Source organism: Sutcliffiella sp. NPDC057660 (assembly GCF_042800035.1).
GTDB lineage: Bacteria > Bacillota > Bacilli > Bacillales > Bacillaceae_I > Sutcliffiella_A.
Window position 1 is genome coordinate 1 of sequence record NZ_JBHVHV010000018.1, and the last position, 55883, is coordinate 55883.

Below are 55883 nucleotides of genomic sequence, written 5' to 3' on the forward strand. Positions count from 1 at the left end.
ATAAGAAACCTTGTGCAGAAACAGTTTGGCACTTTAATACTGTCGTTATGGGAATACAAAATTATTACGCCGCAGCAACTCATATATCGAATAATTTAAATGAGTTAAACTTCCATCTTCGAAGGACATTATATAATCGACTAAAAGATGTAAGAAAAGAAGCAAAGTTTGAAGATATGACTGTAACCTTACAGAAAAGGTACAAAGGTTATGAACCCCAGTTTTACAAGATACAAGAGATGGTATTTGTCCCAATTTATGCCCAACGGCATAAAACAAACTTGTGTTACTCCCAAGTAACCTGTAACTATACAGTTGAAGGTAGAGAGAAAATTCACAGGAATCTTAAAGGGATACCCAATATTGTTCTAACCTATGTCATGACAAACTTTATACCAAATCGATCGATTGAATACAACGATAATCGCATTAGTAAGTTCATTGCTCAGTATGGAAAATGTGCTGTAACGGGAAGGGAACTTGGAATGTCTGACTGGCACTGTCATCACAAAGTACCATATCATCTCTCAAGAGATGACAGATTTTCCAACCTTATAGTATTGCATGAATCCGTCCATCGACTTGTACATCTTAAAGACCACATGAAGATTGAAAAAACACTAAAAGAATTAAAGGTAGACACTAATCAAAAAAGGAAAATAAATGAACTCCGAAAACAATGCAAGTTACAATCGATTTAAAATTTGAATAGCTTCACCTATACATAGAAAACGAGGATTTGGATTAGTTGGAACGCCGTATGAAATGAAAGTTTCACGTGCGGTGTGAACAGGGGGAAAAAGGGGAGATAACTTCAAACTTTTACCTATCTGTATGAGGAGGGGTAGTATAAAATGAGAAAAAAAAAGAAATGGATTTTAATCTTCATCGGTTTAATTGTTATTGCAAGCATTTTTATTTATCTTGAAAATCCCCAAGGTAATAATCAATTAACAAATAGTTCTCATACATTTGGTGATTTTTATGTGATGGAAAAAGAGCATCATATTGAACCAGGTGAATATATGGAAATGTGGGTAGTTGGTTATAATGGAGCCGAAAAAGAAGAAAACAGAGAATATTATAAAGTCTATTTTAAAGATTCAAACGTCTATAACCTTATTGAAAAAGATAAAAGCTATATGTTTTCCTTTTCCTCAGTAAATGAGAGATACTATTTGGATTTAATCTTTTCTCCAAATGGAACACAATTAAGAGGAGAAGGAAGATAATTAAATTTACGGTAATAGATAGCTACTTCAACAATCGGGAGCATAAATTTAATAACTCTCCGCTGAAGACACATTAGTTCTCCTGTATTTTCAATGGATGATTTAGTAAGATTGATTAATGGACTAATTAGAGGAGGAAATTATGGATAAATTGCAATTATGGAATAAGGTATTAGAAATTATAAGAAAAGAAATAAGTGAAAAAGCCTTTACCACTTGGTTTAAAAACACTGGAATAAAGTCTTTAACTGATGATGAAATTGTAATTTACGCAACTAATGATTTTGCTGCTGATTGGGTAAGGAAAAATTATTCTCAATTGATTGGAAGAAGTTCGTCAGCAATTCTAAATAAAGAAATGAAAATTTCTATTACTTCTAAATCTAGTGAGGAAGCAGAAAGCACTATTAATTAACTACAATGATTTCAGCTTAAACAGTCTTCCTGATAGGAGGCTGTTTATTTCTTAAACATTAATCTTATTCAAGAAAAGGGAGCATAACTGAAGATCAGCTAATTGTTCACAGGTTATTGCCTTCTTCAATTAGCAAGAGTATTAGTTGAACATCCAGGGTAACATCCGTCTTGATAAAGAGAAAAATGAAACCTGACAGGAAATAATCCGTCTAATCTTATAAATGTATTTTTCAGGAGGGTCTTACTATCAAAAGAATAACAGTCGGCTTAGCTATAACTTCTTTATGTTTTGGTTTAATCGCTTGCTCACCTCAAGTTGAAGAGAGTGCTGAACCTGAAGAAATCTTTAAAAATGTTGAAGAAAACGATAAATACCAATCTGTAGTAAAGGTTGCTTGGGAATTCGTTAAGGAAAAAGGATGGGATGAATTAGCTAAAGAAGATTGGAGAAATGCTTCAGTAGAGATTACAGACACTAGTTTTGGACATATGCTGGACGGTGAACCTCACAGAGATGAGGTGTTAATGGTTTCTTTTGAATCTAAAGAAAACCTTATCAATGGGGTACCTCAGATTTTTGTTGACCTTCAGGAAAAGGAAGTTATAGGATATGTCCCAACAGAGTAAGGCTTCTTCAATTAATGGGAGCGATTGCAGCAAAGTGGTCATCTTACTTATGAATAGGAGAGAAGAGTTAAAAAGGGGTTATTAAGGGGAGGGGGGCAAAATGGTTAATTTAATTATTATACTTCCCGCACAATTGAAATTTAAAAAGGGGCGAGTGTAATAGATAAGCAAAGGGAAGCTTCACCGAAATTTTTAATACTGATGTCTGTAACTATTGGTTTACTCGTGATTATTCAAAGTGTTGTAGTTATTTACACCCCTCATACATTTGTGAGAGTTTTAAACTTAATTGTTATTATTTTTCTATCTTCAATAGTAGGAGCTTTCATTAGAGAAGTCTTTGTTTTAAAGAAGAAATAAAACCAATGGGACAATGGGGTATAGACAGATATTTATTGTTACAGAGTCTTATGTTAAAGGGAGCAAGAGTGAAACAAGGAGTAGTCGTTGGCAGCTTTTATTTTGCAAAAGGGTGAGAATTGTATAACAAGACATCAGTAAAAAAATTTGGGGGAGAAATTAATGATAGCTCTTGGATACATAGTACCAACTATAATAGCACTTTTTGTTATTGGACCTTTCGCACCATTAGTAGGAATGATAGTTGGTTTTTTTATTCACATCATTATATTACTTTTAAGGATTTCAAAGAAATTAGATGAAATTTGGAATAGGGGAGATGGTAATGCAAATAAACATTTGTGAAAGAAACACATCACTTAAATTAACTGAGAGCGATTATTGAGTAAAAAATAGGGAGGGTAATAAATAATGGAATATTTCCTCTTGTATATAACCCCAATAATAGCAATAATTTTCTTTGTGAACTGTGTTTCACTAGCAAAAAAATACATAATGGTGATGGAAATACTGCTAACAATACAGGCTGGGGTGCAATTAATGGTTATCTTATTTTTAGCTTGATTACGGCAGGGTTACTCAATTAAAGGGCGCTATCCTGAAACAAGGATAAGCGCTCATTTTCGTTTATAAGTAGATATTATGGAGTAAGAAGGAATTTAATTGGTTCACCTGGAAATTGTAAGCTATAGGACAAAGAATAATATATTGGAGTTTTAGGGAGGGGATTCAATGGAAATCGCGATTGTAGCGTTTGATGATTTTACTGACATTGATGTATTTTTACCTTGGGATCTCTTTAATCGTGTAAAACATCCTGGATGGAAAGTTAAAATTTATGGAACAAAAGAGTGTCATTTCTCCGTTACAGGTTTGACAGTTCCGATTCATTCAGAAATTGACGATTTAAATAATGTAGATGCAGTTTTATTTGCAAGTGGACCAGGGACAAGGAAACTATATAATGATGAAGAATATCTGAAAAGGCTGAATCTAAACCCTTCTGCACAATTAGTAGGTTCTATGTGTTCAGGAGCCCTTATTCTAGGAGCTCTTGGTTTATTAAATGGGAAGACTGCAACTACTTATCCAACAGCTAAAAAGGAATTAGAACAATTTAATGTTAACGTTGTTGAGGAACCATTTGTTGTAGAAGGTAATATCGCAACTGCTGCTGGCTGCTTAGCTGCACAAGATTTAGTTGGATGGTTTATTGAAAAGTTGATAAGTAAGAATGTAAGAGATGCAGTATTAAATTCAATCCAGCCTGTGGGAGAGGGTTTATCTTTGACAAATAAATAATTATTTAAGCATATTTAAGAAAGTTATTCCAGAAACGGCCGCTATCCTGGAACAAGGATAAGCGCTCATTTCCCATTTTTGGGCCAGATTGTAGAGTAACACTTTTATTGCATATTAGACTAAATACTATGCAACAAATAGCAACCTTATTAAGTGAAAACATTTTATGAGTATATAGCCAATTTAAGGGTAAGAATTTGTTTGGATATTTATGTTAAAATTTCTATAGATTTAAGAATGAGAGTATTAAAGCAACACAGTTTTTGATAAAAAAGGACAAAAATAAAATCTGTATCCTTGATATAGTTATAACAAGGAGGTGTTCTTACAGAATATCGCTGGAGAATCTAGAAAATGGTGGTGAATAATGAATTACCTAGTTAGTGTTCAAGCAGCAATAGATTTTATAGAGGAAAATATCGAAGAGAAAATAGAGTTAGAAGAAGTTGCAAAAAAAGCTTCCATGTCACTCCCGCATTTATACCGAATGTTTTACTCTCTTACTGGGTATCCAGTAAAAGACTACATGCGTAAAAGAAAAATCAGCATCGCTTCAGACCACCTAAAATACTCAAAGCGATCAATCTTGGACATTGCACTTATAGTTGGTTTTGAATCACAGGCTTCTTTTACAAAGTCATTTAAGAAAATAGTTGGAATTACTCCGAAAGTATATAGAGAATCTGATATGTTCTTTAGTTTCGATCGGATTGATTTATACGAAAAAATAAATTACTTAGAGGGACGGGATCTGTTCGATAGATATCCAGATATTAAAGTAATTCAACTGAAAGAAATGACTGTATTTAGTTGTATACATACATCAAACCTTTTAGATGGAATTGAAAAGGATGCACTTATGGTGGTTCAAAAGCTAGTTCAAAATTCTGATTTAGACCAGAAAAAAATAAGGCTTTTTGGACGAAATATAGAATACGATGAAGTTTTGGATGTGAAATCAAAACTGTATGCATATGAGATAATAATTTCTTTTGAAGATCCTATCGTTAACCCAATAGCCGGAATGCAAATTAAAACTATTCAAGGTGGATTGTATGCAGTCGGTGTCACATCAGCAACTAGCGATTACAGTATTCTATCATTATGGAATCAAATGTATTCAGAGTGGTTGCCTAAAAGTTCGTTTACAGAAGGTTCTCATACTTATCTGGAAGAGTACATTACCTTTAATGAGAAACTTGTTCGAATGAAACTATATTTGCCAATTAAGCGCCAATTAATACCTGAAATGATTAAAGTAGAGAAAAAGGAATCTGTTTGTGTGGCATATAGTAGGGTCTACGGTTATGGTAGCCAAGAGAAAGCTGATGAAACTTTAGCGGAATGGTTAAAATCAAACCCTTCAATAGACTCTTCTAGTTGCTTGCTTTACTTCTCATACAACTATGATGCTGAAAATGTCTTGGAACATTGGTGTGAATATGGTATTACCAATTATTTTAGACATGAAGATATTAACACTCAAAAAATTAATCAAAAGATATTGGGTGGCGGGCTATTCGCTGTTCTGGAAACAAAGGCATACGGAACACTTACTGGTATTTTAGAAATCATTCACCGCTGGATCGTTAGTGGAGAAAAATACATTCTAGATGATTCTAGACAGTGGTTTGCTCAATATCAATCCTCTTATGTAAGTTCGTCTGACAATAACGTGTGTGTGCGAATGTATATACCTATTATAGAAAGGAGCAAAATGAATGGGTGACAGAGCTGTAAGAAACATTTTTCCTTTAGAAGATTATCATCCTCAACGAACTCCACAATCATTGCAAGTTCTATTAGGCCAACGAGAGAAGCATCAAAAAAGCAGAAAATTTGAAGTTAATACAGTTACTATTGAACAGTTTAACATGCTAGCTTTAAAAGTTAACGGTCGCATGGAAAACTTTGAGGCCGGACAGGAAATCAGAAAAGGATGGAAAAAACTAAAGAATATCATATCTTCTGATCGTTCAATAACAATGGAAGAAAATGAGGGTATTGTCTTTTATAATCAAGGGAATATGGTGCAATCTGATGGAACAGTTGAGCTATGGATAGGAGTTAGAGTGAGTGAAATTGCTCATACACCTGAGGGGTGCAAATGCTTTACTATACCAAAAAGAAAGTATGCTAAAATCGATTGCTGTTGTTTCAGCAGGGCAGAAATGGATCGTAGGTATAACTATCTGAGTGAATGGATTAAAGAAGAAGGATACCATATTGATAATGGTACTGACGCTTTTTCCCTTGAACCAAATCGACTTGACTCATTTAATCCTTTTGAAGTACCAGCTCATGAGATTCAGGCATTTGATTTTGATATTTTATATCCAATTAAATAAAGGAGAGATGAATTTTGAGTAAATCATTCATTGAACAAGTACATTATATTAGAATCCCTGTTAGAGATTTAGAGCAGTCTGCACGATGGTACAAGGATGTGTTAGGACTTCAATTATTAACTATTACTGAGGATCCATTTGCGATTTTTAAAATTAATGAAGGCCCTTTTTTGATTACTTTAGTTCCTGCTGAAGATGATACATTTGCACATTTTACAATTGATAATAAACCAGCCTTTAGCATTGGCTTTACCAGTCCAGAGTTATCTGAATTTCATCAACACCTAATTGATAATGGTGTTAAGGTGGAAGAAATAAAAGAAGATAATGGTCATGCTTATTTCAACTTTTATGATCCAAATGGTAATAAGCTTCAATCACATTGGTAAAGTGATGATAACAAATAGATTCATACATTAGTATTTATGTTCTAATGTATTTCCAATGAGGAACGGATTCCTTTCTTAAGTGAAGAAATTTATTTTTATGTTGAAACAACTCAGCCTTCTATTTTCTCACCGATAGATATTAATACTTTTAACGAATTTTAATGTTTTTATTACATGTGGCGCAATCCAGTAAAAAGGAATGTGTCCACACTTCGATTATTTCCCAAACCAAAAGAATTGCGTTTCATGGGAAAAAAGCACGGAGTCCTGGGATACTTAAACAAAAGGGCACAGACCCATTCCGTTTGCATTACCGGCCTCCACCCCTTGGATGGGCATGACCAAGGAATGAGAGGGCATTGATCCGATGAGGCATGGCAGGGAAAACCTCGGCGTGGAGAATGCGTGCAGTATATGGTAATAAGTGGGGGTTAGATTTTCTCCTTTATTCCCGCATACCTTCATGTAGCTTTTTCTCATACTCAATCCATATAGTCGTCATTGTTCTAATCATTCGCCAAGTTTTCGTGGTCAGTGGCAGTAGGAGGTTGTTCCATCCAACCTTTTTCTATTAAAAGATTCATGCCATCTTCAGCGATTAAAGCCATTTCCATATTCATTCGAGCGTAATCAGCCGACAAGTCTCTTTTTTGACACATTGATAGAGCCTCCCCATAATAACCAAGTGCAGCAGATAGTAGTGTTGCTATATGGAAAAGCATAAGCTTATCAGAAAAGGGAGGTACGGTTGAATCGGTTACTTCTGATTCAAATATCCTTGGTTTATGGAGATTCTCCTCTTCTAACATTAAACCCAGTATATGAAAGTGTCTTTTACAAAGTTTTCTAGCACGTTCGAAATACTCTCGTACTTCTTTAGATTGGCATACTTGACTGAATCCTAACTCTAAAACCATTTTCACCATATTTTTTTGCATATTAAGGTGTGCACCACTGATTTCGATTGCATTTATCGGTCTTCGCTTTCCGAACCAGCCAGTTAAATAGTTCTGTTTCCTAATAAAATCAATCTTTTGTTTGTTATTTAATGTAGGCGGCTTACTAAGAATTCCCTTTGATAAAGCCACGGTAGTGACCCTATCATATAATTCCAATGTTTGAGAAGTACATTCAATAAGATATTTTCTGACATCTTCTCGAATACAAACGCTTGTTGCACCAGCATATCTCGTCAAGCCATGTATGGCCATAATTTGCAAATAAATCACCTTAAATGTATCCGTAAATAAACTAGGGGCGTTTACAGTTACATCATCATCTGTGAATCCTATCGGAATGGGATAGTTTTCTTGGATTAAAAATTGTTTCGTTCTTTCTATATGGGTCTCTGATAATTCTAAGGAAAATTGTAGTAAACCACGAGTATTTTCATCCTTAACATCATTTAAGAAATAGCGAAGAACACAACGTGACATACTATCATTTACATATTGCGACCAGATGATACCATATTCTGAGGCATTAATTCTTTCTTGGTGATTAACCTGTTCCATTTTTCAAGCCTCCTAACTTTTACAGAAATAGGTTAACCATTAACAATAAATTATATTTGTTAAAAATTTTAGATGATAAAATTTTTAACTTCCACATATGAATCACAACCAAACTATATCAGGTATCAATGGAACCTAAAAAAGATGATCCCTGTATAATGCAGAGATCATCTTCTTCAAGCTGACTAATACCTATTTTTAAACAAAGAGTACACTCTACAACTAGGTTCCTGCTTCTTATCCGATATAGACAAGAAGAGTCGATCGCTTCTCAAGTTAAGGATTAGTTGAAAATAAACCTGCAGTCTTTACAAGGACTCTTGGATGAAGCTTTAACCCGGCTACAAGCAGCTCAGCTAAATCTTCTGGTTGCATAACATTTTCAGGATTTCCACTGATAAGATTGGTTTCAATTGCCAAATCAGTTGCAACGGTACTTGGTGTTAAAGCCGTTACACGGATATTATGCTTTCTTACCTCTAGCATGAGTGATTCCGTTAGTCCTAAAACAGCAAATTTAGAAGCGCTGTAAGCACTTGTTACAGGTGCTCCTTTTTGGCCCGCAGTTGAGGAGATATTCACAATATCTCCTGATTTTCTTTCAATCATATCAGGTAAAACGGCTCTTGTTACATTATATACACCCATCAAGTTTACTCGGATGATGTTTTCCCATTCTTCAGGAGTTAAATCAAGAAAACCGCCAAATTTAGCTATACCTGCATTGTTTATTAAAATATCAATAGCACCCAGATCTGATTTGATGTGTTCAACAGCATGATGGACTGCTTCAAGATCGGCTACATCTGCTGTTGCTGCTGAAACGTTCACATCATATTGCTCTAGTTCCGCGGTTACCTTTTCAAGATTAGACATCGTTAATCCAATCAATCCTAGATGAACGCCTTCTTTCGCTAACGCAATAGCAGTAGCACGCCCGATTCCTCTGCCTGCCCCAGTAATTAAAGCTGTTTTTCCTTTTAATGAAATCATGCTATCATCCCTTAAATAAGATTTTATAGAATAAATGTTAATAATAACAAATTGAAGTTTTAAAGACTAACCAAAAGACAGCAAAGTTAGAATGTCTGCTGTCTTTTGATTATTTCATTCTTAGAACTATGTTTTATTCAAGATTGGCATGTCTGCCATACATCTTATTGGTATCTAATCCCTTTTTCTCCATGAATCGCAAAATGACGGCATCATAAAAAAGTAAAAGGGTCTGCTCAAATAGTGAGCCCATTGGTTGGATGGTTTTATAATCGCCCTCTGATTGGTCTTTCGGTGATCCAGGCAACTTAATGGTAATATCTGCTAACTGTCCAATAGTGGAATCAGGGAATATCGTGACAGTTGCAATTTTACCACCAATGCTTTTTGCTTTTTCAGCTAAGGAGACTAAGCTTTTTGTTTCCCCGGATCCGGATCCGATGATTAAGATATCCTCTTTTTCAAAGTTGGGAGTTACCGTTTCACCGATTACATAAGAGTCAATACCCATATGCATCATCCGCATGGCGAAGGATTTGGCCATGAATCCTGATCTGCCTGCACCGGCGACAAAAACCTTTTTCGATTCAAGTATCCCGTTGACGAGTTTTTCAGCTTCTTCATCTGCGATTAAGTCAGCTGAATGATTAAGCTCTTTCAAGATTTCTGCTAAATACTGAGTCGTCTGCATCTTAGGATTAACCTGCTGTAACCGTGTTTTCTTTTATCATTTGTTGCATTTTGGCAGCAGCAGCTTTTTTATCATCTTGTCCAGTAATCCCTCCGCCTACAATGACAAGGTCTGGATTTACTTTAATGACTTCTGCAAGTGTTTCTAATTTAATGCCGCCTGCGATGGCCGTTTTAGCGTTTTTAACCACATTTTTGATGGTTTGTAGGTCTTCAAAAGAATTTTTTCCGACTGCTTGAAGATCGTAGCCCGTGTGAACACAAATATAATCAACGCCCAAAGCATCCACTTCTTTAGCACGTCCCGCAAGGTCTTTTACCGCAATCATATCTACAAGGATTTTTTTACCTTGTTTTTTCGCTTCTTCTACAGCACCTTTAATTGACATATCTTCAGCTGTTCCAAGAATAGTGATGATATCAGCGCCTGCTTCGGAAGCTTTCATTACTTCATATCCTGCAGCATCCATAATTTTCAAGTCTGCTAAAACTTTTAAGTTAGGGAATGCTTCTTTAACTGCCTTTACAGCATGAAGACCTTCGTTGATCACAACCGGTGTCCCGATTTCTACGATATCAATATGCTCCTCTACTTCTTTTACCAATTCAATTGCTTCTGGAATGTTGACTAAATCTAATGCTAATTGTAATTCCATTTATGTTTCACTCCTCATAATTTTTAATTTGTGGCACAGTAGTAATGATGCCCATTATTCACTTTCATTTCTCCCGGGAACAATAACCAATGCTCATGTTAACAATGGTACAATGTTAGTATAATGTGTATATTGAAATAGTGGAAGTACGCACTTTATTTTTACATAGTGTTAAAAAGTATACTATGCGTTATTCTATACAGAAGTAGAGGTGAAACAAATGTCACGTATGCAGGACAAAATGTTTAACTGTGAAAAAGAATTAACGCTGTATGTTATTGGCGGTAAATGGAAAATGGTGATTTTGTGGCAATTAGGAAAAGAGGGTACGAAACGATTTGGTGAGCTGGAGGTTCTTATGGAGAGCATTAAGCGAACTAGAAGACTTCATTGTTTAACGAAAAGTCTATCCTGTTGTTCGGTCAAAAGTGGAATATTATTTGCAATGATCCAGTGAATAAAGGAAATAAAGGAGTACAATCTGGAAAAAGGTAAATAATATTCCTGTGTTGTAGAGGATTTAAGTTGAACTGTTTTATAGTAGGGAATCAATAAAAATACATATTTTCAGGTGAGATAATGAAAAGAATTGTTGAGTATGGTTTTTTAACTTTGGGGGCGTCAATCGTTGCTATGGGATTAGAAACGATATTAGCACCAAACGGGCTAGTAGATGGGGGTGTAACAGCGTTATCGATAATGGCCAATGCTTTATGGGGAATCCCAATTTATGTAGTATTTTTGGGTTTAAATATTCCAATCTTAATTTTCACAGCTAAAGAAGTGGGTAAATCCTTTGTCATTAGAACTCTATATGCTAATATCATTACTACCGTTGGTTTAGTATTTTTTAAATCGATTCCTCCTATTACTCAATCTGAAGTATTAATTGTTTTATACGGTGGGGTAATCTTAGGTGTTGGGATAGGAATCGTTGTAAAGTTTGGCGGTGCAATAGATGGCACTGAAATGCTGGCCATATGGTTTAACCAACACTATCGATTTCCGATTTCCTCATTTTTGTTAGTTGTGAATGCTTTCATATTTACGATTGCAGCGCTTGTCTATTCATTGGAACAGGCCATGCTTTCTCTGGCGGTTTTTTATATAGTGACGAAAATGATTAATTATGTTTTAGACGGATTAAATCATGGGAAATCTGTCATGATCATTTCAGAAAAACCGGATGAAGTTGGAGAAAGCATTATCAATCATTTAAATATCAGCATCACTTTTTTATATGGAGAAGGCGGGTTTTTAGGGGAAAGAAAGAAGATTATTTATTGTATTACGAACAGGTTTATTTTTTCCAAATTAAAAAGTGTCGTTTTAGCAGCAGATCCATCAGCTATTATGGAGGCATCCTATGTTTGTGAAACATCTGGTATAGATAGGTCACTTATATTACCGAAAGCCAACCTTTCTAACAATAAATCGTAATATTGGCTTACCTGTTATAAACTTCTAGAAGGTTTGATAAGTTTCTGTCTAAAAGACAAGGTTAGAAAGTCTGCATTAAGAAAAAATATAACAATTACACTTGAACCCTGAGACACTCCCTTATTTTTATGAGTTGATCAAACTCTTATTTAAATCATTACTCCAAGGCAATTTAGAGAAATCTTCGTACATTAACGAGGATTTTTCTGTTTTATATCCCCTAATGGAAAATCACATAACGCTCAACGGTGTATAAAAGTATACTAAATAATTTTTTGTTTACTATATGACATAAAAGTGCGTACTTTTAATAATTTGTTGTAGGTATTATACTAACAGCCATAAGCAACGAATTCTTCTTTATGCGGCGATTGTTAAGATGGAACGACATATATACCATTAGAATTTTTAAAAGCGGGAATGAAGAATTCACTTTTGTATTTTGTAAATAAAATCGAATTTAAGATAAATCTATTTTTTTATTTGAACTGTAATAATATAAAATACAGTTTTTAAGTGGAAGTTACAGATCCTAATTCAAGATTGATCGTCAACTAATGAAAACAGAAGCATGAAGCGGTTTTGTTAAGGCCAATAGCAAAGCATCGAAAAGTTTGCGAAAGATGCTTAACGATTACTATAAATAATCAATGCCCCCAATGCGGCCATGACCATTTCCGGGAGTTCACTTTCATTGTGCAAGATGGGAGAAAAATCAGGTGTGTACCTATCCTTTCTATTGGAATATGTTTTGAAAAATGGAGGAATAAAAAGTGGATTCAATGACATTTGTTTTGTTTGGAGCAACGGGCGATTTAGCCAAAAGAAAAATTTATCCAGCCCTTTATAATTTGTTTTTAGATCAAAAGATGCCCCAATCATTTTCGATTATTGGTTTGGGCAGAAGAGACCTAACGGATGATACATTTCAAACAAATGTAGAACATTCATTAAGAACATTCTCTAGACGCTTTCTCGAAGATAAAGCTAAATTAAATGAATTTATCAACGCGTTTCGTTACAGCCAATTAGATGTAACGGATGTGGAAGGGTATCAAGAACTGCTTAATTTGGTTCAAAGGCGTGAACAGGAGTTAAACATTCCTGAAAATCGATTATTCTATCTGTCTGTTGCACCCGAGTTTTTCGATGTAATCGCCTCTAACATTAATGAAAGCAATTTGAAAACGGCTAATGGATGGAATCGCCTTATTATTGAAAAGCCTTTTGGTCATGATATAGTTTCCGCCCAAGATTTAAATCATAGGCTGGGCAAATCTTTTAGCGAAGAGCAAATATACAGGATAGACCATTATCTTGGCAAAACAATGGTTCAAAACCTCGAAGCATTGACAGTCGCCAATCCTGTGATTCAATCCTTATGGAATAATCAGCACATAGCCAATGTACAAATAACTGCTAGTGAAACGGTTGGAGTAGAAGACAGAGCGGGCTATTATGATCAAGCAGGAGCCATCCGCGATATGTTCCAGAATCATATGCTGCAAATGTTGATGATGACGGCAATGCATTTGCCAAAAACGACAAGCGCAGCAGATATCCGGAATGAAAAGAGAAAAGTGATGGAATCATTACGGCGTTTTGAGAAAGAGGAAGCCGGTTCTCAAGTTGTCCGCGGCCAGTATATTGCTGGAGAAATGAATCATAATCCAGTGGTTGGATACAGGGAGGAACCAGGAGTTGAATCTTCTTCTGTCAATGATACTTTTGTTGCAGCCCGCCTGTGGATTGATAATGATTTTTGGCGAGGAGTTCCTTTCTATATTCGTACCGGAAAGAGAATGAAGGAAAAGTCAACACGTATCGTCATTGAGTTTAAAAATCCAGTTAAGGAATTGAATGGATCCGATCAACAAACGGTACCAAATCTATTAATTGTCGATATCAATCCCAATGAAGGGATATCGTTGCAATTGAATAGTAAGAATCCGCTAAAAAACGGAGATATTGAGCCTATTTCAATTGATTTTTCAACCAGAGCAAAAGACATACCCGAAGCTTATGAACTCTTAATCTTTGATGCCTTACGCGGTGACTCGACATTCTTTGCCCACTGGGATGAAGTGGAATTATCGTGGAAATGGGTGCAGCCAGTTTTAGAAGCGTTTGAGGAAAACACAGTTCCCTTATATTTGTATCGTTCAGGTTCGATGGGACCGGATGCTTCGGATGAACTTTTAAAAGAGGACGGGTTTTATTGGTGGGAATACCAAGGGTCTAAGTATGGGATTAATTCAAAAATCAATCAGTAAAAACATTAAAAATAGGATAACAACACGAATAGTACGGGAGGACAAGAGGATGAAAGTTGGATTAATCGGGTTAGGGAAAATGGGGTTAAACTTAGGGAAAAATCTAATTGACCACAACTACGAAGTAGCCGCCTTCGATTTAAATGATAATGCTGTAGAAGAAATCAGTAAGTACGGTGCTTTAGAAACATCGGGCTATAAGGATCTTATTAAAACCCTGGAATCCCCCAGGATTATCTGGATCATGGTTCCGCACGCTGTTGTCGATTCAGTAATAAATGAGATCACTCCAAACTTGAGTAAAGGAGATATTGTAATCGAGGCTGGTAATTCACATTATAAGGACTCCATTCGCCGCTATGAGCAGCTAGAGGAATCAGGTATACATTTTATGGATGTGGGTACCTCCGGAGGGATGGAAGGTGCGCGTAATGGAGCTTGTTACATGGTCGGCGGGGATGCTGAAGTTTGGAGTGTGGTTGAACCTATATTTCGAGACACAGCGGTAGAAAATGGATATTTATACGCTGGTCCAGCAGGCAGCGGCCATTTCTTAAAAATGGTCCACAACGGAATCGAGTATGGGATGATGGCTGCGATTGGCGAAGGATTTGAAGTGCTAGAGAAAAGCGGGTTTGATTTTGACTATGAAAAAGTGGCAAGAGTTTGGAATAACGGCTCAGTCATTCGTTCATGGCTCATGGATTTAACAGAACGTGCATTTTCTAAAGATGCCAACTTAGAACAAATTAAAGGAACCATGCATTCTTCAGGAGAAGGAAAGTGGACAGTGGAAACGGCTTTGGATTTGCAGGCAGCCATCCCTGTGATTACCATGTCTCTTTTGATGCGCTATCGCTCCTTGGATCATGACACCTTTACCGGGAAAGTGGTAGCTGCTCTTCGGAACGAGTTTGGCGGACATGAAGTCGAAAAAAGCAATTAGGCTGATATTGAGTGATTTTTACAAAGCAAACAACCAAAAATATTAAAACAATCCGTATAGTAAAAAAGGGAGTGAAATCATGAATGTAAAGGATGCAAAAATCATTAGTACCCAAAATGGTTTAGAGACCTATTTAGATGTTGTAAAAAGTATTGATGTAAAAGATCTTCATTATCCTACAGAGACAGAACTTTTTTATGAAATCACAGTTGGGATAGAGTATTTTTTATTAAAGGAAGAAAGATATTATGACAGTAGAAAAAATTATTTTCGTATCCGCATGGATACCGATTTCGGTTCCTTAACGCTCGCAGAAACAAAAACGGAAAGTTTATTTGCTGTCAAAAATGAAGGAGAGAAAGACGCAACAAAGGAACTGATTGGAGATTGGCTCATAAAGACCCAGGCTTTCAAACAAGTTATCAATGAACTGATTGTTCAAAAGAAAACGGAAGACGTTCAGACAGAGGGGGATATTCAATCAGTATTAGGAACCATAAGGTTCTTGGAGAAATTACTTGAAATCGAAGCAGAAGATATATTAAGGGCCACTGTTGAGAGGGAACCTGAGTATGTTCATTAGATACAATTATGATGGGAAACACTAATGACGCACTCTATTTTAAAAAATGAATAAGGGAACCATAAAGTTGAGGTTACCCTAAACAACAGAAAAGGAGAAATGACACACATGAACCGATTTACGATTCCGAGAGACGTTTATTTTGGGGAAGGATCCCTAGAAATATTAAAAACCCTTGAAGGGAAAAAAGCGGCCATTGTTATTGGTGGTCAATCAATTAAAAAATCGGGTTATCTCGATAAAATCCAAGCTTATTTACATGAGGCTGGTATTGAAACTAAGCTAATCGAAGGCGTTGAAAACGATCCATCCATTATAACCGCTCAAAACGGCGGCAAGAAAATGGAAGAATTTCAGCCTGATTGGATTATTTCTGCCGGCGGCGGATCTCCGATTGATGCAGCAAAGCTAATGTGGATCTTTTATGAAAATCCGGATCTGCCGTTTGATCAAATCAAGGCTCCCAATGTACTGCCAAAATTAAGGAAAAAAGCACGCTTTATCGCGATTTCGACTACTAGCGGTACGGGTACAGATGTATCACCATTTTCCGTTATTACTGACTATGATAAGGGAGTAAAGTATCCAGTTTTTGGATATGAAATCACACCAGATATCGCGATTATAGATCCGGAGCTGGCCTATTCTATGCCAGCTTCGATTGTAGCTTATACAGGGATGGATGCCTTGACACATGGCATTGAAGCATATGTGTCCACCCTGCACAACTCTTTTAGCGATCCGCTGGCGATGCAGTCCATCAAGCAGGTGGTAAACAATATTGAAAAATCCGCAGCGGGTGATAAAAACGCAAGAGCAGAAATGCATTATGCCCAAGCCATTGCCGGGATGGCCTTTTCAAACGGGTTTTTAGGAATTGTCCATAGCTTAGCTCATAAGAGCGGAGCAATTTTTAAAATTCCACATGGGACAGCAAATGCCCTATATCTGCCGTATGTTATTGACTATAATAAAAAGGCGGAAAGTTCGAGGTATGCGGATATCGCAAGGATGCTGGGCTTAAACGGAAATACAGATGACGAATTGATCGATTCGTTAACAGAACTTCTCCGCAGTTTGAACAAATCCTTGAATCTGCCATTAACACTAAAGGAATTTGGCGTGGATGAAGCAGAATTTGAAAAACATCTGGACCAGATGGCAGCAGGAGCTGTTGAAGATCCATGTACTCCATCGAATCCAAGGGAAGTATCCGTAGAGGACATGAAAAAAATCTTCATTGCGGCTTACAATGGAGATAAAATCAACTTCTAATGAAGATAATAAGAGCAGGTTATAGAAATGAAATGTTTTTTATTCTGTTCTATAATTTTAAGGAGGTTAATGAACATGGGCAAAAAAATAGCTTCACTAATTACGAACCTATTTAAGTAGACCTGGCACCTATTAGAGTGAACGTGGTATCATCTGGTATTGTTGCTACTCCTCATTATGGAGGAATGCCAGAAGTACAAAGACAAGGTATGCACCATGAGATTGCTAGGCAATTACCTGTCGGGCGTGTTGCTCAACCTAAGGATATAGCTGAAACCTATGTGTACGTAGCAAAAAATGGGTATACAACTGGAACATCGGTTCTTATCGTGGAGGAGCACATCTGATCTAATCCTTGGATACCAAAGTCGATTTTTAAATAGAAGTCGTGAGGATGATTCAAAGTGCCAGAAACCTATAGGGCATCCTCACTTTCTTTGTTTTTTTGCACCGTCGGAAACAGAAATGGCCATTTCGTGCATTTATACGATGAGACGTCAATTTTCTACTTATATGATACCCAAATACATAAAAGAAAGGATCGAGCATAATGGATGAAAAGAAAAGAGCGGAAATTAAAAATGCATTAGCCAAACACGGGGTAACCCTGCCTGACGGCACTTCTTTACCTAGATTAGGACAAGGAACATGGTACATGGGGGAAAATCCCCAAGTAAAAGACAAAGAAATAAGAGCCTTGCAGCTCGGCGTAGACTTGGGTATGAAACTTATTGACACTGCTGAAATGTACGGAAATGGCGATTCTGAACGCTTAGTTGGCGAAGCCATTAAAGGACGCAGAAAAGATGTCTTTTTAGTGTCAAAAGTGTATCCCCATCATGGAGGTTTGGATAAGATTTCAAAAGCATGTGAAAACAGCTTAAAACGACTCGGAACAGACCACTTGGACTTATATCTTCTCCACTGGAGAGGACGTGTTCCTTTAGAGGAAACAATTGAAGGAATGGAAAAGCTACGTGAAGAAGGGAAAATATTAAGATGGGGCGTCTCTAATTTTGACACTGTTGATATGGAAGAGCTATGGAACACTACGAATGGAAAAAATTGCGTGACGAATCAAGTGCTATACCATTTAGGTTCAAGAGGAATCGACTTCGATCTCTTACCATGGCAGCGTGAACATAACATGCCAATCATGGCCTACAGTCCCCTTGCTCAAGGAGGCTCTTTAAGAAGGCAGCTTTTAAACGATCCAGTTATTCTTGATATTGCTGACAAATACAATGTCCAACCGTTACAAATCGCTCTTGCTTGGACCATCCGTTCGAATAACGTCATCGCTATTCCAAAAGCGGTTCAACAAGAACATGTTTTAGCAAATGCTGAAGCAGCAACAATTGAGTTAACTGAAGAAGACCTCAGTAGAATTGATCATGTATTTCCTGAACCTACTAGGAAAATGCCATTGGATATTATTTGAAAATTCACATACACTTTAAAAAAGGACTCTTATTGGAGTAGCAGACAATTTAATAGGAATTTCAAAAAAACTGTGTAGAATTTATTCCATACAGTTTTTTTATCGGGGAAAGTTAATATCCTAATCGAATTATTCTCGCACCAAAACCCTATTTGGTTAGTTTGTTTTTTATGTTAATCGATAAAAAGAGAAAAGGGACATACAAATAGATAAAGTATAAGCTGACAGATGAGTATAAATCAGCTAATTGTTCTATCTGTTTGTGGCTCTCCAATACATTAGAGAACAAAAAGAATAAAGAGAGGCAAATGAGTAAGCTGATACGTTGTTTGATATTTACTAACTTTTTGAGTCCGCGGCAGACTGCCCATAGATGTTGGCTAATGTGAGGCAATATGACAAGGAACCATAAGGAAACGACAATATATTCAACTCTTTCTATGAAAGGAATTTCCGCAATTTTAAGTAAAGTTAAGGTCGGCCAAATCGTATGTTTGAGATGCTCTTCATTATAGAAAACAAAAGTGATGATTGTTATGGATAGGTATAAGAAGATTGTAAACAAAACCCCGAAATGAGCCCATTTTTTTGATTTTTCAGGATTCTTGATAAATGGGTAGAACATGAGTAAAGTCTCAAAGCCAAGAAACTGAAACACCATCTTTTTAGATGATCCTAATATTTCATAAAAAGAGTGATTAAAAAGAGGCAGTAAATGATTGAAATGGGCAAATTCTAAGGAAAAGAATAAAAGGGGAAACAGAAAAACAAAAGGTATAACTGTCCCCCAGAAACACACACCTGTAATCACACGAAACCCACCGGAAACAATGTAATAAAGGAGGCATAGAAAAATCAAGCTAATTTGCCATGTCTTCATTAAAGGAAACATCCAAACTTGAATAACCTCAATATAAACACGGAATACAATCAATGCCACTACGAGAAAATAGATGATGATAAAAACGTTTAATAACCCGCCAATCCATTTCCCAAAGCAAAATTGATGGATATAAATGATATCGTTATTAGCAATTGTAAGAATGCGATATATCATCCAAACTAAAACATGAATGCTTATACCGGATAATAGGACGGAAATCCATGCATCGTAACCGGCACTCCTTATAATATCTTTTTGGAAACTCATGATTCCCACACCAATAATATTGGAGTAAATCAGAAAGAAAACGAAAAAAGGAGATACTAAAAATCGTTCCTCGGTTAAAGTGTGCAACTTATTCCCCTCCTTTTCAAAAATGAAATCCTTACTCCCCGACACCTGTTTGTATAATATTCACCTTTGCATTGACTGTAATTTTGAGATGGGGATACATATCGTAAAACCTGCTATGATTCCACTTTCTTGATTTTGCTCTAACCATGTCTCCAAACCCGATTGGATCTACTTGGTATTCTTGAAACAACGAGATTAATTGCGGGACTTCTTCATTAAAGTGTTTATTTATAATATTTTCGATTTTTAGGATATCTTTATTTACGGTTACATTAAGCCAAGGTGGGACATCTTTTATCTGAGTATTCATCGTTAAATCGATAGATATGTTCGGAAATTGATCGGTTTGACTAATTGTATAATGAGCTTTTGCATCAAGATTTTTTAATGAAATAAAACCATCCTTTTTATTTTCATTGATTTTGATGTGATAACGTCCATTTTTGGCTCCGTCAATTAGCATTTTTACAATAAATGATTGGTTTAAATCTATATGATTTATATACTTGCTATTCTTAAATAAAGCTAATCCATTAATGTGGGCACTTTCCTCCTCTATGGTAAAGTAAGGCAAATATGGATCTCTGCCTTTACTGTAGAAATTTTCCAAAAAAAGGTGTAAATTCATTTTGGGCAAATTTCCATTCTGTATATTCTGATTAATTTTATCGCTTAAATGGAAGGGAAGGTTTGTATTTTTACCTGATATTAATATATTTTCTGCTGTATGTTCGGCTATACCCAACTGCATTCGACTTCCCACAACAGGATCCCGTTTAAGGCTTTCAATAACCGGATATATCCCTTGTTCCGCAAACTTCTTGCCGAACAATACTAAACGTAATTGGCCTATTTCGATTGGATTCGCAGACTTTGTATTCATTCTTGAGATGATATCATCATATGCAGCAGATTTTGTCGTCAAGATATTTAATTTGGTTTGTCCTTTTTCTGTGAACGTAGGATAGATAGCAGTTCCCTTGATTTCCTCCTCATGCTGATCATAACCAATCGATTCGATAATCTGAATTTTATCAATAGTCCTTTCATTCTCGCACCCAGTTAGGAAGACAATGATGCTAATCGCAAAGAAAAACCGTGAGTTCATATCTCACCTCGTCAATTATATTCTGATTAATCTTCAAAATCGTTTTTCTTTTTGATCTGGTCACTTGGATGATATCTCCAAAGTGATCGAGGACGTAAATAACTTGGTCGTTTTGAAGTGACATTATAGGACGAACGTATAATGCTATCCGCAAAATCTTTACGCCTGAATGGATATAAGGGAACGGTATAGGGTGTACCTAATGATTCTAAACGTGTCAGATGAACAATCAAAAAGCTTATTCCTAAAACAATCCCTAATCCGCCCCATATGGATGCTAATATGATCAAAGGAAAACGTAAAAAGCGTATGGTGTTCGACATTTTATAAATCGGTGTAGTAAAAGAAGCCAAAGCAGATAAGGCAACAATAATAAGCAATACATTGCTTGTAAGTGCCGCTTCAACGGAGGCCTGGCCTATTACGATACCTCCTACGATTCCAAGCGTCTGTCCCACCTTAGTAGGTAATCGTGCTCCTGCTTCACGTAAAAGTTCAATCGTCAATTCCAAAAAAAGTACTTCTAGTACCGGTGTAAACGGAACGTTATGACGTGAAAAGCTAAGGGGGCCGAGTAACACTTTTGGAATCATTTCATAGTGATATGTCAAAACAGCTATGTATATAGAGGTTGCAAAAACTGAGAATAGAACACTAAAGATACGTATCAAACGAAAAAAAGACGCAATAATCCAAGGTAAATAGTAATCTTCAGGGGAAACAAAAAAATCCAGTATTGTGGAGGGGCCAGTGATGGCATAAGCAGATCCATTACTAAAAACTGCTACTTGTCCGCTAATCAAAGCAAAAACCGTTCTATCAATACGTTCCGTGGAAAGAAGTAGCGGAAAAGGTGTTATGGAATTATCGGTTATGATTTGATGAAGCTGAGAGGAATCAAAAACCACATCAAAATCGATATTCTGTAATCGTTGAGTCATCGTTTGAATATGCTGCTCATTTGTAATCCCGTCAATATAAGCGATGATGACTTTAGTATGTGACATCGACCCTATGTGAATGTCTTTGATAACTAAATTAGGTGTATTGATTTGCTGCCTTAGTAAGTGTACATTGATATCGACATTTTCAACAAACCCGATTTGAGGTCCTATGACGCTGAACTCATTTTCAACGTTATTTTGCTCACGCAACCCAACTTTTTCATTGGATAAATTAATTAATGCACACTTAGAATCATTTTCTTTCATTTGGAGAATAGCATACCCTTTAAGGAATTTCGATTCGATCACTTCGATGTTGTCTGTAATCAAAATATCATCAATGGGAATCGTATTCCTAATATCCTCAATGTTCTTTATGTGACCAATATCAAAAGACTGTTCTTGAAAAACATATAATACTTTGCACTGAAACTGTTCTCGATCAATTAGTGTGTTGTAGTAAGAAAGGATGAAATGTCCTGCTTTATTTATAAGTGAAAGTTGCCCAAAATCACTGGATTTTTTTGCTTTAGTAATTAAATGGTTAATATCTTGAGGACCTTTTTCTTGTTTCTCATGTTTATTTTTTAAGAACCGTTGTATAAAGGACATATAATCACCTCATCACTTAAAGCCCTTCATGGTTATCTATATTATGGTGAAAATTATATTCAAATATGCTTTTTGCCGAAAAAAATCCTTTCATTTGTGGTGAAACGATGAAAGGTCAGCCTTTAGATGGCGTGCTGCATCTTCTTGGATTAATAGCACAGAAGATGATGTCAATCTTCAGCAATCACGTGCGATGGCAGGATATGCTCCTAGGATTCCCAACTAAACAAGACATGACGAACTTGCTTTATTTTTGCTGCAAATAGAGAAAGCAAGCATTCGTCTATCCGAATGCTTGCTCTCTTCTTATTGCAAATGCTTACTCAGCATCTCGATATGCTTTTTATGCTCTGCCAAAATCGATTGGACCATGCTTTGGCTCTCCTGGTCCAGATCGCCTTTTACAAACTCTGCCATCATGTCGGAACCGAATTCCTCACCTTTGATGGCCCCATTGATGATTGATTCCTTGTCCTTTGGATATCCTTTTACCTGAGCAACTCGCTCCTGGAACGCCCCGACTAACCCGACATCATCGACTGCAGTCCCGCCAAGGTTCTGTATTCGCTCTGCCACAAAGATGGCGTGCATTTTGTGGTTCTGCTGAATGGCTTGGAGGTCCTTTTTCATTGCTTCATCCTGTGTGTTCTGGATATAATGTTCGTAGGCATGGATGCCCATGAATTCGCCTTCTAGGAATGCGTTTAATTCTTTGATCTGTTCGTCCATTAAGATCTCTCCTTAAAAGTTATCACTATGGATAGCGTTCTTTTATGAGAGGGAAATTATTCTTTCGGTTGAAAATTCTGTTGATTTCCATAGCCGATCTCCTCCAAAAACTCATCAATCGCCTTTTCATATTCCTCGCGGTTTTCTGAATAGCTCATCGCATGGCTTCCGTTTTTTGCTACATACAGCTTCTTTTTATCCTTCTTTTTCTCGAAAAGCTGCTGCGTCATCATGATTGGTATGAAATCATCAGGCTCACTGTGGATGAAAAGCACCGGATTATCAATGTTTTCAATCACGTTGATAGGGGAGACGTCCCTGATGGAATACTTATCCCTTAATCGAAGGAACGTATTGGCAATCGGCATGACAAGGTGCTTTGGTATCCGGAAGTCAGCCTTCAACCGATAGGAAAGCTGTTCCTCAAGATCAGAAAAAGGACAGTCGGCGATATAGAAATCAGCACCGTCCTCCAAGCCGCCCGCATACATAAGCAAAGTTGCCGCACCCATCGATTCACCATGGACCCCAATCACTGCGTCGGCGGGTGCCTGGTCCCGTACCCAGTCCACCACCGCTTTTAAATCGTGCTTTTCATAAAAGCCAAAGCTCGTCGTCTTCCCACCGGATTTTCCGTGACGGCGGTGATCATACAAGACAACATTCCACCCTCTTTCTAGAAAGATATTCATGTATTTGATGGAATTCAGCGTATTTTGTGTCACCCCATGACTGAAGATCATATACCGTTTGGAATGAGGTACATCGTATAACTCCCCATAAATGTTATAGCCGAGAGGGGAAGGAATGGTAAGTTCTTTTTTGGGAAGTGTGGAGAGGACCTCTTCCTTATAATGCCCAAGCCTCATTTCACGCTCGAGGATTTCTTCATTTGTCTTTTTACGTATATACATTACCTTATTTGTAAAAAAGATTCCGACAAACAGGACATAGGATAGAATGATGCCTAGGACGATAAGCAGCCGTTTAAATTGATTCACTGAGCTAACCTCCAAAATGTAAATATATACCTTAGTTTACCATTTGGAAGAGCAGGGAGGGAAATGGGAAGGTGAAGAAATTTATGGCGAACTGTTTTTTAATATATGCTTCCAATTATCAGGAAGCTCATGGGTCTCCAAATGTTTATAAGCCAGCAGCTTTCCTCCTGCTGGGCCGATATCAAACTTCAGGCGGTCCATTCCGACAGACAGATGAGGACCAACGACCGGTGTTACTTCAAGGGTGACTGTGAAGCCGAAGGAGCGGTACCCAGCCACTCTCTCCGCACTGATCACATCCACCATATATCCATAAACCATTGGAGAGATGGTTAAATACTCCGAATAGTAGTCCGCTACTGCTACATTTATTTCTTTTGAAAGTAAGGTAAGAAACATATCGTGATACAGCTCTTCCCTTGATTGCTCGGGTGGTTTTGGCATGGATGCTGCATGGGGCTCAATCGAAGAAGCAGGAAAAATAAAGAGTATAGAGAATAATAGAGCAGTTATACATTTAATATTCAAATCGACATCTCCTTTTAGGCGGGTTACTTTTACCTTTTCCTGCAGGGGAGAAATTGATGTAAAGAGGGGACAGGTCCATTGTCCCACGGAGAGGAAAAAGTGAGATGCGTATTTATATTGAATAGTTCAATAGCAGGATTAAGGTTTGTTCACTATGAATGGAGGTGGATAGGATAGGGACGAGGGACCTGTCCCCGTTTTCTGAAACTTTCCTCAATTTTCAACGTAAATATAGATAGAGATTTCAGAAGGGGGGATGGCGATGGTGAGTTTTTTAGAGCAGCTATTGGTGTATACGGATATCTTGTTTTTCGGAGTATTTCTGGCATGCGGATATTACTTCTTATCACATAAGAAGAAATTAGCAATGGGATTAATTTTTATTGTAGTTGCAATTGGTGGTGCCATTTTAGTGTATCAATTAAAATATACAACATTTGATGAGTGGAATGCCGAGTACTTTGGCGCGGAAACCACGATTAGAAGCATATCAATTCATGTGAATGAAACAACCGACGAATTTCCAGAGGAGCTTGGCAGAATTACAATCGAAGACAAGGAAGAGATTGATCGGGTTCTAGCAGATTTAAAGGGGCTAAAATTGAAAAAGGTGACAGACACAGGTGAGCCGTGGAAGAAATATGAGGTGGAATTCCTTGTAGTAAACGAGAAAGGAAACCTGCTTGAAACGAATAGACTTTCCTATGCTGTAGACCAATACTACATTAATGATTATCAGATAATAAGTGAACAGAATCACTTGAGTACAATTGAAGAATTGGTGGAGAGCGAAGAGATGGAATGGAAAGATAACGGAAAAGAAAAGTATAAAAAAAGGTAATGCTTTAGAGTTGTGCCTCTAGAGCATTACCTTTTTTTACACTTCCGAAATAATCTCCACTCTGTTTCCAAAGGGGTCCCGGAATTCGAACCGTTCAAAATTCGGGATGGCAACAGATTCAAGGATCTTCGTACCGTTCCCTTCTAGTACCTTTCTCCAATGGGACACATCTTGTACAAGATAAGCAATATGGGACTTGGTTGAATTTCGATCAAATCCATCTTCCGTTCCTACATGGACCTCCCTATCTCCTACTTGCAGCCAAAACCCACCCCGACCTTTTAACGGATCTGGTTTTTCTATTTCTTTTAAACCTAATACCTTGCAGTAAAAATTTCTTCCTTCTTCCTCAGCACCCTTTGGTATGGTGATTTGCGCGTGATGCATTCCGATAATCATAAACATCCCCCTGGCAATTAATAGATTTCTAGTTAATTTTACCATATGAGTAGGGAAAATTTTTTTGTAGAGATTTAAGAGAGGATTGTCCATCAAAAGTTGGATGAGGAGAGTTTTGAAGAAGACCACGGTATGAAAAGCCCATCATCATCGGGATGACGGGTTTTTTGAAGCCGAACTCCGTATAAAAAACCCATCATAAGCGCGATGACGGTTTTTTTGATGCCGAACTCCGTATAAAAAGCCCATCATAAGCGTGATGATGGGTTTTTTGAAGCTGGCCTCGGAATGAAAAGCCCATCATAATCCCTAAGAAGAGTGATTAGAACGGTACTACAGTTTCAAAAAGGCTGCCGGATAAAGCAGCCCCCATTTTCTATTGCTCCGAGTTCTGGCGTTTTGTAGGGTGAGTCGCGCGTTCCACTTCTTCAGCGGAAACGACCTGTTTTGCGCTTTCTGCGTTAGGTTGACCTTTTTGGCTAGGACCATTCTGTTTGTGCTTTGTCATGAGAAATCTCCCTTCCGTTTTTTCATTTGTTAATGTGGGTTATGAAAGGAAGATTTATGCATAGAGAAGGACATATGGATCCGTACCCATGGATTACACCTGTGTGAGAGGACCTGTCCCCTGGAGCTTAAAATACTGGCTCTCATACTGCTTATCCAAGTGGGGCAGCACGTTTTCCAATGCGTAAACGACGCGTTTCAGGTTGATTCCGGTTTGGATTCCCATCTGCTCGAGCATGTACACGACATCCTCTGTTGCAACGTTACCTGATGCTCCTGGTGCGAATGGACAGCCTCCGAGTCCGCCTGCTGATGTGTCGAAGCGGTCAACACCCGCTTGAAGGGCAGCGAAGACGTTCGCAAGCGCCATTCCTCTTGTGTTGTGGAAATGCGCTGTGAGCATCATGCCTGGCAGCGCTTTCTTTAATGCTGAAAATAATTCGTAGGATTCTTTCGGATTGGCCATCCCGATGGTATCTGCCACACTGAGTTCATCGACTCCGAAGCTTTCAAACCTTTTACATAATGCCACAACATCCTTCACTTCCACTTTTCCTTCATACGGGCAATAGAAAGAGGTGGAGATGCAGGCGCGTACAAAGAAACCTTTTCCCTTCAGATCACGGATGATCGGTTCCAGCTCAAGTAGGCTTTCCTCAGTCGTTTTATTGATATTCTTCTTATTGAATGAGTCGCTCACTCCAACAAATACAGCCGCGTTTTTGCATTTTGTTCCGAGCAGGCGGTCAATTCCTTTCTGATTTGGCACCAGTACATAGTTTCGTGTCTCATCATCCAGGCATTCCTCGATTACAGAAGGTGCGTCTGACATTTGCGGGACCCATTTTGGCGAAACGAAAGAAGTGAGCTCCATTTCCTTGATACCGGCTTTTTTAAGATGCTTGATAAAATCGATTTTAGCGTCGGTTGGAACAAAGGTCTTCAAATTCTGCAGACCATCGCGAGGTCCTACTTCGATGATGGTCGCCTTGTTAGGTAAATTCATTTGGAGTTCCCCCTGATTAATGGAATTTAGTTACTTCAATTTTAGTTAGAAGAGAGCCATAAAAGCAAGAATAATAGAAATTTTTTAAAAAAAGCAGGATTTTCGACAGGAATCAAGAATTATTCAAACGAGAGGAGATGGAATCATGTCAAATAAAGAAGTAGTCATTGTAAGCGCTGTCAGAACAGCGATTGGAAGTTTTGGTGGTGCATTGAAGGATGTTTCCGCTCCACAGTTGGGAGCAGTAGTAATCAAAGAGGCGCTCGCGAAAGCCGGGCTTGCACCAGATAGTGTGGATGAAGTAATCATGGGTAATGTGCTGCAGGCGGGGCTCGGGCAAAATCCCGCAAGACAGGCAGCGATCGGGGCAGGACTTCCGAATGAAGTGTCTTCGATGACAATCAATAAAGTGTGTGGATCAGGTCTGAAGGCAGTACATCTGGCAGCACAAGCCATCATTGCCGGAGATGCGGATATTGTGGTAGCTGGCGGGATGGAAAATATGTCACAGGCTCCATATCTTCTGCAGGGAGCACGGGACGGATACCGGATGGGCGACCAAAAGGTGACAGACAGCATGGTCCATGACGGGCTGTGGTGCTCTTTCAATGATTATCATATGGGAGTGACGGCGGAAAACCTCTGCACGAAATATGATCTGACAAGAGAAGAGCAGGACCAATTTGCGGCAAACAGCCAACAGAAAGCGGTCCAGGCAATCGAAGAAGGAAAATTCAAGGACGAAATCGTCCCTGTAGAAGTGAAAAAGAAAAAAGAAATTCTGACGGTGGATACGGACGAATATCCTAGAAAGGGAACAACTGTCGAAAAGCTTGGCGGATTGCGTCCTGCTTTCAAAAAGGACGGATCAGTGACTGCAGGTAACGCATCAGGAATCAATGACGGTGCAGCAGCAGTGGTGGTCATGAGCAAGGAAAAGGCAGACGAGCTTGGCATCAAGCCTTTAGTGAAAATCGTTGCCAATGCGAGCAGTGGAGTGGATCCGAGCATCATGGGAATAGGACCGGTAACTGCCGTGAAGAAGGCCTTGGAAAAAGGCGGACAGACACTGGAAGAGATGGATCTCGTGGAAGCAAACGAAGCATTCGCAGCACAAGCGCTAGCAGTAGGAAAAGAGCTGCAATTCGACTCCGAAAAGCTGAATGTCAACGGTGGTGCGATTGCCCTTGGTCATCCGATTGGGGCAAGTGGAACCCGTATCCTGGTTACGCTCATTCACGAAATGAAGCGTCGTGATGCGAAAAAAGGACTAGCTACCCTTTGTATCGGCGGCGGCCAGGGTGTAGCAACAATTGTAGAAAATATCTAACCCTATAGAGAGAGGTGCAACAGCGATGAAACCTATTTATACATCCTTTACGGAAGCGGTAAAAGACATCCAAGATGGTGCAACAATCATGGTTGGTGGATTTGGCCTTTGCGGAATCCCGGAAAACCTGATCCTGGCGTTAGTTGAAACAGGCGTGAAAGACCTTACTGTCATCTCCAACAACTGTGGAGTGGACGACTGGGGACTTGGCCTTTTAATGAAAAACAAGCAAATCAAGAAAATGATCGGTTCCTATGTTGGGGAAAACAAGGAGTTCGAACGTCAGGTACTGTCCGGTGAACTAGAAGTCGAGCTGACGCCACAAGGGACGCTTGCCGAAAAAATCCGTGCAGGCGGAGCGGGAATCCCGGCGTTTTACACGCCTGCTGGAGTCGGGACGCCAATTGCTGAAGGCAAGGAAGTGCGCGAATTCAATGGAAAAGAATATCTGTTGGAGGAAGCTTTCACAGCGGACTTCAGTTTGGTAAGAGCAGATAAAGCCGATAAAATGGGAAATCTTATCTACAACAAAACAGCCCGTAACTTCAACCCGATGATTGCTGCAGCCGGTAAAGTGACGATTGCAGAAGTGGAAGAGCTTGTGGAAATCGGAGAGCTTGATCCAAACCATATCCAGACTCCAAGCATCTACGTCCAGCGTCTGATCGTCGGCCAGCAGGAAAAGAAAATCGAACGCGTAACTACTAGAGACTAGCGGGGAGGGGATCCTAACATGACAAAAGAAACAGTGAACACACGTGAGAAAATCGCAAAACGTGCAGAAAAAGAAATAGAGAGCGGCTACTACGTAAACCTCGGAATCGGAATGCCAACACTTGTGGCGAACTACATATCCGAAAACAAACAGGTAGTATTGCAATCTGAAAACGGCCTCCTTGGCATCGGACCATATCCAACAAAGGATAAGGTAGATGCGGACCTCATCAACGCTGGAAAAGAAACCGTCACAGCCATTCCGGGAGCGGCCTATTTTGACAGTGCCGAATCGTTTGCAATGATACGAGGCGGACACGTGAATATCGCGATCCTTGGGGGAATGGAAGTAAGTGAAAACGGTGACCTTGCCAACTGGATGATCCCAGGGAAAATGATCAAGGGCATGGGTGGTGCGATGGATCTTGTTCATGGTGCAGAGCGTATCATCGTTATCATGGATCATGTGAATAAGGCCGGGGAAGCGAAAATATTGAAAGCATGCACCTTACCTTTGACAGGTAAAGGTGTGGTGGATCGGATCATTACAGACCGCGCTGTTCTAGATGTGACCGAGCAAGGATTGAAGCTTGTAGAGGTTGCAGAGGGATATACTGTAGAGGACATTCAGAATAGTACGGAACCGACTTTGATTGTGGATGAGCATGTTAGATTGAATGCATTTTAAATTTTTTATAGAAGAAGCGGATAACTTAACTGTTGTTCGCTTTTTTTGAATGGAAAAGCTGAATGGAAAAGGGAATGATATTTGATGGAAAAACATAAGATATTATTTTTATCATAAGTGATGATCATGCAGCACATGCGATGAGCTGCTATGGAAGCAGAATCAATGAAACTCCCAACCTGGATAGAATTGCAGAAGAGGGGATGCGACTGGATAATTGTTTTTGTACCAATTTCATCTGTGCTCCGAGCCGCGCCAGCATTCTAACCTGCTTGTATAATCATGAAAATGGAGTGAAAACCCTAGGAGACAAATTCGATAGCCGTCAGCCGACTGTTCAAAGAATTTTAAGGGCGAATGGCAATCAGACTGCTCTTTTTGGGAAATGGCATCTGGGACACGGCGGGCATCACAATCCTGCTGATTTTGATCAATGTACGATATTCCGAAGTCAAGGCCTTCTATCATGATCCTGTTATGTATGATATGGGAAAAGAAGTTACCGTTCCCGGCTATGCAACTGAGATTGTAAAAGACCTATCGATTGATTGGATGAAGTCGCGTGACAGAGAAAAGCCCTTTATGCTTATGTGTCACCATAAAGCGCCGCACCGTCCATGGGATCCGGATGAAAAGCACGCTCACATGTATGAGGAAATGGATATTCCATAGCATAGCCGGAGTCTTTCCATGACAATTACGAGGGGAAGGCTGATGTGGTGAAGGAAGCAAAAATGCGGATTGATCGAGATCTGTGGCTCCTACCTTTGCCACAAGTCCTATTGCAACCCTTATAGAGTGGCAGCAAGAACTGGAAATACACCGGACAGCTCGACGGGGAATATCGGGTTTCGATGTGTAGTGGATGTTCAATAGTTTCCCTTCGGACCATCTATTAAAGACCGTTTGCATGTTAACACGCAGACGGTCTTTTATTATATTGTATTATGGCACGGACAGACTTAATCGTTGCACTATGCGAATACACTATCCATAACAACCACTTAATTCAAAATGGGTGAGGGGTGCTAGCATGTTTTCGGTCACGGAAATGCGCGAATTTGAGCTGTTTTCTGTCGAGCATATCGCGACGTTTTTAGTGTTTTTGGCAATCTGTTTTCTGTTGGTATTTTTCAGAAAAGGTTTGAAGCCCTACAAGCAAGCGATCAAATGGACTTTATTCAGTATTTTATTAATCAGTGAGATTTCCCATCAGATTTGGGTCGTCGCTACCAACCAGTGGGGAGTGGAAGACCTCCCGATCCAGCTTTGTTCCTTCAGTACGTTCATTGCCATGTTTCTATTTTTGAAGTCCAATAACAAACTGTTCCATCTGCTTTTCTTTATTGGCTTCATTCCACCAATCCTGAGCATGGTCACACCTGAAATGCACTATAGTTTTCCTCATTACCGCTTCTTGAAATATTTCCTTCATCACGCAGCCATTGCCTGGGCAGTCCTTTACTTCATATTTTACGAGGGGTATCGGGTTCCAAGGAAAGCCATCCTTACGAGCTTTCTTTTCGCAAACGTCATCGCTGCACCAATATTTTTCATCAATATTCTATTGGACACCAACTTCTTCTACCTGGCAAACCCGACCGAAACCAAAACCATCCTTTCCTTCTTCGGATCCGGAATCTGGTACTATATCAATCTAGAACTGGCGGCACTGTTTGTCTTTTGGATCACCTATATTCCGATGGGGATGTTATTGAAGAGGGATAAGGTGAGAGCGTAGGCATGGGGACAAGGGACCTGTCCCCAATGCTTTGCATCCTAGCTCTGCCTAATTTAAAATAGAGTTAGGGTTTTTTTAAAGGGAGAGTTGTTTTATGGTGACAAATCGAAATCAGGTCTGTCCATGTGGCAGTGGGAAGAAATATAAGAAGTGCTGTTTGGTGAGAGAGCGTGTGGTACATATAAATAAAGTGCAAGTGGCGCGTTTCTATGAGCGAAAGCATTTGCTGACTTCAATGATGTTGGATTTTGTATGGGGAAAATTGTCTCAACGCGATTTTGAAAGCTTGAAGAGTGATTTCGAAATTAGGACAGGGCTTCATGTTAGTGAAAATATGCATACAATGATGTTCCAGTTTTATGCCGTTTTTATGCATCGGTACAAAAATAACCTTCGTGGAATCGATTGGTTTTTCAAGGAGGCTGGGATTCGCTTAGATTCGGACTTAAGGGCATATGCCAAGACTTGGACCAACCTAAAATTCCGTCTGATTCATGCGGTTGATTTCACAGAGGAAATCATTCACTTTGAAGATATGATAACGAAAGAAACATATTCGTTTGCAAATATAAAAGAGAATGTACCAGATACAATCCGCCGGCATGAAGGCACTATTGGACTGCTAGAAAAAAATAATCAACAATATTATTTCAATGGCGTCCGGGTATTTGTGCAACCGAACGGGTTGCAAAGAGCGAAAAGGAAAATAGAATCGCTTATGAGGGAAACGGGTTTGTCTTATGAAGAAGTAATGATGGAATATATCCCAGAAGTATTGGCCGAGATGTTGAGTGAAGATAATCAAACGCGATATAGTGAAGAGGATGTTCCTCTGCTTATGGAGCTTGGATTGGAGCATCTACCCGTTTATGCAATGGATTTCCTCGCATTTTACAAAGAAAAAACGACGGGGAAAAAGGGGAATACAGTAAGAAAGTATAGAGAAAGTTTACAAGACTTCAATGAACTTTTGAAAAGGAATGGCGTAATTGATCTTTCTAATATAGATGAAAAAATGTGGAAAAGGCTTTTGACGAAGGAATACTATGATATGTTTAAGACAATGACCAAAACACAAATCACCGATCTCATCAGTACCTTAAAAGCATATCTGCAATGGAAGAATCGAAAAGGCAAAGCTACGGATTGGCCTGGGTTAGCCGACTTTTTGAAAGAGGAAGAAAGACAGCTTATCCATGCAGTACAATTCCAAAATTCATTCTTTCCTAATCGGCATGGATATTTGGGAACGCAAACCCATGAGATGCTGAAACTCTTAAGGGGTGAAATAGTTAAAGATGGTGAAGTGATAGAAGGCGTATTTGAGATATTGAAACGAAACAAGCAAAGTTTCCGTGTTGTTCGCTTGAAAAGTTCTCCAACTTCTAATAAAAATACGAAAGGGTCGAAGAACGATGAATACACCATTTCTGGATCCGATATTGAAATGGAATATGCGGAAGAGGGCCTTATTTTTTCAGGGGGAATTACAAAAGGACGGATTAATATGTGGGAATTGCTTCGAATAGATGAAGTATTTCCTCGAGGTGCAAAGCCATATGTCAAATAGTTCAACATATGGGTAAAGTAAATGGAGGTATGAATATGGGAAAACCTATAAGTCTCAAATTACTTGTGGATGAAATGGATTGTCAAATAGAAAATTACTTCACGGTTGTCAATAAGCAAACAGGGGAATTCTTTTCAATTTCCGGCGATATTTTGCGTTTGGTAGAAGAAGATGAAATAATTTTGGAGAATCATCCAGATTGGGAACAAGATATGATTAGACAAGGTATTGATATTTTAGAGAATGAGATGAATTATGTACAGATACCATCCCGGTTTGATATAAATGAATATGATATAATGGAGGAATTTTCACTAAACATAGAACCACAAAAAATAAGTAACACACTTTCCCGTGCCATTGAAGGAAGAGGAGCGTTTAGAAGATTTAAAGACAAAATCCTGGAGTTAGAGATAGACGAGGAGTGGTACAAATTTAAGAAAAACCGCTTAAAGAAAATTGCAAAGAAGTGGTGTCAGATGAATGGCATTGACTATTCTGAATGAAAAAATGGATGTGAATAAATGTGAATCGTTTGGAACTATCAAAAAAGATGAAGCAACAAATAAATGGAATCGTAAAGCGAAATGGATACGTTAGTTTTATAGAGGTGTTACTTTCTTTAGAGAAATTATCACAAGATGATTACCAGAACTGGAGAAAAAGAAGAATTACCTATTTAGAAAGAGTAGTCAGAGGGAATCTGGGTCAGCTTAATTTTATGATAAAGGAATATCGTTCCCATTGTTTGCAGATGGGGTGGAAGCCTTCCTTTACAGTGTATAATTCATGGGGTAAAGGGAACAAGAAGCTGCTTCGATTTAGTAAATCGGGCAATAAGCATGTGGAAGCTGCTTATGCAACCCATTATGTCAGAAAAAGTGAGTAAAGTATAAGAGGGATAAGAGTGAAAATACCCTTTTGCCTGAACATCAATTTGCAGCGGGACAACGGACCTGTCCCCAATCGGAGAAAGGGATGGTCCTTATCAAAAGAATTATCAGTAGTTTGTATATCGTTGCAGGTTTTATATGTATGGGAATAGGAATCATAGGTATCATCCTGCCTGTTGTACCGACGACGCCACTTTTATTGTTGGCTTCCTTTTTCTTTGTGAGGGGCTCGAAAAAATTTGAGGTTTGGTTTAAAGGTACATGGATATATAAGAAGCATTTAGAAAGCTTTGTAAGAGAAAGAAGTATGACGTTGAAGCAGAAAATCACGATCCTGTTATTCGCTGATTTTACCATCGCTTTTCCATTTTTCATTTTGGATAGCATCCTGATTAAAATCATGTTCATTCTGATTGTCATTTATAAATACTATTATTTCATTTTCAAAATAAAGACAGTAAAGAAAAATCCTAAATTTACATAGAAAGAGGTTCAGTCCAAACGTCAAAGACGTAAGGACTGAACCTTTTTCCATTACCATAATGGCGGTTTGACGACCATGAACCAAAGCATCGCTAATAACAGAATGAGATAGATCCAAACGGTCCGCTTCAGTTTAGCAGCAAGCTCAGCCTTATCATGACCTCCCTCCTCAAACTTCCGAAGCTTCGGTGAGAATGCCCTGGCCAAAAAGAACAGAGAGCAGAACATGATGATCAGTGTCATGATGATCCATGGTGTACGCCAGGTCCAGGGACCCAGCACGACAAGAAGTATCCCCGACCCGACCAGTACATGGCCGGTGTGCTTCGAGAGGCGGACGACAAAACGGAATGTCTCCAAATAGCTAATCAGTGCCTGGTCTTTTGCCACTCTCAGCTTGTTAGCTATCGGTAAAAGTACGAAGAAGGGTCCGATTGAGGCTATCGCACTGAGTACATGTATGTAAATAATGATTCTGTATGTGATATCCATCCTTGCACCGACTATTCGTTAGCTGGACTGAACTCATGCACCCATACTCTCATGTGTGGAAGCCATGGCATGCCTGGGTGATAGGATAAAATGGACTCTTTATATTGTTCAACAGTCTCATAACCCTCATGACGGGCATGTTCATCCGTCAATTCCCCGAGTGACTGGGAATACACGCTGTTCACGATGTATTTTTTCCCTTCCATTTCCATGATCTCACCTACATCGGCATATCTTCCATTGCGGCGTGTTGCGGTTTTCTTGCCTTCCAAAACTTTTTTTACATCATCCGGCATGGTAACGAGCCGATCGATGGTACAGGTTTTTGGTGGCAGCGTATTGTTTGCTTCATTGTTAGTCACAAAAAAACTCCCTTCAACTTATGTATCTCTCATACTTTATCATACTTTTTTCAGGTAGAACTATAAAACCAATCATTAAAGTGTTAAACTTTACATTTAATGAACCGTATTGGAGCAACAATAGTATTGGCAAATCCTGGTCATACTATGTTTAACATTCGAGAATATTCTAGGAGGATGTAGGATGAATATGAATAATAACGATATCTTAATCAGATTAAGATATGCGCTGGACATAAAAAATACGGAAATGGTAGAGATATTCAATCTTGGAGGCATTAAAACAACAAAAGAAGAAGTGTTGAAGATGCTGGTAAAAACCAAGGACAGCTATTATGAAGATGACAATGATACAGATGAAAGCGAAGAGGAAGAGAATGTGGAAGTGGATAATTTCACGCTGGAATCCTTCTTGAATGGCCTTATCATCATTAAAAGAGGAAGACAAGATCCAAAGCCAGGCCATCCTGATAAACCGGATATGTCCATCAAGAATCACGGTAGTGTGAATAACGTGATGCTGAAGAAAGTAAAAATTGCCCTAGCGTTAACAACGGAGGATATGATCGAAATTTTGCAAGACGCAGGAGTCAATATTACAAAAGGTGAATTGGGTGCTCTCTTAAGAAAGGAAGGCCACAAGAACTATAAACCATGTGGAGATCGTTATGCCAGAAACTTCTTGAAGGGATTGGCTTATAGATATAGGGATTAATCTGAACAGATGATTGATGAAATGTACCTTATATAGTAGACATTGTCTATTTATAGGGTATTTTTTATTTAGAATTCATGGTTGGTTCGACTTTTTGTTCAAGCTTCCAATTTCACTCGTTTTACAAGATAATAATAGAAAGTACATATTTGCAAGGGGAGATTTTTGTATGCCTATGACTGAAGGATTTATTGAAGTAACAGGTGGCAAGGTGTGGTATCAGAGACATGATGCGATGACGGATAGGACACCTGTTATTGTTTTGCACGGGGGACCTGGGTCTTCCCATTATTCCTTGCAAGGGTTGCGAGTTCTGGCAGAGGATCGTCCTGTTATTTTTTATGATCAATTGGGATGTGGCAATTCTGATCGTCCAAATGACACTTTTTTATGGAATCTTGATCGGTTTGTGGAGGAGTTGGGACAAATAAAAGAGGCTCTTTCTCTGGATGAGTTCCACATACTTGGTCACTCGTGGGGCACAACGCTCGCTGCAGCCTATTATTTATCAAAACCGGAAGGCGTGAAAAGCATCATCTTTTCAAGTCCTTGCCTTAGCGCTCCGTTGTGGGCGGAGGATCAGGAAAGAAATCGGAAGCTTTTGCCTCTTGATGTTCAACAGACGCTAAAAACTTGTGAGGCAAATGGAACAACCGACTCTAAGGAGTACAAGGACGCAACCACTATATTTAATAAGCATTTCGTTTGCAGACTTGACCCGTTTCCAGAGTTTCTTAAAAAGGGAGCTCATTATAAAAATCCGGAAGTGTACAATATTATGTGGGGTCCTTCGGAGTTTCATGTCACTGGCAACCTGAAAGATTTTGACTGTACATCAGAATTAAAAGACATTCATGTTCCAACCCTCTACACTTGTGGTCGTTACGATGAAGCGACTCCTGCCTCAACTGAGTACTTCAGCTCATTAACACTGGAGGGGAAATTTCACGTGTTTGAGCAAAGCGCACATATGCCGTATCTGGAAGAACCAGAAGAGTATGTGCGCGTCATCGGGAGTTTTTTGAAGGAAGTCGATGATAAAAAGTAATTGATAGATTTGAATATAAAGTTTGCAAACCACCCTAATGCTACAAAAAATAGGGTGGTTTTTTTATTTCCTTAGAAACTCGAAATAAGGGGCCAGACCCCTATTTACAATATTTGAAAGGATATCAATCGTACAAGCAAACGAGAGAGAAGAAGTGCATAGGATAGTAGCACTAAATATATCGCAATTGAGCGATGTTCTTACATTTACATAATTGTTTTCAACGTTTTAATGTCTTTTCATAAAGTAAATTGACAACAAGGGGAACGATAATGAAAAAAACATGGCTGTTGGGATTTGGGTTCTTTAGCATCAGCATTGGCTGGTCACTGTATAACGGATTTGTTCCATTCTTTTTGGACAATTATATCGCCAGTACGGCGTTGATCGGATTCCTGATGACGATAGATAATTATATCGCACTTTTTTTGCAGCCATATATCGGACAAAAGAGTGATCGAACAAATACGCGCTATGGTCGACGGATGCCTTATTTGCTTATCGGGATACCAATGGCCGCTTTATTTTTTGCTCTCATACCCTTTCACACCAGCCTACTAACCTTGATTGTTTTTATGGTCTGTATGAATTTATCAATGGCCATTTTCCGTTCACCGACCATTGCTTTTATGCCGGACATTACCCCGGAACCCATGCGCACGAAAGCAAATGGTATCATCAATTTCATGGGTGGATGCGGGGCGATTTTGGCATTCAGTGCAGGATCCTTTTTGTTTCATCTTGATGAATCCTTCCCTTTTTTATTGGTTTCAGCACTTTTCCTATTTGCGCTATGGATCGTCTATAAAAACATTAAAGAAAATAGGGATGCCATTTCCTATACCGTAACGACTGCGCATAAGTTTAATTACAAAAAGGAACTAAGTAGTCAAACACTTTTCTTGTTGGCAGCCATTTTTTTCTGGTTCATTTCGATACAGGGAATGGAGGCATTGTTCACCTTGTACGGGGTAAATGAACTTGGGTTATCCAAAAGTGCATCCGCGTTTTCTTTAGCCTTCTTTTCATTAACCTTTGTCGCCTCCGCGATTCCCTGTGGGTTGCTAGGAGCAAAATACGGCAAGAAAAAAATGATTGTGATTGGTATAATCGGTTTAACAATCGTGTTTCTCCTGCTGAATTGGGCGGATTCCGTTTTCTTTTTGCGATCTCTGCTTCTGGTTGGAGGGATGTTCTGGGCGTGTATCAATATTAATGCTTACCCATTTATCATTTCTACAGGAGGTAAAGAAAGCTATGGTGCCCGCACAGGCTTATACTATCTCGTTTCTTCGTTAGCCGCCATCATCTCTCCACCGACTTTGGGCCTGCTGATCGACATATTCGGATTTGGCATCCTCTTTTTTGCAGCGGCCGTAAGTATGCTTGCTGCGTTAGTTTGTATGCTTAAAGTGAAGCATAGGGAGGGGAGTCTGGATATAGGAAAAGAGGATTTGGGGCAATTATGAAACAAAAGTATCAGATTAATTCGTATTGAATTATCCTGATACTTTTGTTGTTTATTGAGAATGTATGATAGATTTAATCATCTATGCTGATCTACAAGAATTTGATTGCCATCTGGATCTTCCAATGTAAAATAAGCTGGTCCTTCAGTTGCTTCATCTGCTTCAGTCTGCACGGTTATTCCTTTTTCTTTCAGCTCCCTTTGAAGCTCTCGTACATCCGTAAATGATTCTAGATTCTCCGCATTTTCATTCCATCCTGGATTAAAAGTCAAAATGTTTTTTTCAAACATTCCCTGAAACAACCCGATAATACAATTTTCATTCTTCATAATAAGGTAATTGTGGGAAATATCACCGCCTAATGACTGAAATCCAAGCTTTTCATAGAATGTTTTAGAGATTTGAAGATCCTTTACAGTTAAACTTATAGAAAAAGCTCCAAGTTTCATTTTTCCATCTCCTTTAAAAAGAATTGTTATGTAGGGGAAAATCATGTGGTATTTTCAGTATATAGGTGCAGTTAAGAATAGACAATATTCACCATTGTTATTGAACCTACTTCATTGGAAATTTACAGGTTCAATCTGAATGCTTTTACAATAATCCCGTCATTTGCAGGTTCAAAGTCGTGATCGGGAGTATGGAGAAATCCGAACTGGGTATACAATTGAATGGCGCCTTCCATGAATTCACCGGTGTGAAGGCCAATGGCAGGGTAGCCTTTGTTTTTGGTCCTGATGATGCATTCTTTTACCAGGGCGGAAGCAACACCTTTCCCCCTGGAAGAGGGCACCACTGCCAACATCCGGATCTCGGAATGCTCAAGCACGTCCCCGAAACCCTCATATGCTTTTATTTTTGGTGGGAATAACACGACACTCCCAAGAATTTTTCCGTCAGACTCGGCTACGATGATCTCCACCCCTGTCTGCAGATCGGCTTCTGACAGGATGGATTTCTTTAATGCCTCCCAATGTGCTTCGGGAAGTATGGGAGCATATTCTTGGTAAGCCTCTACCCGCTGTTGGCGAATGGAAGGAATTTCGTTTGGCATGGCGTCTCTCAGAATCATTTCACCCACTCCTTTAGAAAACATATAGAAATTTATCAGACTTCTTGCTCAGTCGCTCACGATGGTGTGGCATATTCCATCCGGATAAATCTGGTCCCTTCGGCAGGATTTTCATATCCTCTTTATCTACGAAAATCGTGATGGATACATGGTAGTGCTTTTTGATGGCATCAAAGTCTGTTGTATCGCCAAAGCATGGCGTCTGATATAGATCACGTACATATCCCCAAAGATTAGGAAACTCTTTTATTAGATTTCTGTTTGTGTTGAATGCGGAGTAATAGGCCACATCGAACCGTACCAAGGTGGAATAGAGCCGAACATCTGTATCGGTGATGTAATCGCCGAACAGGAAGCGTTGTGTGGAGAGGCGATCCTCCAACTCATCCAATCTTGTAAACAATCGGTCATAGGCTTCTTCGTATACCTCTTGGGACAGGGCAAAGCCGCATTTATATACCCCGTTATTGATATCATTGAATATGACCTCGTTCCACGCATCGATGTCCGTCTGTATATGTTCAGGGTACAAATTCGGTGCCTGTTCTTTATGAAACGGGCTCCAAGCGGTCTCCAGGTAGTTGGTCAGCTTAAAGTAGTCGTTGTTTGCCACCTGCATGCTCTTAAGATCGACCATCACCGGAACCGTAGGCCTACCGCTGTATTCCTGATCAGTCTTTTTATAGATTTCACTCATGTATCTGATTCCCAACACAGGGTCGACGCCTGCTTCATCCAGGGAAAACTCCCAATCTACTTGCGCAGTCTTGGGACGGAGAGGGCTCGCTGTTCCTAAGCTGATTACCTTATCCAGGCCAAGCAGATTCCTTACAATGACTGTCCGATGGGCCCAAGGACAAGCCGGTGTCCAGAGGAGGCGATAACGGTGCGCCTCAACCGGCAGTTCACCCGGATTGTTTCCAAATGGAGTAGTAAATCGATTTGTCTGCCTTTTGAAAGAACCGTCTGTGGAAATCTCCTGTGCTTTATTTTGTACCAAGTATCATCATCTCCTTGTAGTGATGGTTAAAAGTAGCCTTTAAGGTATTTTATTACTATTTTTATTTTTCAGTCAATTTTAAGCGAGGTTTGATTTTATTTCATAATTGTGAAAGATTTTCCTGTTTGATTCGACTATGTTTATGTACAGTGAAAAGAGGGGGTGCAGGATGGAGCGGAACGAACAGATACAGAATTGGTATAGGGAATATGCAGATGGAATTTATCAATATCTAATATATTATACAGGAAATAAGGATGTGGAGGATTTGGTACAGGAAGTGTTTATACGTGCTATACAGAGCTTCCACACCTTTAGGGGAATTTCCTCACCAAAAACGTGGTTATATAGTATCGCTCGACATGCAGCAATGGATCGTGTCAGGAAAAAGAGGTTCAAATGGCTGCAGTTCGAATTTCTTCATACCGTGAAATCGAGCGAAAAGACTCCCGAAGAAATACTAAATGCTTCAGAGGAGATAAAAGATCTCTATGATTCATTAAGGAAGTTGAAAGCAAGCTATCGGGAAGTTCTCATTCTGCGGGGGATAAAGGATTTTACTGTATCTGAAACTGCAGAAATATTGAACTGGAGCGAATCGAAAGTGAGTCTAACATGTCATAGAGCCATTCATGCATTAAAGGAAATCCACCAAGACAAAGAAAGGGGGGATTAGGATGAGAAACAACCTCAAAGACCAGGAATATCTGAAGAAGTTAAATAGAATGCCAAAAATGGAAATCAATCCTGACAGAAAAGAGTTTCACTTACAATCTATCACACAATATGAGCAACAATTTCAGAAAACCGAAAAAAGCAGGAGCCGAGTGCGGATGTGGAAGTACGGTGTGATTGTAGTGACTTCAACAATGCTTCTGTTCATGTTATTTAATACGGACAACGGGAAACGTCTTGCCACTGACTTATGGAAAAGTCTAAATGAAACATTAAAAGAAAAAGAGGCAGACCATGCTATCACTGACCCCTTGACTTTGCAGAATCTGGAAAAAGTGGAACTTGAGGAAGGCATGAGTGTGGTGGATTATAAGTCGGATAATATGGAACGTGGCGATAACCCTTATAATTATCTGCTCAGGTCACTGGTCATTTCACAAAATGGTAACGGGGAAAATCTTCGCAGAGGGGAAGTTGTTTATTATGTTGAGCCGGGAAACACATTCCAGGATATACACTCAGATAATAATAGAATCGCCCGAATCATTGCCATGCCTGGAGAAACCATAGAAATAATTAACGGGCAAATTTTCATAGATGATAGGATGCTTGAAACCTTCTATGGAGATGGAGCCGACAACATTCGCAACAGGGACCAAGTGGAGGACTACAATTTTGCAAAAATGAAGATTCCAAAAGGCCATTACTTTGTCATGGGAGACTTATGGTGGCGAAGCGTGGACAGCAGGACATACGGGCCCGTTCCGGTAGAAAATGTTATTGGGATAGTGGAGGGATATAGATGAAGCGAGCCAGGGGCTAGCCACCCGGTTGGTTATTGATTGATATTTTAGGCAGTCATAGATTAATAGGTGAGGGAATCTAAAGCACCGAATAATACCAGGAGGCAGTAAAAAGCGATGCTAGAGGGAATCAAAAAACCTTGTATGAGAGAACCAATGAACCTATACCATTGTTTTTTTATCTTATTGCAGGAATTCATATTTCGTATATCGAAATGGTAATGGAACAGATTGGAAGGAGTGTGGAATATGATTACTGTAAATAAGAGTGACATTATAGAGGATTTTCACGGGACGAAGGTTGCGGATCCTTATCGTTGGCTGGAGGATAGCAGTTCGGAGGCAACATTGGCATGGGTGGAAGATAGAGAAAAGGAATGTATGGCTTATTTTGCTGAAATAGAGTCAAAGTCCAACGATAAGCAACGTTTGACGGAGCTTTGGAATTTTCCAAAACATTTTGTGCCGAAAAAGGTGAAGGACAAATTATTTTATCAAAAAAATGATGGGCTGCAGAATCAGGCTGTCCTTTATATGAAGCAAGACGGAGTGGAGAAAGTCATCCTTGATCCGAATAGCCTTTCAGATGACGGGACGGTTGCGATGACGGATTTTTCGGTAGGTAGGGAAGGGCGGTATGTTGCCTATTCTACAGCAGCTAACGGCAGCGATTGGCAGGAGGTTAAAGTCCGGGATGTTACGACCTGTGAAGACTTGGTCGATGTCATACAATGGGTGAAATTCACGGCGGTTGTCTGGTCACCGGATGGAAAAGGCTTTTATTACAGTAGGTTCCCGAAGCCCGGCACGATTGCAGACGAAGAGGAAGGTACACATCATAAAGTGTTCTACCATCAGCTCGGTACAGATCAAAGTGAAGATATCCTATTGCACGAACAGCCAGAAGAGAAGGAATTGATGTTTACTCCAATCTTATCTGAGGACAAGCAATATCTTTGCTTGCATGTGAATTTCGGCACCGCATCTGAAAATCGTTTCTATTATAAGGATATCGAAAAGGATGAGAGCTTTACTAAGCTATTGGATCAGCAGGATGCCGAATATTCTTTTATCACGAATGAAGGAACGGTCTTTTACTTCAAAACGGACCTTCATGCACCAAAAATGCGTGTAATCGCAATAGATTTATTGAGTCCTGAGAGGGAAAACTGGAAGGAAATCATTTCTGAACAGGCAGCGGTGATGGAGTACATCAAATTTGTCGATGGAAAATTTGTAATGGTCCTGTCGCAGGATGCACACCATACTATCCATATTTATGATAAAGAAGGCAGGTTTGAGCAGGAAATCGAGCTTCCTTTCATCGGATCATTAACGGATTTGACGGTGAACAGTGGGAGCACCGAGATGTATTTTGGCATCACATCTTTCACTAATCCTACCACTGTTTATCATTATGATTTTTCAATGAATGAATTGACATTGGTGTCGGAATCCAGCATTCCTTTTGAACGGATGGATTATGAAACGACCCAGGTATTCTATCCATCCAAGGATGACACGAAAATCCCGATGTTTCTCGTCCACAAAAAGGGGTTGGAATTGGATGGTCAAAATCCAGTCATTCTGTATGGCTACGGAGGATTCAATGTGAGCTTGACGCCTTCCTTCAATCCGGCAATCCTTCGCTGGCTGGAAAAGGGCGGTGTGTATGCGGTCGCGAATCTGCGTGGTGGCATGGAATATGGGGAGGAGTGGCATAAAGCAGGGATGCTTGAAAACAAGCAGAACGTATTTGATGATTTCATTGCAGCAGGGGAATGGCTGATCGAGAACAAGTATACCTCCACTGAGAAGCTATCTATCATGGGAGGTTCCAATGGCGGACTGCTCGTTGCCGCTTGCATGGTGCAGCGTCCGGATTTATTCGGGGCAGTGATCTGCAGAGTTCCGGTTATCGATATGCTGCGATATCATAAGTTTACCATCGGGAAGTACTGGATACCTGAATATGGAAACGCCGAGAATCCTGAACATTTCCCATTCATGTATGCCTATTCACCGCTTCATAATGTCCGGGAGGGTGTAAAGTATCCACCGATTTTAATAGCGACGGCAGACAGCGATAACAGGGTGGTACCGGCACACGCAAAAAAATTTACTGCGATACTGAATGAAAAAGCGGATCCATCCACGACCGTCATCCTTCGCCTCGAAAAGAAAGCGGGTCACGGACTTGGAAAACCAACATCGAAGCAGATCGATGAATGGGTGGACTTTTATGCGTTTTTGGAGAAAGAGTTAAAAGAATAAGAAAGATACTTAACAGAAATCGGGTGCCATTCTTATTTAAAAGAATGGTGCCTGTTTTTTTATGTATGTACCATTTTATTAGATATACACATTTTTCTTTTGGAATAGTGTAACTTTTAATAGAGTCAGCCGTCTTTAAGGCAAGTAATTATTCATCAGGTTCTTTCGGTAAAGAGAGGTGAACGTACAACGTGCAGGAAGAAAAGGCAAAAGAGAAATTGAAAGAATGGTACCAGCTATATAGTGACGATATTTTTCGTTATATTTTGATGATGGCAGGAGATCAGGAACGGGCAAAGGACCTGACCCATGACACGTTTCTGAAAGCCTATCATAGCCTGTCTTCATTTAAAGGGGAGACGAGCGATAAAAATTGGCTATATCGCATTGCCAGAAATGTCACCATCGATGATATGAGAAAAAGAAAGCCGTTAAGGTATTTGTTGGATTCCTTCGCATCCCTTGCTTCCCATGATCCCTTGCCGGAAAAAGTTGCCCAATTGGGAGAGCAGGAGGAAGAGCTTTATCGTGCCCTCCAAGCAATCAAGCGTTCCTATCGGGAGGTCATCATTTTACGAAAAATAAAAGAATTGACCATCAAAGAAACGGCAGAGGTACTAGACTGGACCGAAAACAAGGTGAAAGTAACTTTATTCAGGGGATTGGAGGCATTAAAGAAACAAATGATAAAGGAGGGCTACAAGCATGAAACATACTGAGGAAAGTGTATTTTATCGGGAGTTTAGAAGCTATGAGTCTATGGAAATGAAGGAAGCGGATAAAAGGGAGGTTTATTCCAGGCTGATGAATAGTGTGGAATTACCAAAGAAGAAAAGATTGTTCAGGGATGTTTTCAATCCTGTCGTTTCCGCCGTTCTAGCAGCCGCATTTCTCTTGGTTGGAGGTTATTTTGTAGCGAATCAGATTCTCCAGGAGGATTCTGTTCAACAAGCAAGCCCAACTGCGTATGAAGGGGTGGAGAAGCAGTTATCTGACACGTTCAACAAAGAGGTTATTATACCGAATCATCCTAAGTATCATGCGCAAATGGTATGGGTTCCATATTCCGGCTCATCTATAGGTGGGGGAACATATGAAAGAGATAGACCATTAGGAGCAACAATTATATACAAGGCTGAAAGCAATACTTTGGATAATAAGGATCTTGAAAAACTGAGGGAAATGGGCGACTTTGTTTACGGCAAACCTGTTATCAATCCATTTAAAGATGTCCATTCTGAAATAAGAGTCGATATTTCCAATGTAAATGCTATTTCCGGCGAGGAGATAGAGAGTATTGAAGGAACAAGAATCTATTATAAGGAAATTGAAATGGATACTGATAGATATATCAAATATAGCTTTTTACTTAATCACCTAACATATTCCTTTTCCCATAAAGTGACCGGACCAGAAACTCCGACTGAAGCAAGAGCATTTGTTACATCATTCCTGAAACAGGTAAACGATTGAGCCAAGGGGCCAGACCCCTTGGCTTTATTTAGCGTTATTTTTGTTTGTATCAAACATATTCTCCGAGACCTTATTCAGTTTTGCCAGGAATCGGTTGAAGCCGAAGCCGATGAAAAAGGCGATGCTGATTTCTGCATAGGGATGGTCCTTATTATGGTTGGTGAATTCGATGAATAGGATGCCGCTTTCAATCAGGGTCACTGCAATCACCGCTGTACCTGTCGCAAAGAGCGGGTAGAAGATATACATGATCCATTCTCTGGGGTTTTGAAGTTCATCCTTCATATAGTGGGTGCAGAACATATAGAGATGCCTAAGCGAACCACCGATCGCGCCTGCAAAGAAATAATAGAGAAGCTGCTCCATTCCTGCGACTTCCGGTAAGGCTTTTACGAGTTGCCCTGTCCATAGAAACCCGACTGCGATGAAACTCCCGAAGAACAGGAGGAATAGGTAAGTGAGAATCACTGCAATTAACCAGTTTTTCACGATAATCACCTCCATGTATCCTATGGGAGAAGAGGGATTTCGTTACTTTCTCGCATCGAACAAGCAATCTAATACAAAATAAGGAAGATTTCTGCTATTGTAGAAGCAAGTGGACCTGAACTGACAGGAGTGAGAAGAATGTTCTGGAAAAAGAAATACCTATCGGGACAACAGAAAACTGAGATCATTGATATGGAAGAGATAAACGGACAAACGAAAAACAAAGCGGCTGAATATCTCAAAGATATGAACAAACTTAAAAATCTGCTAAGAAGAGCGGAAAATAAAGCAAAGAAAAAAGAAGTAGACAAAGGCTTTGTCCAAGAAACATGGGAAAGCCTGAAAACGATGTTTGAGCTTGTGAAGGCGTATATAAAAGGTGACTACAGGAATATCCCCTATGGCTCCCTCTTGATGATTATCGGCGCCATCCTTTACTTTGTGATGCCGCTCGATACCATACCCGATGCGATGGTGGCACTCGGATTTACCGATGATGCAGCGGTAATTGCTCTTACCTATCGGAAGGTGAAGAAGGACATCGATAAGTTCGTGGAGTGGAAGCAGGAGCATGATGTGAATACCCCGGCAGAAGGTGAAGATAATGAGTCAACATAATGAAGAAAGCTATGAAAAAGCCATACATAATGCAAAAGCATCCATGGAACTTTCCGGTTTTACCATAACCCAAGAACATATGGAACTGGTGAGGGCTAAACTGAAAGGTGAAATAACGGAAGAAAAGTTTTTGAAAAAAGTGCTGGAACAAGCGAAAAAGAGATAGCACTACGCTATCACCAAGGGGGAATTATTATGGAACTAGGAATTAGTACTTTCGTCGAAACAACACCAGATCCCATTACGGGAGAGGTAATCAGCCACGCCAAGCGGATCCGTGAGGTGGTGGAGGAGATTGTTCTTGCAGATCAGGTAGGATTGGATGTTTTTGGAGTGGGCGAGCATCATCGGGAGGATTTCGCTGCTTCATCTCCGGCAATGCTTCTTGCAGCAGCTGCGTCACAGACGAAACGAATCCGTCTGACGAGTGCAGTGACGGTTCTTTCTTCAGCAGATCCGGTACGAGTGTTCCAGGACTTTGCGACGCTTGATGCCATATCAAATGGCAGGGCGGAAATTATGGCAGGCAGAGGCTCTTTTATCGAATCCTTCCCACTGTTTGGATTTGATTTAAAAGATTACGATGAATTGTTTGAAGAAAATCTGGAGCTGTTGCTGAAAATCCGTGAATCCGAAAAAGTCACGTGGAGAGGTGGTCATCGACCAGCTATACATAATCTTGGGGTGTATCCACGCCCAGTACAGGATCCGTTGCCGGTTTGGATTGGCAGTGGTGGAAATGCCGAATCGGTTGTACGTGCCGGGATGCTCGGTTTGCCGCTGGTGCTCGCCATCATAGGGGGCAGCCCTGAACACTTCAAACCGCTTGTCAAGCTTTATAAGCGGGCTGCGAGCCGGGCGGGTCATGATGTTTCCAAGCTTCCGGTAGCATCACATTCCCATGGCTTTATTGCAGAAACATCAGAAGTGGCTGCGGATAAATTTTTCCCGTCCACACAATATGTGATGAATAAACTCGGCCGGGAACGCGGATGGGGAAGATATGAACGTGCAACATTTGATGCGGCCAGGAGCTTTGACGGTGCCCTTTATGTAGGAGATCCGGAGACTGTTGCTGAAAAAATCATCCACCTCCGCAAGAACGTCGGCATCACTCGTTTCATGGTACATATCCCGGTTGGCACGATGCCTCATGATGAAGTGATGAAGGCTATTGAGCTTTTTGGGAAAGAGGTAGCCCCTATTGTCCGGGAGGAAGTGGGGAAATGGGAAGCTGAGGGTGGAGAATAAACTTAATCTCTAATCTCAGTTAGGAGGATTAACGTGGAAGTAATTGGTATCATTGGTACGATTTCCATATTTTATCTGCTTAGAGTCTTTTTTGATAAGAATTACTCCAAATCATTTTGGGGAGTCTGTGTGGATGTTGGAATTACGGTTTTTATCATTTTACTTTTGCAATATATTATCAAGTGGTTCATAAACTAAAAAACTTCTTGACTACCAATTTCACTTTTCTGTATGTTGTATATATAAAAGAACACTACATGTCTGATCGATAGCCTGTAGTGTTTCTTTTTATCTGATATCGAAACGTTTCGAATGAATTGTAAGCGGTTTAATTAAGGGGAGGGAATACAATGATCATTCAATTAACAGAGCAGGAAAAGGCAAACAGAAAATTAGATCCGGAAACATTGGCAATTGCCGTGGAGCAGGTCAAGGCAAATGGATATATAGTGTTTGATAGTGTGATTCCAGAAGAAAAGATTACAAATATCCGTAACCATTTCGATCCTTTGTTCGATGAGTTCATCGAGCGCAAGGGATATAATACAGGGACGAATCGTGCGCAGATGTTCCTTCCTTTCATGGAGCCATTCATTGACGAGGATGTAATCTGCCATCCGATAGCGACTGCGGTCATTGATGAGTTGCTTGGAAAATGGAATCATTGTAACTACTTTGCATCCGATACGCCGATGCCTGGTTCAGACTACCAGAATGCACATTGCGATATCATGCCGCTTTTCCCTGAATTGGCGATTCCGTTGCCGGTATTCAGTCTTGTGTTGAATATTCCATTAGTGGATGTGACGGAAGAGAACGGACCCCTTGAGGTATGGCCAGGAGGTACACATCAGAATCCTGACCGTGCAAATCACGATACGCTGGACAATTCGGTGAATCCGCATATGCATATCGTCCGTGCTGCTGAACACATGTATTCCGAAAAGGTATACATGAAAGCAGGTTCCATTGTGATCCGCGATATCCGCATGTGGCACCGCGGTACGCCGAACAGATCGGATTATCGCAGAACGAACCTTGCGATGATCTTCAACAGAAGCTGGTATGGAGCGGGCTCATCCATCGATATCCCGCAAGAGACATATGATAAGCTTTCTGAAAAGGCGAAAGAGCTATATCGCATGGAGAAGATTGGCAACAAAGTGAAGATGCCTTGGGAATGGTAAAATAGAAATGAATAAAAGCCCGAAACGCTGAAACGTTTCGGGCTTTTCCATATTTCCTCAGAAACACTTAAAGCCATATTTTATTTCTTCAGTCAGAAGTATTTCATGCAAGCAGGGACATCTGTATTCTCATTTTTAAAAAAACAAAAGAAATTAGGAGAGTTGAACATCTATGAAAGTACTAATAATTGTAGCTCATCCCAATCTGGAAGACTCAAAGGTGAATCGGGTGTGGAAAGAAAGGCTGGAGCAGGAAGGTATGGTAACAGTACATGACATATACAGCGAATATCCTACAGGGGAAATCGATGTGGAAAGGGAGCAGAGTCTGCTGCTTAAGCACGATCGAATCCTATTCCAGTTTCCCTTTTACTGGTTCAGTACACCTTCTCTGCTTAAAAAATGGCAGGATGAAGTCTACACCTATGGTTTTGCTTATGGGACAGGAAACAAACTGAAGGGTAAGGAATATGGGCTTTTGATATCGGCAGGAAAACCGGAGGAATCCTATCGTCCTGAAGGTACCAGTAAACATACGATGGAACAGTTCCTTTTGCCGCTTTCGGAAACAGTATTGCTTACAGAAATGAAATATCTGCAACCTTTTATACTTTACAGTGCACCTCATATAAGTGAAAAGGAAATTTCGGAAAGTGCAGAATTCCTCGTTGAACATGTCACAGCTACTACATTTAATAGACTTAAATAGAGGAAAAAAGGTGAATCATGAAATTGTAATTGCTGGTATGTAAAAAATACAAAAATCAAAAAAGGTACTCCTGCGTTGCTTTGAGCAGGGAGTACCTTTTTTCTTATCTAGTGGCTACAATCGATTTTCTCTTATACAACAAGGATCCAATGGAAAAGGCAACCACCCCCCAAAGCACCAATGTTCCGATTCCAAGCCAGAGTGTACCTGTAAATATGCTGGTCTGATAGGCCATGCTCTCCCTTAACACATCCGCAAAATGGGTGAGCGGGAGGATGTTGGACAGGGGCTGCAGCCAAGTTGGCATGGTTTCGATCGGGAAGAAGACACCGCTCAGGAACATCATGAGGAAGTTGACGATATTGGCCATCCCCATGTACGCTTCCGTTGTTTTACTGAAGGAGGAAAAGAAATATCCCAATGCATTAAATGCCAGGGCACCAATCAGGAACACGACGATGAGGCTGAGGAAGTTGATATATAGATTTGCACCAAAAATAAATACGCCGATTACCGAAAGCAGGATGATTTGCACAATACTGAAAAGGAGACGCATTGACATATCGCTAAGTCCGAAAATCTCCATATTGGCAGGCGTCATCCGCAGCCTTTTGATCAAGCCTTTCCGGCGCATTTCCACCAGATCGATCATGCCGAACATGCCTCCTTGCGCTATGGCCAGTGCAATCATCCCTGTCAAAAGGAAGTCTGTATAGCTGAGTTCCGTGTTCCCTGATGTGACGGTTTCAAACTTCATGTCATAGGTAGGGGTGGCACCGGCTGCAAACAGATTTGCCTGCTGAATGAACTTATCAAGGATGCCTGATAGAGCCTGTGCTGTTACACCTTGTTCGTTTTCCTTGTTCACAATCAGGGTGATGGAGGTAGCTTCCTGTGACTCCGGCAGGATAATGGCGGCATCTACTTCCTTTTCTTTTACCCATTCCTCCGCCTGCTCTCTGCTTACAGGTTCATCCGATTTCACATCAAGTACAGAAAGTTGATGGATCTGATTCAGGACCATTTCCGAAGTCGGGTTCGGCTGTTCATTTACAATTGCCACCTCGGAGTTGAATTCATCATCAGAGTCTCCGGTGAAAATGACCATGAAGACGACCATCAGGATGACAGGGAAAAAGATCCCCCAGAACCACGCCTGCTTTTCTCTAAGGGTCAACTTCAACTGAGCTGCAAACATTTTCTTGAACTGTTTGAAATTGTTCATGCTAATCCCTCCATTCCTTGCCGGTAAATGCGATAAAAACATCCTCCAGGCTCATTTCACGTATGGAGACCTGCTCAATCTGATATTCTTGTTCTTTTGTAAACTTAAAAAGGTCATAGAGAGTGTCCTCGGGTTTTGGTGTCCAGATAGTTAGGGAGGTCGCATCTCTCTCTGTCCGCGAGACGGATGAAAGACCTTTGGCAAATATCGCCCCCTCTTCTGCAGCCTCTTCACCGTCAAGGAAGGATAAACGCACTTCTCTTTCTACTGTCAGCTTTTCAATGAGTGCAGCAGGGGAATCGAGTGTTACGATCCTCCCCTGGTCCACGATGCAGACCCTGTCACTAAGCTTCTCCGCTTCTTCCATATAATGCGTAGTTAAAATGATCGTTTTCCCGAGTGACTTCAACTGTAGGATGATATCCCAGATATTGCGGCGTGCCTGTGGATCAAGGCCCGTTGTTGGTTCATCAAGGAAAATGATCTCGGGGTCGCTGATCATCGCGAGTCCGATGGCAAGTCGTTGCCGCTGACCTCCCGAAAGATTCTTCACTCGATTTCGTCGGTGCTCCGTAAGATTGATCATGGCGAGGATATCCTCTGTCGAACGTGCTTTTCCATAAAAGGTAGCGAAAAGCTCAAGGTTCTCCTCGGGCGTCAAAAGATCGAACATGGCGCTTGATTGCGGTTGGACCCCAATCATCATCTTGATGGCGTTGGCATTTCTATTCCAATCCAAATCCCCAAAATGAATGTGACCATGATCAGGCGTCACCAGGCCCTCTATCATTTCCAACGTGGTCGTCTTTCCCGCTCCATTCGGCCCGATGATGGTGAACACCTCACCTGCTTTCACCTTGAAACTGATATCCTGTACTGCATGAATGGCTCCAAATGATTTCTTGAGCTCTTTTACTTCTAAAACGGTGGTCATGAGATTCTCCTCGCTTTCCACGAAACTATGAGGCTAGCCAATAGGTGGTCCATGAAAGGACCTAACATTTACTATTATATTTAGCAATTTTTTCGTTATGGCTAAAAAATCAAATTTTACAAATGGAGGCGTTTTGTTGGAAAAAGGTATATGTCGTTGGATGTCGAATTGATACAACAGAATCTTTTGTAAAAAGAGTAGTCAGGGGGATTGAAGATGGAGTGGGATGCGATTGTGATTGGCGCAGGGCTTGCGGGCCTTGTTGCGACAGCCGAGATAGCGGATGCGGGTAAAAGGGTGATGCTGTTGGATCAGGAGCCGGAAGCTTCACTCGGAGGACAGGCCTGGTGGTCGTTCGGAGGATTGTTTCTGGTGGATTCGCCCGAGCAGCGACGAATGGGAATAAAGGACTCAAAGGAGCTGGCATGGCAGGATTGGCTCGGGACTGCCGGTTTCGACCGCTTGGAGGATGAGGATTACTGGGCCGGGAAATGGGCACAGGCATATGTGGATTTTGCAGCAGGGGAAAAACGTGAGTGGCTCACCAAACTGGGAGTTCGCTTTTTTCCGGTGGTCGGTTGGGCGGAGCGAGGAGGATACCTCGCTGAAGGGCATGGCAACTCGGTACCCCGTTTTCATATTGTTTGGGGAACAGGCCCAGGGATTGTTGCCCCATTCGAAAAAAGAGTGAGAGAGCACATGGAAAATGGGCTCGTCGAATACAGGCCGCGTCATCGGGTGAATCGGCTGATTACGGAAAATGGTGCGGTAGTCGGAGTGGAAGGGGACATTCTCGTACCTAGTTCTGCTGCACGAGGGGAAAAGAGTTCAAGAGAAGTTGTCGATAGTTTCTCCTACCGGGGCAATGCTGTTCTGGTTTCGAGCGGCGGGATCGGAGGAAACCATGAACTTATTCGGAAAAACTGGCCCAAACGTTTGGGAGAGGCTCCTAAACGAATGTTGTCGGGGGTGCCCGAGCATGTGGATGGCCGAATGCTTGCTATTTCGGAAGAAGCAGGAGGCAGGGTTGTAAACCGCGATCGTATGTGGCATTACACGGAGGGAATCAAAAACTGGAATTCCGTCTGGAGTCAGCATGGCATCCGGATCCTGCCTGGTCCATCCTCTATGTGGTTTGATGCAAAAGGACAGCGTCTCCCAGCACCAAACTTCCCGGGGTTTGATACGTTAGGGACACTGGATGCGATTCAGAAGACTGGCTATGACTACTCGTGGTTCATTTTGACCCGGAAAATAATAGAAAAAGAATTTGCGCTCTCAGGTTCGGAGCAGAATCCCGATCTGACAGGGAAAAGCATCAAGAAGGTGCTAAGCAGAGTCCTGCCGGGAGCACCTGCTCCGGTAAAGGCTTTTATGGATAAAGGAGAAGATTTTATCGTTGCGGAAAGTTTGTCAGAACTGGTGGAAGGGATGAACAAACTGACCGGAGAAAATCTACTGGACTTTACGACAATTGAAAGACAGATCAAAGCGCGCGACAGGGAGATGGATAACAAATTCACTAAGGACCTTCAAATAACGGCAATAAGAGGTGCACGGAACTACCTCGGTGACAAACTGATCCGAGTGGCTCCCCCACATAAAATGCTGGATTCGAAAAACGGACCGCTGATCGCCGTCCGCCTCAACATCGTCAGCCGCAAAACACTCGGCGGCATCCAAACAGACCTGTCAGGCAGAGTATTGAACCAAGCGGGAGAAGTAGTTCCGGGACTCTACGCCGGAGGCGAAGTATCAGGCTTCGGCGGCGGCGGAGTCCACGGCTACAGAGCAATGGAAGGCACATTTCTTGGCGGCTGCCTCTTTTCGGGGAGAGTAGCCGGAAGAGCCATAGGGACAGGTCCCTCTGTCCCAGCAAGTAAGAATTCCGAAGTGACTCATGATGCAGACCGAGTGTCACTGTAATTTTAATTAGAATCCATGTCTTAAGGAAGGGAGGAGCTTGTACTGATCATTCACAACACATCACGAGAGTTTCTAAAAAACTATGAACCAACTGAAGCATACATTAATGAATATTTTAGGAAGTATTCCCTACATTTCGAAGAGTATTTCAAGTATCATTGCAAAAATGTGCAAGAAAAAATGAAGGTGGCAGTCCCAAAGCACCTGGAAAAACTGCCCTATCTAAAGATGATGAGTGAGTCGATGCCACGATTGATCCAAGAGATTGCCACACGATATGAGGAAAGGTTTCATGTCAAGTTCATAAAAGACGTACATCTCCTGGTTGGTATCTATGGATCAAATGCCTTTACCTATCGCCAAATAATCCCGGAAATTGCTTTCTGTTTAGAAAAGCTTTCCTCTAATGAATTGCACCAGGAATGTATTATTGCACATGAATTTGGTCATGCCTTACATAATATGCTCTCGGACCAGGAAGGGATGGATTGGGCCGGCGTGGATTGGAATAGTCCTTACACCTGGCTGCTGCAGGAGGGATGCGCGATCCACTTTTCCAAACAGGCGGTGGATGCAAGAGAGGATGAATATTTTGCTTTTGAGGAAGATCTCGAGTGGCTGGACTTTGTTCAACGCAATTTGACAGCAATTATGAGTAGTTTCCTAGAAGACATGAACACATTGTCTCCAACAGATATATTCCGAGAATGGTTTTCCATTAATGGTGGAACAAAATATGGCTACACACGCCTTGCGTATTATATTGGTTATAAGCTTGTCGAAAAGCTGATAAAGGAGTACGGTGAAATAGGTGCCGTAACAATTTGGCAAAAGGAAGACTATAAAGAATTACTTCATGAAATGTTAGGAGAGATTGAATCTTGAAAGCAATCATTTTTGATATGGACGGAACCCTATTCCAGACAGATAAAATATTGGAGCTGTCATTGGACGATACATTTGAACACTTAAGGCAGATCGGGGAATGGGACACAGAAACACCGATTGAAAAATACCGGGAAATCATGGGCGTTCCGATACAAATCGTATGGGAAACATTAATGCCGCTCCACTCCAATGAGCTTAGAGAAAGTGCCAATACTATTTTTCACGAAAGACTGATAGAAAACATTCGGAAAGGACAAGGAGCCCTGTATCCCAATACAGTGGAAGCATTAACCATCCTGAAAGAAACGGGCTTCTCCATCTTTATTGCGAGCAATGGGCTTACCGAATATCTCAAAGCGATCGTCGATTATTACCATCTCGACACATGGGTAACGGAAACCTTCAGCATTCAGCAAATTGATTCATTGGATAAAGGCGAGTTGGTAAAAGGTATTG

General features: G+C 40.3%; 64 protein-coding genes and 2 pseudogenes (1 of these 66 running past the window's edge). 45 read left to right on the top strand and 21 right to left on the bottom strand.

What is annotated here, in order from left to right; all coding sequences use genetic code 11:
* The 8 genes from ACFVAD_RS19140 to ACFVAD_RS19175 all read left to right on the top strand — a co-directional run.
* On the top strand, window positions 1-701 hold a 701-nt coding region (locus ACFVAD_RS19140), incomplete at its 5' end, for an HNH endonuclease signature motif containing protein (RefSeq protein ID WP_386643797.1).
* Window positions 702-854: 153 nt separating this feature from the next.
* A complete protein-coding gene (locus ACFVAD_RS19145) occupies window positions 855-1232 on the top strand; it encodes a hypothetical protein (RefSeq protein WP_386643800.1) in 378 nt (125 codons plus the stop codon).
* A gap of 142 nt (window positions 1233-1374) precedes the next feature.
* On the top strand, window positions 1375-1647 hold the full coding sequence (locus ACFVAD_RS19150) for a DnaA N-terminal domain-containing protein (RefSeq protein ID WP_386643803.1): 273 nt from the start codon (window positions 1375-1377) through the stop codon (window positions 1645-1647).
* 1151 nt (window positions 1648-2798) lie between these two features.
* On the top strand, window positions 2799-2981 hold the full coding sequence (locus ACFVAD_RS19155) for a hypothetical protein (protein WP_386643806.1): 183 nt from the start codon (window positions 2799-2801) through the stop codon (window positions 2979-2981).
* Between the two features lie 387 nt (window positions 2982-3368).
* Window positions 3369-3938: a DJ-1/PfpI family protein gene (locus ACFVAD_RS19160; RefSeq protein WP_386643809.1), complete on the top strand. Its 570-nt coding sequence runs from the start codon at window positions 3369-3371 to the stop codon at window positions 3936-3938.
* 367 nt (window positions 3939-4305) lie between these two features.
* Complete coding sequence (locus ACFVAD_RS19165) at window positions 4306-5667, top strand: helix-turn-helix domain-containing protein (protein ID WP_386643811.1); 1362 nt, start codon at window positions 4306-4308, stop codon at window positions 5665-5667.
* On the top strand, window positions 5660-6286 hold the full coding sequence (locus ACFVAD_RS19170; protein ID WP_386643814.1) for a GyrI-like domain-containing protein: 627 nt from the start codon (window positions 5660-5662) through the stop codon (window positions 6284-6286). Before ACFVAD_RS19165 ends, ACFVAD_RS19170 begins: the two co-directional genes overlap by 8 nt.
* 14 nt (window positions 6287-6300) lie before the next feature.
* Window positions 6301-6675 (top strand): VOC family protein, encoded by a 375-nt coding sequence (locus ACFVAD_RS19175; RefSeq protein ID WP_386643817.1) that lies wholly within the window; start codon window positions 6301-6303, stop codon window positions 6673-6675.
* A gap of 506 nt (window positions 6676-7181) precedes the next feature.
* On the opposite strand, the gene ACFVAD_RS19180 is transcribed toward ACFVAD_RS19175, so the two are convergent.
* The 4 genes from ACFVAD_RS19180 to hxlA all read right to left on the bottom strand — a co-directional run bounded on the left by ACFVAD_RS19180 (window position 7182) and on the right by hxlA (window position 10528).
* Entirely contained in the window at window positions 7182-8189 is a 1008-nt protein-coding gene (locus ACFVAD_RS19180; RefSeq protein ID WP_386643819.1) for a DUF3231 family protein, read from the bottom strand.
* Between the two features lie 276 nt (window positions 8190-8465).
* On the bottom strand, window positions 8466-9182 hold the full coding sequence (locus ACFVAD_RS19185; RefSeq protein ID WP_386643822.1) for a 3-ketoacyl-ACP reductase: 717 nt from the start codon (window positions 9180-9182) through the stop codon (window positions 8466-8468).
* A gap of 133 nt (window positions 9183-9315) precedes the next feature.
* On the bottom strand, window positions 9316-9873 hold the full coding sequence (hxlB, locus tag ACFVAD_RS19190) for a 6-phospho-3-hexuloisomerase (protein ID WP_386643825.1): 558 nt from the start codon (window positions 9871-9873) through the stop codon (window positions 9316-9318).
* A 7-nt stretch (window positions 9874-9880) separates the two neighbouring features.
* The gene (gene hxlA / locus ACFVAD_RS19195; RefSeq protein WP_386643828.1) at window positions 9881-10528 is read right to left on the bottom strand and encodes a 3-hexulose-6-phosphate synthase; all 648 of its coding nucleotides are present in this window, start codon (window positions 10526-10528) and stop codon (window positions 9881-9883) included.
* Window positions 10529-10748: 220 nt separating this feature from the next.
* Here hxlA and hxlR point away from each other — a divergent pair.
* The 8 genes and pseudogenes from hxlR to ACFVAD_RS19235 form a co-directional block, all read left to right on the top strand.
* Window positions 10749-10877 (top strand): annotated as a pseudogene (hxlR, locus tag ACFVAD_RS19200) (transcriptional activator HxlR); the annotation flags it as partial.
* A 230-nt stretch (window positions 10878-11107) separates the two neighbouring features.
* The gene (locus ACFVAD_RS19205; RefSeq protein ID WP_386643831.1) at window positions 11108-11968 is read left to right on the top strand and encodes a YitT family protein; all 861 of its coding nucleotides are present in this window, start codon (window positions 11108-11110) and stop codon (window positions 11966-11968) included.
* A gap of 773 nt (window positions 11969-12741) precedes the next feature.
* Window positions 12742-14241, top strand: a complete 1500-nt coding sequence (gene zwf / locus ACFVAD_RS19210; RefSeq protein ID WP_386643834.1) for a glucose-6-phosphate dehydrogenase — start codon at window positions 12742-12744, stop codon at window positions 14239-14241.
* 49 nt (window positions 14242-14290) lie between these two features.
* Window positions 14291-15187, top strand: a complete 897-nt coding sequence (gene gnd, locus ACFVAD_RS19215) for a phosphogluconate dehydrogenase (NAD(+)-dependent, decarboxylating) (RefSeq protein WP_386643837.1) — start codon at window positions 14291-14293, stop codon at window positions 15185-15187.
* A 79-nt stretch (window positions 15188-15266) separates the two neighbouring features.
* The gene (locus tag ACFVAD_RS19220) at window positions 15267-15770 is read left to right on the top strand and encodes a hypothetical protein (protein WP_386643840.1); all 504 of its coding nucleotides are present in this window, start codon (window positions 15267-15269) and stop codon (window positions 15768-15770) included.
* Between the two features lie 108 nt (window positions 15771-15878).
* A complete protein-coding gene (locus ACFVAD_RS19225) occupies window positions 15879-17045 on the top strand; it encodes an iron-containing alcohol dehydrogenase (protein ID WP_386643843.1) in 1167 nt (388 codons plus the stop codon).
* Window positions 17046-17188: 143 nt separating this feature from the next.
* Window positions 17189-17392 (top strand): SDR family oxidoreductase, encoded by a 204-nt coding sequence (locus tag ACFVAD_RS19230; protein ID WP_386644085.1) that lies wholly within the window; start codon window positions 17189-17191, stop codon window positions 17390-17392.
* A 203-nt stretch (window positions 17393-17595) separates the two neighbouring features.
* Complete coding sequence (locus ACFVAD_RS19235; RefSeq protein WP_386643846.1) at window positions 17596-18486, top strand: aldo/keto reductase; 891 nt, start codon at window positions 17596-17598, stop codon at window positions 18484-18486.
* A gap of 148 nt (window positions 18487-18634) precedes the next feature.
* Here ACFVAD_RS19235 and ACFVAD_RS19240 read toward each other — a convergent pair whose 3' ends face one another.
* From ACFVAD_RS19240 to ACFVAD_RS19265, 6 genes are all read right to left on the bottom strand, one after another.
* On the bottom strand, window positions 18635-19768 hold the full coding sequence (locus ACFVAD_RS19240; protein ID WP_386643848.1) for a GerAB/ArcD/ProY family transporter: 1134 nt from the start codon (window positions 19766-19768) through the stop codon (window positions 18635-18637).
* Window positions 19755-20831: a Ger(x)C family spore germination protein gene (locus ACFVAD_RS19245; protein WP_386643851.1), complete on the bottom strand. Its 1077-nt coding sequence runs from the start codon at window positions 20829-20831 to the stop codon at window positions 19755-19757. The genes ACFVAD_RS19240 and ACFVAD_RS19245 overlap by 14 nt, the downstream gene beginning before the upstream one ends.
* Before the next feature lie 26 nt (window positions 20832-20857).
* Window positions 20858-22387 carry a spore germination protein gene (locus tag ACFVAD_RS19250; RefSeq protein ID WP_386643854.1) on the bottom strand — a complete coding sequence of 510 codons (1530 nt, stop codon included), beginning with the start codon at window positions 22385-22387 and terminating at the stop codon, window positions 20858-20860.
* A gap of 306 nt (window positions 22388-22693) precedes the next feature.
* Window positions 22694-23116, bottom strand: a complete 423-nt coding sequence (locus ACFVAD_RS19255; protein WP_386643857.1) for a ferritin-like domain-containing protein — start codon at window positions 23114-23116, stop codon at window positions 22694-22696.
* Between the two features lie 56 nt (window positions 23117-23172).
* A complete protein-coding gene (locus ACFVAD_RS19260; RefSeq protein WP_386643860.1) occupies window positions 23173-24117 on the bottom strand; it encodes an alpha/beta hydrolase in 945 nt (314 codons plus the stop codon).
* A gap of 81 nt (window positions 24118-24198) precedes the next feature.
* A complete protein-coding gene (locus ACFVAD_RS19265; protein WP_386643863.1) occupies window positions 24199-24645 on the bottom strand; it encodes a DUF3888 domain-containing protein in 447 nt (148 codons plus the stop codon).
* 262 nt (window positions 24646-24907) lie between these two features.
* Here ACFVAD_RS19265 and ACFVAD_RS19270 point away from each other — a divergent pair, with 262 nt between their 5' ends.
* Window positions 24908-25486 carry a hypothetical protein gene (locus ACFVAD_RS19270; protein WP_386643866.1) on the top strand — a complete coding sequence of 193 codons (579 nt, stop codon included), beginning with the start codon at window positions 24908-24910 and terminating at the stop codon, window positions 25484-25486.
* Between the two features lie 36 nt (window positions 25487-25522).
* On the opposite strand, the gene ACFVAD_RS19275 is transcribed toward ACFVAD_RS19270, so the two are convergent.
* The 3 genes from ACFVAD_RS19275 to ACFVAD_RS19285 form a co-directional block, all read right to left on the bottom strand.
* Window positions 25523-25885, bottom strand: coding sequence for a VOC family protein (locus ACFVAD_RS19275; protein WP_386643869.1), 363 nt, complete (start codon window positions 25883-25885; stop codon window positions 25523-25525).
* A 376-nt stretch (window positions 25886-26261) separates the two neighbouring features.
* Window positions 26262-26393: a hypothetical protein gene (locus ACFVAD_RS19280; protein ID WP_386643872.1), complete on the bottom strand. Its 132-nt coding sequence runs from the start codon at window positions 26391-26393 to the stop codon at window positions 26262-26264.
* A 93-nt stretch (window positions 26394-26486) separates the two neighbouring features.
* Window positions 26487-27398: a hydroxymethylglutaryl-CoA lyase gene (locus ACFVAD_RS19285; RefSeq protein ID WP_386643875.1), complete on the bottom strand. Its 912-nt coding sequence runs from the start codon at window positions 27396-27398 to the stop codon at window positions 26487-26489.
* A 145-nt stretch (window positions 27399-27543) separates the two neighbouring features.
* Here ACFVAD_RS19285 and ACFVAD_RS19290 point away from each other — a divergent pair, with 145 nt between their 5' ends.
* The 11 genes and pseudogenes from ACFVAD_RS19290 to ACFVAD_RS19340 all read left to right on the top strand — a co-directional run bounded on the left by ACFVAD_RS19290 (window position 27544) and on the right by ACFVAD_RS19340 (window position 34818).
* Entirely contained in the window at window positions 27544-28728 is a 1185-nt protein-coding gene (locus ACFVAD_RS19290) for an acetyl-CoA C-acetyltransferase (RefSeq protein ID WP_386643878.1), read from the top strand.
* A 25-nt stretch (window positions 28729-28753) separates the two neighbouring features.
* Window positions 28754-29443, top strand: coding sequence for a CoA transferase subunit A (locus ACFVAD_RS19295; protein ID WP_386643881.1), 690 nt, complete (start codon window positions 28754-28756; stop codon window positions 29441-29443).
* A gap of 18 nt (window positions 29444-29461) precedes the next feature.
* Window positions 29462-30130 carry a CoA transferase subunit B gene (locus tag ACFVAD_RS19300; protein ID WP_386643884.1) on the top strand — a complete coding sequence of 223 codons (669 nt, stop codon included), beginning with the start codon at window positions 29462-29464 and terminating at the stop codon, window positions 30128-30130.
* Window positions 30131-30270: 140 nt separating this feature from the next.
* The gene (locus ACFVAD_RS19305) at window positions 30271-30600 is read left to right on the top strand and encodes a sulfatase-like hydrolase/transferase (RefSeq protein WP_386643887.1); all 330 of its coding nucleotides are present in this window, start codon (window positions 30271-30273) and stop codon (window positions 30598-30600) included.
* Window positions 30488-30802, top strand: a complete 315-nt coding sequence (locus tag ACFVAD_RS19310) for a hypothetical protein (RefSeq protein ID WP_386644092.1) — start codon at window positions 30488-30490, stop codon at window positions 30800-30802. Before ACFVAD_RS19305 ends, ACFVAD_RS19310 begins: the two co-directional genes overlap by 113 nt.
* Before the next feature lie 84 nt (window positions 30803-30886).
* Window positions 30887-31006 (top strand): annotated as a pseudogene (locus ACFVAD_RS19315) (SUMF1/EgtB/PvdO family nonheme iron enzyme); the annotation flags it as partial.
* Window positions 31007-31163: 157 nt separating this feature from the next.
* Window positions 31164-31871 (top strand): YwaF family protein, encoded by a 708-nt coding sequence (locus tag ACFVAD_RS19320; protein ID WP_386643890.1) that lies wholly within the window; start codon window positions 31164-31166, stop codon window positions 31869-31871.
* Window positions 31872-31965: 94 nt separating this feature from the next.
* Window positions 31966-33441: an SEC-C metal-binding domain-containing protein gene (locus ACFVAD_RS19325; protein ID WP_386643893.1), complete on the top strand. Its 1476-nt coding sequence runs from the start codon at window positions 31966-31968 to the stop codon at window positions 33439-33441.
* Window positions 33442-33476: 35 nt separating this feature from the next.
* Window positions 33477-33947, top strand: a complete 471-nt coding sequence (locus ACFVAD_RS19330) for a UPF0158 family protein (protein ID WP_386643896.1) — start codon at window positions 33477-33479, stop codon at window positions 33945-33947.
* A 20-nt stretch (window positions 33948-33967) separates the two neighbouring features.
* Window positions 33968-34330, top strand: coding sequence for a hypothetical protein (locus ACFVAD_RS19335; protein WP_386643899.1), 363 nt, complete (start codon window positions 33968-33970; stop codon window positions 34328-34330).
* A gap of 32 nt (window positions 34331-34362) precedes the next feature.
* Window positions 34363-34818, top strand: coding sequence for a YbaN family protein (locus ACFVAD_RS19340; RefSeq protein WP_386643902.1), 456 nt, complete (start codon window positions 34363-34365; stop codon window positions 34816-34818).
* A 50-nt stretch (window positions 34819-34868) separates the two neighbouring features.
* Here ACFVAD_RS19340 and ACFVAD_RS19345 read toward each other — a convergent pair whose 3' ends face one another.
* Together ACFVAD_RS19345 and ACFVAD_RS19350 are read right to left on the bottom strand one after the other, a co-directional pair.
* Entirely contained in the window at window positions 34869-35309 is a 441-nt protein-coding gene (locus ACFVAD_RS19345; RefSeq protein ID WP_386643905.1) for a hypothetical protein, read from the bottom strand.
* A gap of 11 nt (window positions 35310-35320) precedes the next feature.
* Window positions 35321-35671: an ASCH domain-containing protein gene (locus ACFVAD_RS19350; RefSeq protein ID WP_386643908.1), complete on the bottom strand. Its 351-nt coding sequence runs from the start codon at window positions 35669-35671 to the stop codon at window positions 35321-35323.
* 184 nt (window positions 35672-35855) lie between these two features.
* Here ACFVAD_RS19350 and ACFVAD_RS19355 point away from each other — a divergent pair, with 184 nt between their 5' ends.
* The 3 genes from ACFVAD_RS19355 (at window position 35856) to ACFVAD_RS19365 (ending at window position 38903) form a co-directional block, all read left to right on the top strand.
* A complete protein-coding gene (locus ACFVAD_RS19355; RefSeq protein ID WP_386643911.1) occupies window positions 35856-36386 on the top strand; it encodes a YehS family protein in 531 nt (176 codons plus the stop codon).
* A 169-nt stretch (window positions 36387-36555) separates the two neighbouring features.
* Window positions 36556-37434, top strand: coding sequence for a proline iminopeptidase-family hydrolase (locus tag ACFVAD_RS19360; protein WP_386643915.1), 879 nt, complete (start codon window positions 36556-36558; stop codon window positions 37432-37434).
* 272 nt (window positions 37435-37706) lie between these two features.
* Complete coding sequence (locus ACFVAD_RS19365) at window positions 37707-38903, top strand: SLC45 family MFS transporter (RefSeq protein ID WP_386643918.1); 1197 nt, start codon at window positions 37707-37709, stop codon at window positions 38901-38903.
* 77 nt (window positions 38904-38980) lie between these two features.
* On the opposite strand, the gene ACFVAD_RS19370 is transcribed toward ACFVAD_RS19365, so the two are convergent.
* The 3 genes from ACFVAD_RS19370 to ACFVAD_RS19380 all read right to left on the bottom strand — a co-directional run bounded on the left by ACFVAD_RS19370 (window position 38981) and on the right by ACFVAD_RS19380 (window position 40975).
* Window positions 38981-39352 (bottom strand): VOC family protein, encoded by a 372-nt coding sequence (locus ACFVAD_RS19370; protein ID WP_386643921.1) that lies wholly within the window; start codon window positions 39350-39352, stop codon window positions 38981-38983.
* Between the two features lie 122 nt (window positions 39353-39474).
* Entirely contained in the window at window positions 39475-39975 is a 501-nt protein-coding gene (locus ACFVAD_RS19375) for a GNAT family N-acetyltransferase (protein WP_386643924.1), read from the bottom strand.
* A gap of 13 nt (window positions 39976-39988) precedes the next feature.
* Window positions 39989-40975: a glutathione S-transferase family protein gene (locus ACFVAD_RS19380; protein ID WP_386643927.1), complete on the bottom strand. Its 987-nt coding sequence runs from the start codon at window positions 40973-40975 to the stop codon at window positions 39989-39991.
* 169 nt (window positions 40976-41144) lie between these two features.
* Between ACFVAD_RS19380 and ACFVAD_RS19385 the strand changes: the two genes are divergently transcribed.
* The 5 genes from ACFVAD_RS19385 to ACFVAD_RS19405 all read left to right on the top strand — a co-directional run bounded on the left by ACFVAD_RS19385 (window position 41145) and on the right by ACFVAD_RS19405 (window position 46200).
* Window positions 41145-41651, top strand: a complete 507-nt coding sequence (locus ACFVAD_RS19385) for an RNA polymerase sigma factor (protein WP_386643930.1) — start codon at window positions 41145-41147, stop codon at window positions 41649-41651.
* Between the two features lies 1 nt (window position 41652).
* A complete protein-coding gene (gene lepB / locus ACFVAD_RS19390) occupies window positions 41653-42456 on the top strand; it encodes a signal peptidase I (protein ID WP_386643933.1) in 804 nt (267 codons plus the stop codon).
* 246 nt (window positions 42457-42702) lie between these two features.
* On the top strand, window positions 42703-44727 hold the full coding sequence (locus ACFVAD_RS19395; protein ID WP_386643936.1) for a prolyl oligopeptidase family serine peptidase: 2025 nt from the start codon (window positions 42703-42705) through the stop codon (window positions 44725-44727).
* A gap of 191 nt (window positions 44728-44918) precedes the next feature.
* Complete coding sequence (locus ACFVAD_RS19400; RefSeq protein ID WP_386643939.1) at window positions 44919-45446, top strand: RNA polymerase sigma factor; 528 nt, start codon at window positions 44919-44921, stop codon at window positions 45444-45446.
* Complete coding sequence (locus ACFVAD_RS19405; protein WP_386643942.1) at window positions 45433-46200, top strand: hypothetical protein; 768 nt, start codon at window positions 45433-45435, stop codon at window positions 46198-46200. Before ACFVAD_RS19400 ends, ACFVAD_RS19405 begins: the two co-directional genes overlap by 14 nt.
* A gap of 24 nt (window positions 46201-46224) precedes the next feature.
* Here the strand turns inward: ACFVAD_RS19405 and ACFVAD_RS19410 are convergent, their stop codons facing one another.
* Entirely contained in the window at window positions 46225-46689 is a 465-nt protein-coding gene (locus tag ACFVAD_RS19410) for a hypothetical protein (protein ID WP_386643945.1), read from the bottom strand.
* Window positions 46690-46827: 138 nt separating this feature from the next.
* Here ACFVAD_RS19410 and ACFVAD_RS19415 point away from each other — a divergent pair, with 138 nt between their 5' ends.
* The 6 genes from ACFVAD_RS19415 to ACFVAD_RS19440 all read left to right on the top strand — a co-directional run bounded on the left by ACFVAD_RS19415 (window position 46828) and on the right by ACFVAD_RS19440 (window position 50454).
* Window positions 46828-47307, top strand: a complete 480-nt coding sequence (locus ACFVAD_RS19415; RefSeq protein ID WP_386643948.1) for a YkvA family protein — start codon at window positions 46828-46830, stop codon at window positions 47305-47307.
* Entirely contained in the window at window positions 47294-47473 is a 180-nt protein-coding gene (locus ACFVAD_RS19420) for an antitoxin VbhA family protein (RefSeq protein ID WP_386643951.1), read from the top strand. Before ACFVAD_RS19415 ends, ACFVAD_RS19420 begins: the two co-directional genes overlap by 14 nt.
* Window positions 47474-47502: 29 nt before the next feature.
* Complete coding sequence (locus ACFVAD_RS19425) at window positions 47503-48558, top strand: LLM class flavin-dependent oxidoreductase (RefSeq protein WP_386643954.1); 1056 nt, start codon at window positions 47503-47505, stop codon at window positions 48556-48558.
* Between the two features lie 33 nt (window positions 48559-48591).
* A complete protein-coding gene (locus ACFVAD_RS19430; protein ID WP_386643957.1) occupies window positions 48592-48756 on the top strand; it encodes a hypothetical protein in 165 nt (54 codons plus the stop codon).
* 152 nt (window positions 48757-48908) lie between these two features.
* Complete coding sequence (locus tag ACFVAD_RS19435; RefSeq protein WP_386643960.1) at window positions 48909-49745, top strand: phytanoyl-CoA dioxygenase family protein; 837 nt, start codon at window positions 48909-48911, stop codon at window positions 49743-49745.
* Window positions 49746-49917: 172 nt separating this feature from the next.
* Complete coding sequence (locus ACFVAD_RS19440) at window positions 49918-50454, top strand: NAD(P)H-dependent oxidoreductase (protein ID WP_386643963.1); 537 nt, start codon at window positions 49918-49920, stop codon at window positions 50452-50454.
* Between the two features lie 103 nt (window positions 50455-50557).
* Here ACFVAD_RS19440 and ACFVAD_RS19445 read toward each other — a convergent pair whose 3' ends face one another.
* Window positions 50558-51679, bottom strand: a complete 1122-nt coding sequence (locus tag ACFVAD_RS19445; RefSeq protein ID WP_386643966.1) for an ABC transporter permease — start codon at window positions 51677-51679, stop codon at window positions 50558-50560.
* A 1-nt stretch (window position 51680) separates the two neighbouring features.
* On the bottom strand, window positions 51681-52613 hold the full coding sequence (locus ACFVAD_RS19450) for an ABC transporter ATP-binding protein (RefSeq protein WP_386643969.1): 933 nt from the start codon (window positions 52611-52613) through the stop codon (window positions 51681-51683).
* A gap of 216 nt (window positions 52614-52829) precedes the next feature.
* Between ACFVAD_RS19450 and ACFVAD_RS19455 the strand changes: the two genes are divergently transcribed.
* The 3 genes from ACFVAD_RS19455 to ACFVAD_RS19465 all read left to right on the top strand — a co-directional run.
* Window positions 52830-54539, top strand: coding sequence for an FAD-binding dehydrogenase (locus ACFVAD_RS19455; RefSeq protein WP_386643972.1), 1710 nt, complete (start codon window positions 52830-52832; stop codon window positions 54537-54539).
* Between the two features lie 180 nt (window positions 54540-54719).
* Entirely contained in the window at window positions 54720-55424 is a 705-nt protein-coding gene (locus ACFVAD_RS19460) for a hypothetical protein (RefSeq protein WP_386643975.1), read from the top strand.
* Window positions 55418-55883, top strand: the 5' portion of a protein-coding gene (locus tag ACFVAD_RS19465; protein WP_386644087.1) for an HAD family hydrolase. Its footprint extends 206 nt past the window's final position; 466 of the gene's 672 nt are visible here — the first part of the coding sequence; its start codon is at window positions 55418-55420; its stop codon lies beyond the right edge, outside the window. Before ACFVAD_RS19460 ends, ACFVAD_RS19465 begins: the two co-directional genes overlap by 7 nt.

Bases quoted from the DNA above. Each gene is read 5' to 3' on its own strand.
- ACFVAD_RS19145 (WP_386643800.1), top strand. From the start codon at position 855: ATGAGAAAAAAAAAGAAATGGATTTTAATCTTCATCGGTTTAATTGTT.
- ACFVAD_RS19150 (WP_386643803.1), top strand. From the start codon at position 1,375: ATGGATAAATTGCAATTATGGAATAAGGTATTAGAAATTATAAGAAAA.
- ACFVAD_RS19155 (WP_386643806.1), top strand. From the start codon at position 2,799: ATGATAGCTCTTGGATACATAGTACCAACTATAATAGCACTTTTTGTT.
- ACFVAD_RS19160 (WP_386643809.1), top strand. From the start codon at position 3,369: ATGGAAATCGCGATTGTAGCGTTTGATGATTTTACTGACATTGATGTA.
- ACFVAD_RS19165 (WP_386643811.1), top strand. From the start codon at position 4,306: ATGAATTACCTAGTTAGTGTTCAAGCAGCAATAGATTTTATAGAGGAA.
- ACFVAD_RS19170 (WP_386643814.1), top strand. From the start codon at position 5,660: ATGGGTGACAGAGCTGTAAGAAACATTTTTCCTTTAGAAGATTATCAT.
- ACFVAD_RS19180 (WP_386643819.1), bottom strand. From the start codon at position 8,189: ATGGAACAGGTTAATCACCAAGAAAGAATTAATGCCTCAGAATATGGT.
- ACFVAD_RS19185 (WP_386643822.1), bottom strand. From the start codon at position 9,182: ATGATTTCATTAAAAGGAAAAACAGCTTTAATTACTGGGGCAGGCAGA.
- hxlB (WP_386643825.1), bottom strand. From the start codon at position 9,873: ATGCAGACGACTCAGTATTTAGCAGAAATCTTGAAAGAGCTTAATCAT.
- hxlA (WP_386643828.1), bottom strand. From the start codon at position 10,528: ATGGAATTACAATTAGCATTAGATTTAGTCAACATTCCAGAAGCAATT.
- ACFVAD_RS19205 (WP_386643831.1), top strand. From the start codon at position 11,108: ATGAAAAGAATTGTTGAGTATGGTTTTTTAACTTTGGGGGCGTCAATC.
- gnd (WP_386643837.1), top strand. From the start codon at position 14,291: ATGAAAGTTGGATTAATCGGGTTAGGGAAAATGGGGTTAAACTTAGGG.
- ACFVAD_RS19220 (WP_386643840.1), top strand. From the start codon at position 15,267: ATGAATGTAAAGGATGCAAAAATCATTAGTACCCAAAATGGTTTAGAG.
- ACFVAD_RS19225 (WP_386643843.1), top strand. From the start codon at position 15,879: ATGAACCGATTTACGATTCCGAGAGACGTTTATTTTGGGGAAGGATCC.
- ACFVAD_RS19235 (WP_386643846.1), top strand. From the start codon at position 17,596: ATGGATGAAAAGAAAAGAGCGGAAATTAAAAATGCATTAGCCAAACAC.
- ACFVAD_RS19245 (WP_386643851.1), bottom strand. From the start codon at position 20,831: ATGAACTCACGGTTTTTCTTTGCGATTAGCATCATTGTCTTCCTAACT.
- ACFVAD_RS19250 (WP_386643854.1), bottom strand. From the start codon at position 22,387: ATGTCCTTTATACAACGGTTCTTAAAAAATAAACATGAGAAACAAGAA.
- ACFVAD_RS19255 (WP_386643857.1), bottom strand. From the start codon at position 23,116: ATGGACGAACAGATCAAAGAATTAAACGCATTCCTAGAAGGCGAATTC.
- ACFVAD_RS19270 (WP_386643866.1), top strand. From the start codon at position 24,908: ATGGTGAGTTTTTTAGAGCAGCTATTGGTGTATACGGATATCTTGTTT.
- ACFVAD_RS19275 (WP_386643869.1), bottom strand. From the start codon at position 25,885: ATGATTATCGGAATGCATCACGCGCAAATCACCATACCAAAGGGTGCT.
- ACFVAD_RS19280 (WP_386643872.1), bottom strand. From the start codon at position 26,393: ATGACAAAGCACAAACAGAATGGTCCTAGCCAAAAAGGTCAACCTAAC.
- ACFVAD_RS19285 (WP_386643875.1), bottom strand. From the start codon at position 27,398: ATGAATTTACCTAACAAGGCGACCATCATCGAAGTAGGACCTCGCGAT.
- ACFVAD_RS19290 (WP_386643878.1), top strand. From the start codon at position 27,544: ATGTCAAATAAAGAAGTAGTCATTGTAAGCGCTGTCAGAACAGCGATT.
- ACFVAD_RS19295 (WP_386643881.1), top strand. From the start codon at position 28,754: ATGAAACCTATTTATACATCCTTTACGGAAGCGGTAAAAGACATCCAA.
- ACFVAD_RS19300 (WP_386643884.1), top strand. From the start codon at position 29,462: ATGACAAAAGAAACAGTGAACACACGTGAGAAAATCGCAAAACGTGCA.
- ACFVAD_RS19305 (WP_386643887.1), top strand. From the start codon at position 30,271: ATGAGCTGCTATGGAAGCAGAATCAATGAAACTCCCAACCTGGATAGA.
- ACFVAD_RS19310 (WP_386644092.1), top strand. From the start codon at position 30,488: ATGGCAATCAGACTGCTCTTTTTGGGAAATGGCATCTGGGACACGGCG.
- ACFVAD_RS19320 (WP_386643890.1), top strand. From the start codon at position 31,164: ATGTTTTCGGTCACGGAAATGCGCGAATTTGAGCTGTTTTCTGTCGAG.
- ACFVAD_RS19325 (WP_386643893.1), top strand. From the start codon at position 31,966: ATGGTGACAAATCGAAATCAGGTCTGTCCATGTGGCAGTGGGAAGAAA.
- ACFVAD_RS19330 (WP_386643896.1), top strand. From the start codon at position 33,477: ATGGGAAAACCTATAAGTCTCAAATTACTTGTGGATGAAATGGATTGT.
- ACFVAD_RS19345 (WP_386643905.1), bottom strand. From the start codon at position 35,309: ATGGATATCACATACAGAATCATTATTTACATACATGTACTCAGTGCG.
- ACFVAD_RS19355 (WP_386643911.1), top strand. From the start codon at position 35,856: ATGAATATGAATAATAACGATATCTTAATCAGATTAAGATATGCGCTG.
- ACFVAD_RS19360 (WP_386643915.1), top strand. From the start codon at position 36,556: ATGCCTATGACTGAAGGATTTATTGAAGTAACAGGTGGCAAGGTGTGG.
- ACFVAD_RS19365 (WP_386643918.1), top strand. From the start codon at position 37,707: ATGAAAAAAACATGGCTGTTGGGATTTGGGTTCTTTAGCATCAGCATT.
- ACFVAD_RS19370 (WP_386643921.1), bottom strand. From the start codon at position 39,352: ATGAAACTTGGAGCTTTTTCTATAAGTTTAACTGTAAAGGATCTTCAA.
- ACFVAD_RS19375 (WP_386643924.1), bottom strand. From the start codon at position 39,975: ATGATTCTGAGAGACGCCATGCCAAACGAAATTCCTTCCATTCGCCAA.
- ACFVAD_RS19385 (WP_386643930.1), top strand. From the start codon at position 41,145: ATGGAGCGGAACGAACAGATACAGAATTGGTATAGGGAATATGCAGAT.
- lepB (WP_386643933.1), top strand. From the start codon at position 41,653: ATGAGAAACAACCTCAAAGACCAGGAATATCTGAAGAAGTTAAATAGA.
- ACFVAD_RS19395 (WP_386643936.1), top strand. From the start codon at position 42,703: ATGATTACTGTAAATAAGAGTGACATTATAGAGGATTTTCACGGGACG.
- ACFVAD_RS19405 (WP_386643942.1), top strand. From the start codon at position 45,433: ATGAAACATACTGAGGAAAGTGTATTTTATCGGGAGTTTAGAAGCTAT.
- ACFVAD_RS19415 (WP_386643948.1), top strand. From the start codon at position 46,828: ATGTTCTGGAAAAAGAAATACCTATCGGGACAACAGAAAACTGAGATC.
- ACFVAD_RS19420 (WP_386643951.1), top strand. From the start codon at position 47,294: ATGAGTCAACATAATGAAGAAAGCTATGAAAAAGCCATACATAATGCA.
- ACFVAD_RS19425 (WP_386643954.1), top strand. From the start codon at position 47,503: ATGGAACTAGGAATTAGTACTTTCGTCGAAACAACACCAGATCCCATT.
- ACFVAD_RS19435 (WP_386643960.1), top strand. From the start codon at position 48,909: ATGATCATTCAATTAACAGAGCAGGAAAAGGCAAACAGAAAATTAGAT.
- ACFVAD_RS19440 (WP_386643963.1), top strand. From the start codon at position 49,918: ATGAAAGTACTAATAATTGTAGCTCATCCCAATCTGGAAGACTCAAAG.
- ACFVAD_RS19445 (WP_386643966.1), bottom strand. From the start codon at position 51,679: ATGAACAATTTCAAACAGTTCAAGAAAATGTTTGCAGCTCAGTTGAAG.
- ACFVAD_RS19450 (WP_386643969.1), bottom strand. From the start codon at position 52,613: ATGACCACCGTTTTAGAAGTAAAAGAGCTCAAGAAATCATTTGGAGCC.
- ACFVAD_RS19455 (WP_386643972.1), top strand. From the start codon at position 52,830: ATGGAGTGGGATGCGATTGTGATTGGCGCAGGGCTTGCGGGCCTTGTT.
- ACFVAD_RS19460 (WP_386643975.1), top strand. From the start codon at position 54,720: ATGAAGGTGGCAGTCCCAAAGCACCTGGAAAAACTGCCCTATCTAAAG.